The sequence below is a fragment of the Oceanobacter kriegii DSM 6294 genome, from assembly GCF_000422845.1.
Lineage (GTDB): Bacteria > Pseudomonadota > Gammaproteobacteria > Pseudomonadales > Oceanobacteraceae > Oceanobacter > Oceanobacter kriegii.
The window spans coordinates 665,317-718,698 of the sequence record NZ_KE383931.1 but is presented as its reverse complement, the minus strand read 5'-3'; the positions used below and the strand labels follow the sequence as shown (position 1 = coordinate 718,698).

Here is a 53,382-nt window from a genome sequence, read left to right as displayed (position 1 = left end):
CAAAATCATCGTCGCCTTGGCAAACAAGTTAGCTCGCATTGTCTGGGCGGTACTTACTAAGAAGGTTGTTTACCAAGCTTGATTGATCGACGACTAAAGCAAGTTAATAGTTAAACGTCACGAGGTTGCGCAGACCATTAAGACCAAACAGATAAGATCGGTTCACTGAAACCTTACCCGCGCAGTGGCTCAACGAAGCCGTCCGGGAGATCAGGACAGTGGAAGCACATATCATAATGGCCGTGGCAAAAGCCAATTAACAGGTCGGATATAAGCGTGCAATCTCACTCTGAAACGTCGAAATGGCTTGCAACAACGGGACGGGGCCATATAAGCGCGGGCCGCTGGCCCGCCTTGGATGTGGAGTAGTCATTCAGCACTACCACGTCAGATGGCACCCGCTTCGCGTTTTTATCTGACCTACGTGTACGTCACGGTTGTGTGGGGTGTTGACGGGGCTGATGTGTGTTTCCGGGAGTGCGGGCCGCCGGCTCGCTTTGAATACGGACCAGGCATTCCACACTGTGACGTCAATGGCACCTGCTTCGCGTTTTTATCTGACCCACGTTTATGTCATGGGTGTGTATCGTTTATCCCAACGCTGTACCACCGTTGATATTCTGTTATTTGGCCGCGCTGGTTGGGCCGTGGCCCGTTCTGTTTTATTCTTCTCGTAAATGCAGTTTTGGATAATTACGTGATTCTTCAATGTGGTTCCCGTCAGCTGTCGCTGGCTCGCCCGGTGGTTATGGGCATTCTTAACGCTACGCCAGATTCTTTTTCTGACGGCGGCCGGTTTAACTCCCTTGATGTTGCTTTGAAGCACGCGGAAGCCATGTTGATGGCCGGTGCGGGGATCATCGACGTGGGTGGTGAGTCGACCCGTCCGGGTGCTGATCCTGTGACGGTGGCGGAGGAATTGGAGCGTGTGGTGCCGGTTGTGGAGGGTATTGCCAAGCGTCTGGATGTGGCTATTTCGGTGGATACCAGTACACCTGAGGTAATTACAGAATCCGCCGCGGTAGGTGCGCATATCATCAATGATGTACGGGCGTTAGAAAGAGAAGGTGCGGTCGCTGCTACGGCTGCGACTGGCTTGCCGGTGTGCTTGATGCACATGAAAGGCCAGCCAGAAAACATGCAGGACGCGCCGCAGTATGCGTCTGTGGTGGATGAGGTAATGGGCTATCTGCAGCAGCGTATTGAGGTGTGTGAGGCGGGTGGCATTGCACGTGATCGTATTCTGATTGACCCGGGCTTTGGTTTTGGTAAAACCGCACAACACAACTATGAGCTATTGAACCGTTTGGCCGAGTTTGAATCCATGAATCTGCCTTTGCTCACCGGTCTGTCGCGTAAGCGCATGATTGGTGATGCAACGGGCGTGGATGTGCCGGATCAGCGCACCGCTGGCAGTGTGGCTGCCGCTGTTATTTGTGCAATGAAAGGTGCGCGTATTATCCGTGTGCATGATGTGAAAGAAACCGTCGATGCCATGGCGGTGGTATCTGCTACCCTGGCGTTGTGAGCGAAGAGATTATGTCGAGAAAATTTTTTGGTACCGATGGTATTCGCGGCAAGGTAGGTGAAGCACCTATTACGCCTGATTTTGTGATGAAGCTGGGTTGGGCGGCCGGTAAGGTGTTTGCCAAACAAGGTAAAACCCAGATTCTGATTGGCAAGGACACCCGTATTTCCGGGTATATGTTTGAGTCAGCGCTGGAAGCCGGTTTGTCGGCGGCGGGTGCCGATGTCGCACTGCTGGGACCTATTCCAACGCCAGGTATCGCTTATCTGACGCGCACGTTCCGTGCCCAGGCGGGTATCGTGATCAGTGCTTCTCACAATCCGTACTACGACAACGGCATCAAGTTCTTCTCTGGGGCCGGTCAGAAGCTGCCGGATGAGACTGAGCTGGCGATCGAAGAGTACCTGCAAAAAGACATGGTGTGTGTCGATTCCCAGCAGTTGGGCAAGGCCATGCGTATCAATGACGCGGCAGGTCGATACATCGAATTCTGCAAGGGCACGGCCGGTTCGTTGAATTTGCGCGGCATGAAGATTGTGCTCGATTGCGCCCACGGTGCCACGTACGCCATTGCGCCTGCGGTCTTCCGTGAATTGGGCGCCGATATTGTGGTGCTGGGTAATCAGCCTGATGGCTTTAACATCAACAAGGGCGTGGGTTCTACCGAGCCTGCGGGACTGGTGGATGCGGTTCTGGCTGAAAGCGCGGATCTGGGCATTGCCTTTGATGGCGATGGCGACCGCGTCGTGATGGTCGATCATCGCGGTGACGTGGTGGATGGCGATCAGCTGTTGTACATCATGGCCGCTCATGCTCAGCAGCAAGGCAAGCTGCAGGGCGGTGTGGTGGGTACCCTGATGAGCAACATGGGGCTTGAATTGGGCATGAAGGAGCTGGGTATTCCATTCCTGCGCGCCAAGGTCGGTGACCGCTATGTACTGCAAAAGCTGGAAGAAAACGGCTGGCGCATCGGTGGTGAGTCGTCCGGCCATTTGCTGTCGCTGGATGTGCAAACCACTGGAGATGGCATTGTTGCGGCCTTGCAGGTGCTGGTGGCCTTGATGGATACCGGAACGTCGCTGCGCGATTGGCACCAGCGCATGATGAAAATGCCGCAGGTAATGATCAATGTGCGCCGCGGCGCCAATGCCGATATCAACAGTGATGCCATTCAAACCGCGGTGGCGGCGGTCGAAGCTGAGCTGGCAGGCCGTGGTCGAGTGTTGTTGCGACCATCCGGTACTGAACCTGTGGTGCGGGTGATGGTGGAAGCCGAGACCGATGATATTGCCGCTACCAAGGCCAAACAGCTGGCCGAAGTGGTCGAAACCGAGTTAAACCGTTGAGCAGAAAGAGGATTCGGGTTGTTTAAAGCCCGCTTCTTGGATAGTATCTGCGCTCTTTGATTTTGGGAGTATGCCGTGCGTCGCCTGATGATTGCCGGAAACTGGAAAATGAACGCTTCAACAGCCGCAACTAGCGAGTGGCTGGAGCAGCTTTCGGGTACTGCCGTTGCGGGTCGCGACGTGCTGGTATGTCCGCCGTTTCCTTATTTGTCTCAGTTCCGTGAAGCCATTGCCGACAGCCAGCTTATGCTGGGTGCGCAAAATTGCTCAACTGAAGACAGTGGTGCTTTCACTGGTGAAGTTTCTGCGTCCATGCTCCGCGATCTTGCTTGCGAGTACGTGATTCTTGGTCATTCCGAGCGTCGCGCCCTGTTTGGTGAGACCGATGAGATCATTCTGGCCAAGACGCGCCGCGCGTTGTCTTGTGGTCTGAAGGTGATTCTGTGTGTTGGTGAAACACTGGAAGATCGTCAGGCTGGTAATGAAGAAAACGTCGTTCGTCAGCAGTTGTCTCTGGCACTGTCTGAATTGAGCGAAGACGACTGGCGTTCTGTGGTGATTGCGTATGAACCGGTTTGGGCCATTGGCACCGGCGAGACTGCAACACCGGCGCAGGCTCAGGCGATACACGCATTTATTCGTAGCTTGCTGACTGAACGTGCTGCAGAACTGGGTGAAAAGACCCGTATTCTGTATGGCGGTAGCGTCAACTCCACTACGGCTGAAGAGCTGTTTGCTCAAGCTGATATTGATGGTGGCCTGGTGGGTGGAGCCTCACTGGACGCCGAACATTTCCTGAAAATCTGTACGGCCTAGGTAATTATGGAATCTATTGTTCTTGTAGTTCACATCCTGCTGGCATTGGGCATCATCGGTTTTGTGATGCTGCAGCAAGGTAAGGGAGCGGATGCGGGCGCCTCTTTTGGTGGTGGTGCGTCCCAAACAGTATTTGGTAGCAGTGGTTCCGGCAACTTTTTGAGCCGCACGACTGCGTGGCTGGCTGCTGCGTTCTTCGTTACGTCCCTGGGTTTGGCCATGTACGCCAAGCAACACGCGGAATCTGGCACTGATATTGGTATTCCTTCACAGGAAGTTATTGAAAAGCTTGAGAAAGATACCCCATCTGTGGAAGAATACGCGCCTTCAGTTGATGCACCCGATATGGATGCTTCAGCAAGCGATGCCCCAGTAGTTGAATAACCCAACTATCAGGCATTGATCTGGTAACGATGCGGATGTGGTGGAATTGGTAGACACGCCATCTTGAGGGGGTGGTGAGCTAAGCTCGTGCGAGTTCGAGTCTCGCCATCCGCACCAATAACCAGACCAAGATCAAGTGAACCTGGTTCGCTTTTTGAGCTCAAAGCATTTATAATGCGCCAGCTCAAGCTGTCCAAAGCCCCTCATGTCAGGGGCTTTTTAGTAGCTGTCGTCCGGGGTCACCCGATGGGTTTTACTGTTCGTCCGTGTTTTTTGTGACGACAGGGTGGATTTGGCAGAGCGGTTGTCCGATTCCTGGGCAACTTCATCGGGCTGGGCACTAGGTGCCCAGTTTTTGTTTCTGAGAGGTGAAAAATATTGGCACGTGATACTCGCCTGGTTGAGATGCTGAAACCGGTTGTTGAATCAATGGGTTTTGTTTTCTGGGGGCTTGAACTGTTGAGTCAGGGCCGCCAGGTAATGTTGCGCGTTTATATTGACCACGAAAACGGCATCACCGTTGATCACTGCGCGGACGTCAGTCGCCAGATGAGCGCGGTACTGGACGTTGAAGACCCGATTGCACAGGACTACACGCTGGAAGTGTCGTCGCCGGGTATGGATCGTCCGCTGTTTGAACTCTCTCACTATGAGCAGGCTGTAAACGAAATCATCGAATTACGTCTGCGTATGCCTTTTGATGGACGCCGCAAGTTCAAGGGACGTCTTCAGGGGATTGAAGAACAGGATATTGTTTTGCTGGTGGACAACCACGAATACCTGTTGCCGATTGAGCTGATTGAAAAAGCTCATATTGTTCCAAATTTTGATAACTAAGGTTGCACAGCGAGGCTGGAAGATGAGTAAAGAAATTCTCCTGGTCGCGGAAGCGGTTTCTAACGAAAAAGGCGTATCACGAGAAGTGATTTTTGAGGCCATCGAGTCTGCATTGGCAGCGGCGGCCAAAAAGCGTTACGAAGACGAAGAAGCCACCATTCGCGTAGATATCGACCGCAGAACCGGTGATTACGAAACATTCCGCAGCTGGCTGGTTGTTAGCAACGACGTTGTTCCTGGCCTGGGCGACGAACTGACGCTGCAAGAAGCGCAGGAAATCGACGAAAAGCTGCAGCCAGGTGACACCTACGAAACCCAGATTGAAAACCCGGATTTCGGTCGTATTGCGGCACAGGCAGCCAAGCAGATCATCGTACAGAAAGTACGTGAAGCCGAGCGCGCCCAGATCGTTGAACAATACCAGCACCGCGTTGGCGAGCTGGTGAGCGGTACTGTCAAGAAAGTGACCCGTGACAATGTCATCGTGGATCTTGGCAACAACGCCGAAGGCCTGCTGCCAAAAGACCAGTTGATCGGTCGTGAAATCATGCGCATGGGTGATCGCGTACGTGCCATCCTGCACGCCGTTCGCCCTGAAAACCGCGGCCCTCAGCTGATGCTGAGCCGTACCATTTCCGACATGCTGATCGAATTGTTCCGCATCGAAGTGCCGGAAATCGCTGAAGACGTTATCGAAATCAAGGGCGCTTCCCGTGATCCGGGTTCGCGCGCCAAGATTGCCGTTAAAACCAATGACAAGCGTATCGACCCTGTTGGTGCCTGTGTTGGTATGCGCGGTGCCCGCGTTCAGGCTGTTACCAACGAGCTGGGTGGCAGTGAACGCATCGATATTGTGCTGTGGGACGACAACCCGGCACAGCTGGTGATCAACGCTATGGCACCAGCCGAAGTTGCATCCATCATTATGGATGAAGAGACCAATACCATGGATGTCGCTGTTGAAGACGACAACCTGGCTCAAGCTATTGGTCGTGGTGGTCAGAACGTACGCCTGGCGTCCGAACTGACCGGTTGGGAAATCAATGTAATGACCATCGAAGATGCTGCTGCCAAGCAGAATCAGGAAGCGTCCGCTTACGTTGAGTCCTTTATGAATGCCCTCGATATCGACGAGGATTTTGCCATCCTGCTGGTGGAAGAAGGTTTTACCACCCTGGAAGAAATTGCCTACGTACCGATTGACGAGATGCTGGCAATTGATGGCCTGGACGAAGACATTGTGGAAGAACTCCGCAACCGCGCGAAAGACGTGCTGTTGACCCAGGCAATTGCTTCAGAAGAAAAGCTGGAGCCGGCAGATGATCTGCTGGCGATGGAAGGTATGGATAACGCCCTGGCGCACGTGCTGGCCGGTAAGGGTATCTGTACGATGGAAGATCTTGCCGAGCAATCCATCGACGACCTGATGGACATCGAGGATATGACTGAGGAGAAAGCCGCGGAGCTCATCATGACCGCGCGCAAGCCCTGGTTTGAGGGCAACGACTAATACACTCACTCGGCACAGGAGATACGTATGGCAGAAGTAACAGTTAAAGAACTCGCCGGCGTGGTGGGGACCAGCGTTGACCGCTTGTTGTCCCAGATGAAAGAAGCGGGTTTGCCGCAGACAGGCGCAGACCAGAAAGTTTCTGACGAAGAAAAAGCTCGCTTGTTGACCTCTCTGAAGAAAAGCCACGGCGAAGAGGCACCGGCTGCAGAGCCAAAGAAAATTACCCTGAAGCGTAAGGAAACCCAAACGCTGAAAACGGGTGCTGGCAAGAAGCAGGTCAACATTGAAGTTCGCAAGAAGCGCACCTACGTGCAAAGCGACGAAATGGAAAAAGATCTGGAAGCAGCGCGCGCAGCTCAGGCTGAACGCCGCGTTGTTGACGAAGAAGCTGCGGAAGCGGCTCGCCAGGAAGCCATCCGCAAGGCTGCTGAACAGCAAGCCGCAGCGGACAAGGCAGCTGCTGATCGCGCAGCTCGTGAAGCGGCTGAAGCCGATGCACGTGCCAAAGCGGCGGCGGCCAAGAAGCCTATTTCTGCAACTGCCAAGGTAAGCGTGGCCAAGAAAGCCCCTGCCAAGCCAGTTGCAACGGCAACACCGAAAGCAACCGTTAGCGTTAAGGCCACTGCTCGTCCAAAAGCCGATGCCAAGCCGACCGCGACTGCACGTCCGAAAGTGGAAGCCAAGCCTCGTGCTGAAGCCAAGCCGCGTCAGGATGCACGCAACGGTAACGACCGTCCTGCTAACCGCAACGACCGTCCGGGTTCTGCTCGTCCAGGCGCTGGCCGTCCAACGGCAGTAGCCAAGGTACGTGCGAAGCCAGAGGATGATGCAGCCCAGAAACGCGCAGAAGCCGAAGCGGCTCAGGCGCGTGGTGATGACAACAGCCGCAAGCGTGGTAAAGCCGGTGACCGCAAGCGTAACGACCGTGAAGATCGTTTCGTTGATGGTAACGAAGGCAACAAGCTGAGCGCGAACCGTCGTCGTGGTGGTGGCAAGAATGCCAAGGGCGCCAAAGGCGGCCGTGGTCGTCATCAGTCGGATGCCAACAACGAACACGCATTCACCAAGCCAACCGCTCCGGTTATCCGTGAAGTGGAACTGCCAGAAGCGATCACCGTGGGTGATCTGGCAGCCAAGATGGCCGTGAAAGCCGGTGACGTGATCAAAGAGCTGATGAAAATGGGCGTTATGGCGACCATTAACCAGACTCTGGATCAGGACACTGCCACTCTGGTGGTTGAAGAGCTGGGCCACAAGGTGACCAAGCTGATCTCCGACAACCAGTTGGAAGAAGAAGTTACCGATTCCGTAAGCTACGAAGGCGAAGAGCGCTCCCGTGCGCCGGTTGTTACCGTTATGGGTCACGTTGACCACGGTAAAACCTCGCTGCTGGACCACATCCGTCGTACCCGTGTGGTACAGGGTGAAGCCGGTGGTATTACCCAGCACATTGGTGCTTACCACGTAGAAACGGATCACGGCATGATTTCCTTCCTGGATACCCCAGGACACGCCGCGTTTACCGCCATGCGTGCCCGTGGTGCCCAGTCCACCGACGTTGTGATCCTGGTGGTTGCTGCGGACGATGGTGTGATGCCGCAAACCGAAGAAGCCGTTCAGCACGCGAAAGCGGCTGGTGTGCCTCTGGTGGTTGCCATCAACAAGATGGATAAAGAAGCTGCTGACCCCGATCGTGTCAAAAACGAACTGTCCGCGCGCGACGTACTGCCAGAAGACTGGGGTGGTGATGTACCGTTTGTACCGGTATCTGCACACACTGGTCAGGGCATCGACGAGCTGCTGGAAGCGGTATTGCTGCAATCCGAGATGCTGGAGCTGAAAGCCCACTTCGAAGGTCCTGCACAAGGTACTATCGTTGAATCCCGTCTGGACAAGGGCCGTGGCCCGGTAGCCACGCTGCTGGTTCAGAACGGTACCCTGAACAAGGGCGACATCGTGCTGGCTGGTACTTGTTACGGTCGTGCCCGTGCGCTGCTGGACGAGAACGGCAAGCCGGTAGATCAGGCTGGCCCATCTATCCCGGTAGAAATCCTGGGTCTGAACGGTACTCCGGACGCTGGCGACACCTTCATGGTTGTTGAAAGCGAGAAGAAGGCCCGTGAAGTTGCCCAGTTCCGTGAAGACAAGCTGAAAGAACAGGTTCAACAGCGTCAGCAAGCTGCCAAGCTGGATGCCCTGTTCAACGGCATGGGTGAAGGCCAACAGGCTTCCCTGAACGTGGTACTGAAAACCGACGTACGCGGTTCCCTGGAAGCGATTGTGGCTTCCTTGCAGAAGCTGGCTACCGACGAAGTGAAAGTGAACGTTGTATCCTCCGGCGTGGGTGGTATTACTGAAACTGACGCAACGCTGGCAGTTGCTTCCAGCGCGGTGGTATTCGGCTTCAACGTTCGTGCCGACAACGCTGCCAAGAAAGTGGTCGAGAACAACGGTATCGACATGCGTTACTACAGCGTGATCTACGATCTGCTGGACGACGTCAAGCAAGCAATGGCTGGCCTGTTGGCACCAGAGCTGCGTGAAGAAATCGTTGGTATCGCCGAAGTACGTGATGTCTTCAACTCGCCGAAATTCGGCCAGATTGCGGGCTGTATGGTTGTCGATGGCACCATCTACCGTAACAAGAAGATCCGTGTACTGCGCGAAAACGTGGTTATCTACGAAGGCGAGCTGGAATCCCTGCGTCGCTTCAAGGATGACGTTGCCGACGTTCGCCAGGGCATGGAATGTGGTATCGGTGTGAAGAACTACCAGGACGTTCGCCCAGGCGATCAGATCGAGGTGTTCGACGTACGCGAAGTCGCACGTACCCTGTAATACCGGTAGCTCGTCTACCGTATACCCAAAGCCCGGATTATCCGGGCTTTGGTGTCTGTATGGACCGTAAAAATTTGATTTTCGCAGCGCCCAGTATTGGCTCGGCCGGTAACGCTGGCATCGCTGCAAGTGAGTGAATATGCCAAAAGATTACAGCCGTACTTCCCGTCTGGGTGAGCAAATCCAGCGCGAAGTGGCGCAAATGATCCAGTTCGACATGAAAGACCCGCGTTTGGGTATGGTGACCCTGAATCAGGTAAAAGTTGCCAAAGACCTCGGCTACGCCGACATCTACTTCACCGTGATGGGTGCCAAGGGCGAAACCGACGAAGAAATTCGTGCCCAGACCGAATCCATCCTGAATGACGCCGCCGGCTACCTGCGTAGCAACCTGGCGCGCATTCTGACCACTCGCATCACGCCGATGCTGCGTTTCCACTACGATGAAACGCTGGAGCGTGGCCATCACATGAACAGCCTGATTCGTCAGGCCCGTGAAAAAGACGACAGCGCATTGAAAACCAATGTGACCGACGTTGATGGCCCGATTGGCGCTGACGAAGAAGAGTGATCCGGTAGTTCATGGCAAAACGCAAGAAAGGGCGCGACGTACATGGTGTTGTGCTGCTGAACAAGCCGCTGGGCATTACTTCCAACCGTGCCTTGCAGGTCGTCAAGCGTCTGTTTAACGCCAACAAGGCCGGCCATACCGGGGCTCTGGACCCGGAAGCCAGTGGTCTGTTGCCGATCTGTCTGGGCGAGGCCACCAAGTTTTCCCAGTTGCTGCTGGAGTCTGACAAAAGCTATCAAACCCGCGCTTATCTCGGTGAAGTTCGTTCCACCGGTGACAAAGAGGGGGAAGTGATCAGTCAGGCTGACGTGCCCGAGTTGTCCGACGCGCAAGTGTTGGCGGTGCTGGAGCGCTTCAAGGGCGATGTTGAACAGGTACCGCCGATGTTTTCGGCGCTCAAGCTGGACGGCAAGCCATTGTATGAACTGGCGCGTCAGGGCATGAGTGCGGAAGAAGCCGCCGCCATTGCCGAGAAAAAGCGCCGGGTGATTCAGATTCACCAGCTTGAGCTGGACGGCCGTCCTAGCAATCATGAGCTGGACCTCACCGTGACCTGCTCCAAAGGCACCTACATTCGTACCCTGGTGGAAGACATCGGTGCGGACATCGGCTGTGGTGCATACGTTAGCAAGTTGCATCGTATTCACACCGGGCCATACTCCGGTCAGCACATGCTGACGCTGGAGCAGCTGGAAGAACTGGCTGAACGCGGCTTTGAAGCACTGGATGCCATTCTGGAGCCGATCGAGTCGGCGATACCGGACTGGCCAGTGGCAGAAATCGGTTACGACGAGGCACTGAAAGTCAGAAACGGACAGTCGTTGGGTACTAGCCTGGAAGACGCTTCGTCAGTACAATTATGGGCCTTGGATTCCGGGGCTCGGCAGTTGCTGGGTATCGGTCAGGTTCAACAAGGTCGTTTAAAACCGACGCGGTTGTTAAACATGCCATTGAATCTGCCGTCAGCATCGGCATAATCCCGAATCGGCAATTGGATCATTAAGCTGTTGTTCCGGTTTGCCACCCACATCCCACTGTTAATGTGCATGGTGACGATGTGACTTTTAATCCTCAGGCGTTGCCTGACGCACATTAAACTGGAGTTATAAGCATGGCACTGTCTGCTGAAAAGAAAGCTGAGATCGTAAAAGAATACCAAACCGCCGAAGGCGATACCGGTTCCCCTGAAGTTCAGGTTGCTCTGCTGACCCACAACATCGTTGGTCTGCAGTCCCACTTCAAGGCACACGGTAAGGATCACCACTCCCGTCGTGGTCTGATCCGCATGGTTAACCAGCGTCGTAAGCTGCTGGACTACCTGAAAGGTAAAGATGCAAACCGTTACCTGGAGCTGATCAAGCGCCTGGGTCTGCGTCGCTAATCTCGCTTACAGCAAAAGCCCTCCGGGGCTTTTGTTGTATCTGCAGTACATCCTGTAACACTCTCTGAAAACCTGTAGTCACTGTGGTGCCAACCCCGTAAGAACGGTGGTGCTTCTAACCATTTGTCGTTGATTCCGGCAGGCCGGAATCCTCAACTGCTTCGATTGTGCTGTGTGGGCGCATCGTTGCAGTCCTCGTTTTTCGCTTTGTGCGCGTTTTGTGTGCTTGGTGAGGTGAGCCAAACGATCAATGCTTAGAAGTACCGGCGGTGATACAGAGTGGTATTTATCTCAATAGAATGGAAATGATATGAGCAATATCCCTGTTGCAAAGACCAAAACCTTCCAGTTTGGTAACGACACCATCACACTGGAAACCGGTCGTGTAGCCCGTCAGGCTGACGGCGCTGTAATGGCCACCATGGGTAAGACCCAGGTTCTGGCGACTGTTGTCGCTGCCAAAAGCACCAAGCCAGGTCAGGACTTCTTCCCACTGTCCGTACACTACCAGGAGAAAATGTACTCCGTAGGTCGTATCCCGGGCGGTTACCTGAAGCGTGAAGGTCGTCCTTCCGAAAACGAAACCCTGACTTCCCGTCTGATCGACCGTCCAATCCGTCCGCTGTTCGCTGAAGGCTTCATGAACGAAGTTCAGGTGATCATCACTGTAATGTCTGCTGAAAAAGACGTTAACCCGGACGTACTGGGCATGATCGCCACTTCCGCTGCTCTGGCAGTGTCTGGCGTTCCGTTCAACGGTCCTATCGGTGGCGCTCGCGTTGGCTTCATCGAAGACGAAGGCTACATCCTCAACCCAAGCATCAGCCAGATGGAAGATTCCCTGCTGGACATGATGGTTGCCGGTACCAAAGACGCCGTGCTGATGGTTGAATCCGAAGCCGACGAACTGACCGAAGACGAAATGCTGGGTGCGGTACTGTTCGCTCACAAATCCTTCCAGGCTGCTATCACAGCCATCTCCGAGTGGACTGCTGAGCTGGGTGTTGAGAAGTGGGACTGGACTGCTGAAGCCCGCAACGAAGCGCTGTACGAAGCCGTTAAAGCAGAAGCTGCTGCTGGCATCGCTGAGGCTTACACCACTTCCGAGAAAATGGCTCGTTACGCCAAGCTGGACGAAGTGAAAGCTGCTGCCGTTGAAAAACTGGCTGCTGCTGAAGGCGAAGAAGGTTTCTCCGCTGACGAAATCGCCGACATGGTTGGCGAACTGAAGTACGAAGTGGTTCGTAACCGCGTTATCGAAGGCCAGCCACGTATCGACGGTCGTGACAACGACACCGTTCGTCCGCTGACCATCGAAACCGGCGTTCTGGCCAACACCCACGGTTCTGCGATCTTCACCCGTGGTGAAACTCAGGCCATCGTGGTAACCACTCTGGGCTCTGCCCGTGACGCGCAGATGATCGACTTCCTGCACGGCACCCAGGACGACCCATTCCTGTTCCACTACAACTTCCCTCCATACTCTGTCGGTGAAGCTGGCCGTCTGGGTACTCCAGGTCGTCGTGAGATTGGTCACGGTCGTTTGGCCCGTCGTGGTGTTCAGGCAATGATGCCAGAGCACGATGAGTTCCCGTACACCATCCGTGTGGTTTCCGAGATCACTGAATCCAACGGTTCCTCTTCCATGGCTTCCGTATGTGGTGCTTCCCTGGCTCTGATGGACGCTGGTGTACCTCTGAAAGCTCCGGTTGCTGGTATCGCCATGGGTCTGGTTAAAGAAGGCGAGAAGTTCGCTGTTCTGACCGACATCCTGGGTGACGAAGACCACCTGGGCGACATGGACTTCAAGGTAGCGGGTACTGACGAAGGTATCACCGCACTGCAGATGGACATCAAGATCGAAGGCATCACCGAGCAGATCATGGAAATCGCTCTGGAGAAAGCCAAGGCTGCGCGTCTGCACATCCTCAACGACATGAACAAGGTGATTGCAGAACCTCGTAAAGAGCTGTCTGAAAACGCACCTACCATGACCACCATGAAGATTGCTTCCGACAAGATCCGTGAAGTGATTGGTAAAGGCGGTGCCACCATCCGTGACATCACCGAGAAGTCTGGTGCGTCCATCGACATCAACGACGATGGCGAAATCAAGATCTTCGCGGCTGGCAAAGAAGCTTCCGATCTGGCTCGCAGCATGATCGAAGCCATCACTGCTGAAATCGAAGTGGGCACTACCTACAACGGTAAGGTTTCCAAAATCGTAGACTTCGGTGCTTTCATCACCGTACTGCCAGGCAAAGATGGCCTGCTGCACATCTCCCAGATCAGCGAAGAGCGTGTTGAAAACGTTTCCGACTACCTGAAAGAAGGTCAGATGGTTAACGTACACGTAATGGACGTTGATCCTAAAGGTCGTGTGAAGCTGACCATGAAGGGTGTTGAGCAGCCTGCATAATTTGCAGCTGTAGCAACGGCCTTGCAGGCTTGGGCCTGCAAACAAAAAACCGCCCCTCGCAAGAGTGGCGGTTTTTTTGTGGCTGCTGTTTGGTGGGGCTGTGGCTCAAGCTACCTCCCAGAGCTTTCCTGTAGGTTGGATAATCGAGCGAAGCGAGGGCCATCCAACGCCTCTGTGTCAGATGGCAGCCGCTTCGCGTCTTTATCTGACCTACAACGGGTCTGGCGAATATTGTGGGAGAGAGCTTGCTCTCGATTCCCTCAATCTGTAGGAGTTGGCTTGCCTGCGAAACCCAACGGCTGCGCCAGATCAACACTCATCCATATTAATCCGGGCTTTTTGATACACGGCAAGGGGGCAGCACGAACACGCCTCTATGCTGAAATTATCACGGTTGGCGGACATCGATATGGGCCTGTTAAAGCACGAATTTACATCATCAGATCACGGTCTGGGCGAGCTGCTGGTGCCGGTCGCCAGCGTCGATGCTTTGTGCGCCTTGCTGAATCGGGCAGGGCATCCAGCATCGCCCAAGCAGGTAGCTCATACTCTGGTTGATATCATCGCATTGGCGGGCAGTGCGTCGGTACTGTTGCAAGACTTACAACGTCAGGCGGCCTCTTTATCAACGGCCACTTCTAATTCATTGACCGACGACCAGCAACTGCAACGGCTTTCATCCATGGTGGCGGTACGTTTTCTGCTGAACCGACTGGCGCCGGCCAATCGGATCTGGCTGGTTGAAGACGCAGCGCTGGGACCTGTGTTGGAAGTGTGGCAGTTGTTGACGCAGCGACCTCTGCCCGGGCGCCCGGCATTCACGCTGGATGTATTGGGTTGGCAGCAGTTCTTACAGTCGTTCGGTAGCGACACGTTCAGTCATTGCAGTGCCGGGCCATGGATTGCACCAGACCAGCCGAGCATTTGTTTGGTCGAGCAGGGGGCGGAATGGCAGTTTCCGGTTCTGGCAGAAAGCCAGCGGGTATGGTGGTTGGCATCGGACGATACCGAGCATCTAAGGCAGAAGTTAAACGACAGTTATGTACTGCATCAAAACTGTCAGGCGGAAGGCGGGCAAGCGCGGGCCCATACTGGTACAACCTCAAAGAGTAGCCGCAAAGGCGCTGCCGTTGCTATCTGTATAGGCGATTCAAGCCACAGTCATTCTGCTATTCAGGCCCACGACCTCGGCATTCTGGCCGCTCAATTGCTGGAAGCCGAGCTTGCTGGCACAGGCCTGTTGGAATTACCCATGCTCGGTGCTTTTGATAAGAACGAGCTCGAAATAACTGAGCCGGATGCAATTGCCTCTGCACTGAGCGGACTGCCCGATTGGTCGGCATTGCCCCGTCGTCGCTTTCTGAACGACATGGTGACGGTGACCCGGCCTTCCACACAATGGCAGATGAGCGGTCGTGATGAGCCTGCTTCGGACTGGAAAGGCGCTTTGGATCACTACTTTGCCGATACCGCCGAGGTGAACCCCAGGGTACCTGCTCAGGTCTTCAACTTGACGCACGAACTGGCGTTTCCGTTATTCAGCGAACGTTTTCCCGCCAATTATCATGGCGCTCATTTTGGCTTTGATTTAACAGCAGCACATGGATTGGAACTCTCGGGCAGGGTATTGGAAAACGCCGAAGTGGCAGCCTTTAGCCGTTGCCTGGCATCCCGCTCCGGCATCAGTCTGCTGACGCTGGAACCACACAGGCTGCATCGGTTACAGCCGTTGCTTAAATCGCTAACACAGCAACTTCATTGGATTTCCCAGGCGGGAGATGTGCCTTGCTGGGCCGGGATTCCAATTGTGGTGACGGCCGATGGCTCTGACACGAGTATAGCCTTGTCAGACTCTGACATGTCGCAGCCTGCAGTGCGTTCGTTCTGGGTGCCGGACACTCAATCCGTGCTGACGGCAGTCAGGCATTGTCTGGGAGAATTTGGCGCGGTTCACGTGATTCATGCGCCGTCATGCTCGTCCTCGTTTGCCTTATCACACGCTCAAGCCAATGAGCTGATTGAGCAGGGGGCCGTGTGTTTGCGTGGCAACTGTGCCAGTCAGGTGCAGGTGGTTGCATGCGGAGCCAGGGCACTGATTCAGGCTCAGGTTGTGTGTGACCACTTACATGCGCGCAAGATGGCGTTTTCCCTGGTGTATCTGGCAGAGGCTGATGCCTATCCGGGCTGGAATGACAGGCCAGCAAGCGATGATGCCATGGCCGGTTATTTTCCGCCGCAGGTATCGCATCGATTGCTGCTGACGGAAGTGTTGCCATCAAGCCGAGGGTTCACTCAGGCGGCTGAGAATTCACAGACGACTATGATTCCGGTAACTGGTAACGCTAACGCCCGTACAGAAGCGACGGCTTATGGCTCCGATATGGCCGGGGACTCTATCGCGATCGATCGCTGGCTGTCTGAGCTGTTTGTCTGACGCAAGAACAGTGTCTGATCTTTAAGATCAACAGCAGCATTTACCAGCGCTTGGCGCTCTGCGGTGGGTTTTCGGTATGATGATTGTTATGCCAAACAACCCGCCTGCTACCATGCCTGAATCGCCAATCAGCTCCGCTTCAGAAGCCAACGCAACCGTTGAGCTACCGCCGTTTTACTACCTCGATAATTTCGATGCCCTGTTGCGGGATGTGATTGCCCGCTATCGGGATTTACTGACGGACAACGAAGACCGCATTCTGACTGCGCTGCAATCGCTGCCGGATCAGGCTCGTGCTTTATTCGTGCGAATGCACAGTCGCAAGGGCAGAGTGTTCCGGTTGTCGAAACTGCGCTACGCCGAGCTGGATGGCATTGATGAGTTGGCGATTCAATTGGCTGAAGCTGAATTGATTCAACGCACAACGGCAGACTCGTTGGCAGTGACCGACTGGCTGGGCCTGTTCAGTAAGCCGGAGCTGTTGGCCTGGCTGCCTGAGCAGGTCGCGCTGCCGAAAGGCTGCAAACAGTGGAAACGCGCAGCGCTGGATGGCTGGATTGAAGAGGCGCTGCTGTCCGGTGACATTCCGCAGCAACCTGCAGAGCCCTTGGCGGTTTTGTTGCCAGCAGTAGAGCAAGCCATGGCGCTGTGCCAGTTGCTCTACTTCGGTAATTTGCGCCAAAGCCTGACCGAGTTCGTACTGCGTGATCTGGGCGTATACCGTTATCCTGACGTGGATATCGACGGAGCAGCCAGGGCGTTTCAGAGCCGGGCGCAAATCGAACGCCATCTTGGTTATTACCAGTTGATGCCTGAAGACCCGGACGCCTTGAAGTCGATGTCGGCGGATGCGTTACAGGCTTTGGCTAAAGCCTATCCCCGTGATGCTTCGGACGCAGTGCTTACCCGTCGGGTGGACCGGCAGTTATTGAACATCGCCCGCCAGCTGGAGCGACTCGACGAAACCGATGCCGCTTTATCTATCTACCGTCAGGTACGGCGTCATCCGTCGCTGGAGCGTCAGATTCGTATTCTGGCCAAACATCAGCCTGATCATGCCATGGCGCTGGCGGAGTCTGGCTGGCAATCGCCGGTTAACGAGGAAGAGCAGCGCTTTCTGGAAAGCTTTGTACCTCGATTGGCCAAGCAACTGAAGCAGGCTCTGCCGTCCTGGTATTCCCCCCCTTGTTTGTGGCAAGAGCAGAAAACGACCCTGCCAGAAGGCAGTTTGCAGCAGTTGGCGGAGGGCGCTTCGATCGAAGCAGTGGCTTTGCATTTGCTTCAAAGCGAGCAAAAGAGTCTGCCTGGTGAGCGTGAGGGCACAGGCTTTTACGTTGAAAATGCGCTGTTTTCGTCGCTGTTTGGTCTGCTGTTCTGGGACGCTGTTTATGCGCCGATTCCCGGGGCTTTCTATCACCCGTTTCAGGTTCGACCAGATGACCTGTACGACGAATCATTTGTTGACAGCCGACAGGCAGTCATTCAGCGGATACTGGGTTCGATCAAAAGCGGCGAGTGGAAGCATACTCTGGCTGAGGTAACAGCCGCTCATGCCGGAACTGCCAACCCGTTTGTGTATTGGGGCTTTTTGCAGTCCGCAGTCGAAGGGGGCTGTTTGGCGTTGGCACTGGAGAGAATATCGGACGACCACTGGTACGCTATTTTTGAACGCATGTTAGGGGATTTGCGTCGGCGTAAAACCGGCTTGCCAGATTTGATCTGGTTTGATGATGAGGACGGGGTTGAGTTGATCGAAATAAAAGGGCCGGGAGATACCTTGCAAGCCAATCAAAAAAGCTGGTTGGGCTTTTTTGAGCAGCAAGGTATTCCGGCCAAGGTTTGGTATCTCACACGCCCCACAGGCTGAAGCGCTAAGGCACCGTCTTGCCGAACCACGGAGGGGAAATGTGGTTCAGCAAAATTCCTGGGGCAGTTACTGCTTCATCGAGCCGGTTTCTTCATAGCGTTGGTGCCAGCTCAGCGCTTCGTTCAGTAAATGAGGCGTGTGCATACCACGACCGCTGGCTTCGGCCCGTTGCAGGTAATCCAGCAGCATCGGGCGATATTCAGGATCGGCGCAGTGGTTGATGATCTTCTCTGCGCGCTGACGCGGTGACAGGCCACGCAGGTCGGCCAAGCCGTGCTCGGTCACAATCACTTTGACGTCGTGTTCGGTGTGGTCAACGTGCGACACCATTGGCACGATCGACGAGATAGCGCCACCTTTGGCGGTGGATGGCGACACAAAGATCGACAGATAACCATTGCGGGCGAAATCTCCCGAGCCGCCGATGCCGTTCATCATCCGGGTGCCCATCAAATGGGTGGAGTTCACGTTGCCGTAAATATCGGCTTCCAGCAGGCCGTTCATGGCAATCACACCCAGACGGCGAATCAGCTCCGGGTGGTTACTGATGTCTTGCTGGCGCAGGATGATCTTGTCGCGGTAGAAGTCGATGTTGGCTTCAAAGTCTTCCATGCCATCCGGACTCAGGGAAAACGAGGTTGCTGAAGCCACCGCGAGAGTGCCGGACTTGAGCATTTTCAGCATACCGTCCTGAATCACCTCGGTGAACGCGGTCAGGTTCTTGAACGGCCCGGCGTTCAGCCCTTCCAGCACGGCATTGGGAATATTGCCGACCCCGGATTGAATCGGCAGCATGGTGCGCGGCAGTCGACCAATTTCGATCTCTTCGTGAAGGAAGTTGATGATGTGATCGGCGATGCGCTTCGACACATTATCCGGCGCTTTAAACGGACTGTTACGGTCGCCAGCGTTGGTTTCGACCACCGCAATCACCTTGTCGAGCGGGCAGTGCAGGTACTGCTCGCCAATGCGCTCGGACGGGTCGGTAATCATAATCGGCTTGCGATGCGGCGGCAGTGCAGTGCCGTAATACACATCGTGCATACCTTCCAATTTGGCCGGTTGCTTGTGGTTGACCTCGATGATGATTTTATCGGCCTGCTCTATCCAGGTTTTGTTGTTGCCGACCGATGACGAAGGCACCAGACGACCGTCTTCCAGAATGGCCGTGGCCTCGATCACGGCGATGTCCATCTTGCCCAAAAAACCCGACCAGGCGTACTGCGAAACTTCCGACAAATGCAGGTCGGTGTATTCCATCTCGCCCTTGTTGATCTTGTCGCGGCAGATCGGATCGGTCTGGAACGGCAAGCGCATGTTGATGCCATCAACCTTGGCCAGCTCGCCATCCAGCTCTGGCGCGGTGGACGCACCGGTCCAGATATTGATGCGGAATTTGTCACCGCCTTGCTGGTTCAGTCGGCCGATACGGCTGGCCAGCGCAGCCGGGATGGCTTTGGGGTAACCGGCACCGGTAAAGCCACTCATGCCGACGGTGGCACCGGCGGGAATTAACTCGGCGGCCTCGGCGGCGGTCATGATTCGGGATTGCAGCTGTTGGCAAGCCATGCGTTGAGTATCGGCCATGGGAATCTCTCTGTTCGACACACGCCAGCCCACGTTGAAAGAGTGACTGGCTTGTTTTGTTAATTATTTGTGGCAAATCGAGACTGATGGTACGGGTTGTTGTACAAAATGTATGGCATGGAAGGGACGACCTTGGTCTAACGAAACAGCTTGTGGTTTTTTTTGGAACAATAGTGTCGGGAGTCGGGAGTCGGGAGTCGGGAGTCGGGAGTCGGGAGTCGGGAGTCGGGAGTCGGGAGTCGGGAGTGAGCGGGGCGCGTAGCCTCGGGAGTCGGTAGGAAGGTTGTAAGTCAGATAAAGACGCGAAGCGGCTGCCATCTGACGTTGCCCGTTTACTGTGCTCTTGTCGGATGGCGCAAGCTTATCCGACCTACGGCAAGCTGCAGGAGGTAGCTTGCTGCCGATGGTTTGTGTTTATCGAGAGCAAGCTCTCTCCCAAAATATTGGCCAGACCCCAGACCCCAGACCCCAGACCCCCAGACAAACAAAAGCCGCGAGCGGTTTCCCGGTCGCGGCTTTTGTTGGTGCGGTTCACCAACGCTTATACGTTGCTGTTATTTGTCCGCCAGGGCCTGGTTCACGACGGCCAATACGGCGTTCATGCTGGCGCTGAGGGTATCAGCATCTTCGGCAGCACCGGTGTAGCGCTTGCCGTTGATGTTAGCCTGGATGAAGGCCATGGCACCGGCATCGGAGCCTTCGCTGGTGGCTTGTTCGTCGAACTGTACCACTTGCACGTTTACACCCATGGCGCGCAGTACCGCGTCGGTGAAGGCGCTGATGGCGCCGTTACCGTGGCCATCCATGTTGATGATGTTGGCACCATCGTTAATCGCAGCACGTACGGTGTGCTGGTGGCCTTGGCCTTCCAGCGAGTAGCTGTCGAGCTGCAATTCACCGTGGCTGGTCATGAACTGTTTGCGGAACACTTTGACGATGTCGTCGGTGCTCAATTCGCCTTCTTTCTGCTCGGCCAATTTCTGTACCGGCTGGGCAAATTCAATTTGTACCCAACGTGGCAAGGTAACGCCGAGTTCGTTTTCCAACAGGTAGGACGCGCCACCCTTACCGGACTGGCTGTTAACCCGAATCACGGACTGGTAGTTACGACCGATGTCTGCCGGGTTGATTGGCAAGTAAGCCACGTCCCAATGCTCGTCGTCAGACTGCTTGGCCAAACACTTGCGGATGGCGTCCTGGTGGCTGCCAGAGAACGCGGTGTAAACCAGTTCGCCCAACCATGGGTGACGCGGGTGCGTTTTGATGTTGGTGCAGGCTTCCACTGTGCTGATGATGTCGTCAGCGATGGAGATATCCAATTCCGGATCGATGCCCTGGCTGTACAGGTTCATCGCCATGGTACAGATGTCCATGTTGCCAGTACGTTCGCCGTTACCCAACAAGGTGCCTTCGATACGGTCGGCACCGGCCAACAGGGCCATTTCAGCAGCCGCTACACCACAACCACGGTCGTTGTGGGTGTGAATGCTGACGGTGATGCTTTCGCGGTTGTTAACGTTGTCGCAGAACCATTCAATCTGGTCGGCGAAGACGTTCGGCATGGCCGATTCAACCGTGGCTGGCAAGTTGATGATGGCTTTCTTGTCCGGTGTTGGCTTCCAGGTGTCGATAACGGCGTTGCAGACTTCTACTGCAAAGTCGACTTCGGTGCTGGAGAAGCTTTCCGGTGAATACTGGAACGTCCATTCGGTGTTCGGGTAGTCACGGGACACTTGCAACACTTTTTCAGCGCCCTGACGAGCGATGTCGATGATGCCTTGCTTGTCGAGGCCGAATACCTTGTTGCGCTGCACCGGAGAGGTGGAGTTGTACACGTGTACAACTGCGCGACGAACGCCGTCGAGGGATTCGTAAGTACGTTCAATCAATTCGTTGCGAGCCTGAACCAGAACCTGAATGGTGACGTCGTCGGGAATCTGGTTTTCTTCAATCAACCAGCGGACGAAGTCGAAGTCCGGTTGGGAGGCGGCCGGGAAGCCAACTTCGATTTCCTTGAAGCCCATGTTCAGCAGCAGGTTCCACATCGCCTTTTTCTGCTCGACCGTCATTGGGTCGATCAGTGCCTGGTTACCGTCACGCAGATCGACAGAGCACCAGATTGGCGCTTGCTGGATCTGCTGGTCTGGCCAACGGCGATCACGCTTGTTGATCACCGGAAAGCGACGGTACTTGGCTGGCTGAAAGCCGGCGTTGGAGTATTTACTGTTGGACATGGTTCTGTTCTTCCGCAATAGGTTCGGTTTGCTTCGATGGTGATAATACTAGCCACAAACGACGGGTGAATGATTGTGAAGTTGCCCCTGATTACTGGGGTGTTAAGTGTTTTATTGCCATAAATGTAAGATTTATAGAATTAAATTGCTCTTCGGTGTTTTTGCGTGGCAAGCTGTGTGCTGAACCTCGCTTGAGAGAGCAGAAATATGTCTGACCACAGCCGCCAGCAACCCGTTCAATTGGATCGCACCGACCGACGTATTCTGGACTTATTGCAGCGCGATGGATCGCTGTCGAATCTGGAACTGGCAGACCGTGTGGGTCTGTCGCCGTCGCCCTGTTCGCGGCGGGTCAAAGCCTTGCAGGACAGCGGTCTGATCGAAGGCTACCGTGCCCATGTCAACGCCCGCCAACTGGGGCTTAACCTGTTGGCGATGATTCACATCAGCATGGATAAGCACACGCCAGAGCGCTTTGAAGCTTTCGAGCGCACCGTGAATGGTTGCCCGGAAGTGTTGGAGTGCTACCTGATTACCGGCCAGCAGGCCGACTATATGTTGAAAGTGATTGTGCGGGACATGGAAGACTTTCAGCAGTTATTGCTGGGTACCATTACCCGTATTGAAGGGGTGTCGGGTGTGCATTCCAGCTTTGTGATGCGTCGTATTGTCGACCGCAGTGCGTTGCCGCTAGGGACCCTCTGAACAAGACGGCTTGCCTTTACTATCCCGACACCTCCCTAATTTCACTGCAAGCCCGGAATGGCTGACTATACTCAGGTGAAGTTTCCTGTTCGGGTCCCAGCCATTGTGAGTTCGCAGTCTCCGACCATTCAAAGCAAGTTGACGCTTTATGTCCTGCTATTCAGCGTCGTGTTTGGCGTGTTATTCAGCGCCATACAGTTGCGGCTGGATTATCAACAGGGGCAGGAGAAGTTTCACTCGGATCTTAACAATGTGCTCCATCATCAATCCGGTCAGCTGTCGCTGGCCCTGCAGCAGTACCACAGCGAAGCCATTCAGGCGATGTTCGAAGGCATCATGCTGAACGAGAGCATCATTGCGGTGGAAGTAGAAGACGAGCTATCTGGCTATATCCAGCACCGCGGCATGCCCTCCGAAGAACTGCTGCAGCCACCCGATTACATCGGCGCTTATGAAACAGGGCTGATGGGCACCACCTATACCAGCGACGGTCTGGAAAAAATTGGCACCTTGCGAGTGTGGGTAGACAAACGACTGGCTCAGCGCGACTTCCACAGTCGTGCGGCGGTAATTTCAGCCATCGAAGTGGCCAGGGCCGTGGTACTGGCGCTGGTACTGGTATTTGTATTGCGACTGCGTTTGGTATCGCCACTGCGTAATCTGACGGAAAAAATTCGCGGTCTGAATCCTGAAAACTCCCTCACAACCACACTCGAAGATCACAGCAACCTGCGCGAGCTGGAAGACCTGGTTGCCAAAATCAACAGCTTGCTGGCCTCGATCGAAATTGAAATGCAGCGTCGCCGACAGGCGGAAAAACGGGCCCGCTATCTGAACGACAAGCTGGAAGAAAAAGTCCGAGCCCGCACCAAAGAGCTGAAAGACAGCAACAGCCAGTTGCAAACCAGTATTGATGAGCTGCAACGCACGCAACAACTGCTGCTGCAAGCCCAGCGTATGGCGTCACTGGGGCATTTGGCGGCGGGTATTGCGCATGAGATCAATAACCCGGTTGCGGTGGTTTACAGCAATATTGCCACTCTGAGTGAATACACCACCGAACTGATTGAGCTGGCCGACCAGTTCCAGCTGATTGAAAGCACCATCACCGATGAAGCCATTCGGCAGTCGTTGTCGACCATGCGGAAAGCAATCGATCTGGACTTCGTGCGCGAAGATGCCCCTGATTTGGTCAAGGCGTCGCAATCCAGCCTGGAGCGGGTGCGCAATATTGTCGCCGAACTCAAAACCTTTGCCATTCAGGAGGGGCAGGCCAAACGCACTGCGGATCTGTTCGAGCTGATGCAGCAGGCGGTCACGGAACTGAAACTGGAAGAAGACGACCGGATTCGGCTGGATATTAATATGTCCGGCATTCCCAAGGTCGACTGTGTCACCGGCCAGATTCGTCTGGCATTCCGCCATATTCTGGACAACGCCCGTGATGCCATCCCGGCCGAGGGGCGTATCGAAATTGCAGCGGCGCAGCTCGACGACAAGGTGCAGGTGGTGGTGAAAGATTCTGGCGAGGGAATGGATGCTGAAGTTCTGGCGTGTGCCATCAATCCATTCTACACCAACAAGGAAATTGGCAAGGGTACAGGCCTTGGCCTGACCGTGGCCTTTAACGTGATGATGAATCACGGCGGCTCGCTCGACATCAGCAGTGTGCTTGGGTCTGGAACGACCATTACCTTTACCATACCGATCGTTGGCTAGTGTCTCCAATAGAAGCCCGCTAGCAACGTGATTGCCGATAGCGGGCTTTTGTTATAGCGTTGGCGGCCTGAAAACGAGGTCAGCTATGAGCAAGAAAAACAGTGGTGGACTGGTCTATTCCACCGAATTCGGACGCGCCTGTCCGGAATGTAGCAATCCCATCGACGACTGTATGTGCGGTCAGCCCGAGGCTCCTCAGGGTGACGGCATTGTGCGTGTATCCCGCGAGAGCAAAGGCCGCGGTGGCAAGGTTGTGACCCTGGTAACCGGCATCCCTTTGGTCGGTGCCGAGCTGAAAACCCTGGCCAAGGAATTGAAGAAAAAGTGCGGCACGGGCGGTGCTTTGAAAGACGGCGTGGTTGAAATTCAGGGCGAACAGCGAGACTTGCTGGTGGCTGAACTGACCAAGCGCGGTTTTACCGTGAAGAAGTCTGGCGGATAACAGTCAGTGCCAAACGATTTGATCAATCCCATGTTGGGGCAGCCGGTAGAAACCGACCAGCAAGCCATGGAGCTGGCGTTGCAACTGGCCCGGCAGGCGGCGGAAGCCGGCGAAGTGCCAGTAGGTGCCGTGGTGGTGTATGAACAGCGGGTAGTCGGGACCGGCTGCAATGGCCCAATTACCCGACTGGACCCGAGTGCCCACGCGGAAATGCTGGCCATTCGGGAGGCTGCGCAAACCTTGCGTAATTACCGTCTTAGTGGCTGTACTTTGTACGTCACGCTGGAGCCATGCACCATGTGCTTTGGTGCCATCATTCATGGCCGTGTTGAACGACTGGTGTATGGCGCGACAGAGCCCAAAGCCGGTGTGATCGAAAGTGCGATTGAACTGCCCAAACAACCCTATTTCAACCACACGCTGGCCATCGAAAAGGGCGTACTGGCCGAGCAGTGCGGGGCGGTATTGTCTGAGTTTTTTGCCGCCCGACGAGCGGCCAAGAAGCGCCTCAAGCAGGCGGTGCCGCCGACCGGTTCCTGATGACAGGCTCTTCAGCAGGTCTTGAGTAGTTCGGACACAGAGCAGGCCGACTCTGGCCAATTTTAACTGTGTTTACAGCAGTGGTGGGATGACCGTCATGGATTGGGAGAGCTGAACTTCCGCTTCCGTGCTTTGCTCGGCCACGGCTGTTGCCTGTTCTTCATTCCACACCAGCACGTCGTAGTAGCGGCGAATGTTCTGAACATAGTCGACGGCTTCGTGGCCACGGGCATAACCGTGACGGGTGTTCTTGTGATAGCGACGCTGGCTCAGCAATGGCAGGCTGTCTTTCACATCGCGCCACAGGTTTGGATTACCGCCCATTTCATACGTCAGACGGCGAGCATCCTGCAAGTGACCATAGCCAACGTTGTAGGCCGCCAGCGACATCCAGGTGCGATCCGGTTCGGCAACCTGGCTTCCCAGTCGACGACGCAGGCCAGCCAGATACTCACTGCCACCACGGATGCTTTGTTCGGCATCCAGACGGTCACTGACACCCAGATCGCTGGCGGTGCCCAGTGTCAGCATCATCAAACCACGCACACCGGTAAAGCTGGTGGCGGTTGGATTCCAGTGACTTTCCTGATAGCCCATGGCCGCCAGCAGGCGCCAGTCAAAGCTGTGCTTTTCAGCGGCACTCTGGAAATACGGTTTGTAGTCGTCCAGCTTGCGGCTGGTTTGACGCAGGAAGCGCTTGGCACCAACGTAATCGAGCTCACCAAGATGGCCGTAATAGCGTTCATTCAAATTTGCCAGCTGCTGGCGGGTGCGACGCTCGCTGAAGAACTGGTTGGTCTGCTCCAGCAATGACTGGTCGGCCGACATTGGCAGAGCCCATGCCTGGGATTCTTCATGGCTCAGGGTGATGCCAGTGCCAACGTTGGGGAAGTAGGCCTGTAACAGTCGGAATTCGTTGGAGTCGACCAGGGTGAAGTCGATTTCGCCGGTTTCGACCATGTGCAGCAGGTCGGTGACGTCAAGATCGGCGGACTCGCTCCAGCTCAGGGAAGGCAGTTCTGTTGCCTGGGTTTGACGCAAGGTCCATGAATGACTGGAGTTGGCCGTCACAATCATCATCTTGCCCGGCAGTTCGCTCAGTTCCCGGGGCTTGCGGGTACCGCGCTTGTAAACCACCACCTCGCTGACGGTTTGATACGGCGTTGCGTAGCGGAACCAGCGCTGGCGTTCGTCGGTCTGGGTCAGGCCAGCAGCGGCAATGTCCGCTTCGCCAGTTTCTAACTGCTGATAGATTTCACCAATGGAATCTGCCACGTTCAGGCGTAATTCAACACCCAGATAGTCGGCGAACGACTGCGCCAACTCGTATTCGTAGCCAGTCTTACCACCGCGATCTTCAAAATAGGTGGTTGGGCTGTTGCGGGTTACCACCGTGATGTAACCGCGCATTTTTACGGTTTCCAGCTTCGATGGCCGTACACTGGCGGTGACGGTTGCCAGGCAGGCAACGATCGTCGCGAGCAGTGTCAGCAGTTTGACTGACTTACGCAGCATGTTGTCACTCCTCCGTGTACGTGTGACTAACGACCGTATGGTCGTTTTCAGTAATTATAGATGAATCAACGGGTTATTGATTCTTTTGTCTATTTTAAGAAGCCTGCCGACGTTACTCAACGTCAGCGGCATTGCAATTCTGAATGACGTTAAAAGCCGCAGCGTATCGCCCGGCAGCGCGTCCAGGCCACCTGCGAGAGGGCCGGGCAGTGCTTGTCGGTACTTGGTTGAGTTTAGCTGGAACTCATTCAAAGTTCGGTTCTGTTCAGCTCAGTCGGTAGTAAAAAACGACCTTGCCGTACACTATGGGCGTGTAAACCCAGAGGTCATGCGGCTTCCGTTCCTGATTGTCTTTTTGTATCGATGACGTAAAAAAAGATGACACGTGCCAGCGTACAAATCGGCCGAGCGGCTCCCTGCTCAGGCGGCGCGGAATATGACGGAAAAGTTTCGTCTGGTCAATTATTGAACGGGCAGGGGCTGTTCAACAGACTGTTTCCTTGCTCATTCTGAGATCCTGTTCCCATCGCATCACTGCGAAATTTACGTTGATGGCCGATCTTGGCCATTCACCTTTTGTCTGGTTTTTAGCCAGTTGCTGGCTCAGGTTTATGGCAAGAACCTGACCGAATGGTCATCGTGCATGTTGCTTAAACTGTCGTGAAAATGCAGCAAAACACCAGCAACCGACCAAAAAGAACGCCTTTCGCCTGCCGGTCCTCGGTGGCTATTAAAGGCAGTTTTCAGTATCATTCCGCCTCATTTTTTGGCTATCCCCTGTCGGCTGAACTCGACGGCCCAACCCCTTCGGAGTCAAGGCACAATGCTTGAGCTGCGCGGCGCACCAGCGCTTTCTGAATTTCGTCAATCCAGAATCCTGAACAAACTGCAGGCCTCTGTGCCTTCAGTAACCGGCGTTTACGCCGAGTTCGTTCACTTCGCCGATCTGAAGGAAGATCTGGCTGACAACGAATTGCTGGTGCTGGAACGCATCCTGCGTTACGGACCCAAAGCCGAGCGTCAGGAGCCAAATGGCGAAATGTTCCTGGTGATCCCTCGCTTCGGCACCATTTCCCCTTGGTCTTCCAAGGCGACTGACATTGCCCACAACTGTGGTCTGGCCAAGGTGGATCGCCTGGAACGTGGTATCGCTTACTACGTAACAGGCGCGACGGCTGAAGACCGCGCTGCGGTAGCGGCAGTTCTGCATGACCGTATGGTGGAAACCGTACTGGCTGATACTGCTGAAGCCGCCAATCTGTTCTCCCACGCGGAACCTGCACCACTGTCTACCATCGACATTCTGGCCGGTGGCCGTGACGCACTGGTAGAAGCCGACAAGACTCTGGGTCTGGCGCTGGCCGACGACGAAGTGGATTACCTGTTCGAGAACTATCAGGCGCTGGGTCGTAACCCGACCGACGTTGAACTGATGATGTTCGCCCAGGCCAACTCCGAGCATTGCCGTCACAAGATCTTCAACGCCAGCTGGACCATTGATGGCGAAGACAAGGACCTGTCCTTGTTCAAGATGATCAAGAACACCTACGAGTGTTACAGCGACAACATTCTGTCTGCTTATAAAGACAACGCCTCTGTGATCACGGGTCACAAGACTGGCCGTTTCTTCCCGAACCCTGACAGCCGTCAGTACACCTACCACGAAGAGGATATGCACATCCTCATGAAGGTAGAAACGCACAACCACCCGACTGCGATTGCCCCTCACTCAGGTGCGGCGACCGGTTCCGGCGGTGAGATTCGTGACGAAGGCGCAACCGGTCGTGGTTCCAAGCCAAAAGCAGGCCTGACCGGCTTCACCGTGTCCGACCTGAAAATCCCGGGCTTCGAACAGCCATGGGAAAGCCAGTACGGCAAGCCGGATCGCATTGTGTCTGCCTTCGACATCATGATCGACGGCCCATTGGGCGGTGCGGCGTTCAACAACGAATTCGGTCGTCCGAACCTGTGCGGTTACTTCCGTACTTTCGAACTGGCCCACGACGGCGAAGTGCGTGGTTACCACAAGCCAATCATGATCGCTGGTGGTTACGGCAACATCCGTGACGAGCACGTACAGAAGGGTGACATCCCGGTTGGCGCAGCACTGATCGTACTGGGTGGCCCGGCGATGCAGATTGGTCTGGGTGGCGGTGCTGCCTCTTCCATGGCTTCCGGTCAGTCCAACGCCGATCTGGACTTTGCTTCCGTTCAGCGTGAAAACCCGGAAATGGAGCGTCGTTGTCAGGAAGTGATCGACCGCTGCTGGCAGCTGGGCGATGAAAACCCGATTGCCTTTATTCACGATGTGGGCGCAGGCGGTATTTCCAACGCTTTCCCTGAGCTGGTTTCCGACGGTGGTCGTGGCGGTAAATTCGAGCTGCGTAACGTACCAAACGACGAGCCTGGCATGAGCCCGCTGGCGATCTGGTCGAACGAATCCCAGGAGCGTTACGTCATGGCGGTGGCCATGGAAGACCTGGAAACCTTCGATGCGATTTGTGCCCGTGAACGCGCGCCATACGCCGTTGTGGGTTACGCCACCGAAGAAGAACACCTGACTGTGACCGACGAACACTTCGGCAACAGCCCGGTGGATCTGCCTTTACAAGTACTGCTGGGCAAGCCACCGCGCATGCACCGTACTGCTGAAACCCGTAAGACCAACGCTGTAGCGTTTGAGTCTGCCGGTATTGATCTTGCCGAAGCCGCTGATCGCGTACTGAAGCTGCCTACTGTGGCCAGCAAGTCGTTCCTGATCACCATTGGTGACCGCTCCATTACCGGTACCGTGGCCCGTGACCAGTTTGTGGGTCCTTGGCAGGTGCCAGTGGCCGACGTGGCAGTCACCACGTCTTCCTACGACACCTTCGCTGGTGAAGCCATGGCGATGGGTGAGCGTACTCCAGTGGCCCTGCTGGATTCTCCAGCTTCCGGTCGTCTGGCGGTGGCCGAAGCCATCACTAACCTGGCGGCTGCTCCTATCGAGAAGCTGGCTGACATCAAAATGTCTGCCAACTGGATGTGTGCGGCTGGCCACGAAGGCGAAGACGAAAAACTGTACGCCACTGTGAAAGCTGTGGGTATGGAACTGTGTCCTGAGCTGCAAGTGACCATTCCGGTGGGCAAAGACTCTATGTCCATGAAGACTCGCTGGAACGACGGTGGTGAAGACAAGGCCGTTACTGCGCCAATGTCACTGGTCATCACTGGCTTTGCCCCAGTGACTGACGCTCGTAAGGTACTGACGCCAGAACTGAAGAAAGATGAAGCTTCTGAGCTGATCCTGGTTGACCTGGGGCGTGGCCAGAACCGTCTGGGTGCCTCCTGTCTGGCACAGGTGTACCAGCAAGTGGGCGACGTGCCTGCGGATCTGGACGATGCCGAAGACCTGAAAGCTTTCTTTGCTGTGGTTCAGGGCCTGAACGCTGACGGCAAACTGCTGGCTTACCACGACCGTGCCGACGGTGGTCTGTTCGCCACGCTGGTGGAAATGGCCTTTGCTGGTCATGCAGGTCTGGATATTTCCATGGACCTGTTGGCCGACTCTCAGGAAGAGCTGGCGGCTGCACTGTTCTCTGAAGAACTGGGTGCGGTGATGCAGATTCGTCGTGACGATCTGGAAGAAGTATTGGCTCAGTTTGAAGCCGCTGGTCTGGGCGATTGCACCGCCGTGATTGGTGCGCCAAACGAAGACGACCAGATTACTTTCAGCTTCCAGGACGAAGAGTTCCTGAGCGAATCCCGCGTTAACTGGCAGCGTGCCTGGACTGAAACCAGCTTCCGCATGCAAGCCCTGCGTGACAACGCCGAGTGCGCCCAGCAGGAGTTTGATGCGCTGCTGGATGCCGAAGATCCGGGTATCCACGCTGAGCTGACCTTCGATATCAACGAAGACATCTGCGCTGATCTGCCTGCTTCTTCTTCCGAAGACGCGCCTAAAGTGGCTATCCTGCGTGAGCAGGGCGTAAACGGTCAGATCGAAATGGCAGCGGCCTTCGACCGTGCCGGTTTCCACACCGTTGACGTTCACATGAGCGACATTCTGTCTGGCGCTGTGACTCTGGAAGGCTTCCGCGGTCTGATCGCTTGTGGCGGTTTCTCTTACGGTGACGTACTGGGCGCCGGTGAAGGTTGGGCCAAGTCGATCCTGTTCAACGAACAGGCGCGCGGTCAGTTCAAGGCTTTCTTCGAGCGTGAAGACACCTTCGCTCTGGGTATCTGTAACGGCTGTCAGATGCTGTCCAACCTGCACGAGCTGATTCCGGGTGCCGAGCACTGGCCACACTTTGTTCGCAACATGAGCGAACAGTTTGAAGCCCGTGTTGCCATGGTCGAAGTTCAGGAGTCCGATTCCGTGTTCTTCGCTGGCATGGCCGGTTCTCGTATGCCAATCGCCGTGGCTCACGGTGAAGGTCGTGCGGAATTCGGTTCTGAAGATGACATCGCTGAGCTGTCTGCTGGCCAGATTGCACTGCGCTACGTCGACAACTACGGCAAGGAGACTGAGCAGTACCCATTGAACCCTAACGGTTCGCCGCAGGGTATCACTGGTCTGACTGCCAATGACGGTCGTGTGACCATCATGATGCCGCACCCTGAGCGTGTATTCCGTGCCATCCAGAACTCTTATGTTCCGGGCGAGTGGGACGAAGACGGCGCCTGGATGCGTATGTTCCGCAACGCCCGCGTATGGTGTGAAGAGAACTAAGCAGCTCTTTTTACTGGCCATTAAAAACGGCGGCTCGGGTTTCCCGAGCCGCCGTTTTTTTTAATTTTCTTAGTACACATCCCGCTGATAACGGTGTTCGCTGATCATCTTGTCCATGTAAGCGTCAGCACCGGCGGCATCTGTCGCACCGTGCTCCATAATCACTTCCCGAATGCTTTTATCTACATCGGCGGCCATACGTGAGGCATCGCCGCAAATGTAGATGTAGGCACCGCTTTCCAGCCATTGGAAAAATTCCTCACCTTGCTCTTTGATCAGGGTTTGGACGTAGACTTTCTGGTCGCCGTCTCGTGACCACGCCAGGCTGGTGTTGGTGAGTACACCGCTGTCTTGCCAGGCTTTGATTTCCTCTTCGTAGAGAAAATCTTCCGCCTGATGCTGGTCGCCGAAGAACAACCAGTTGTTGCCTTTGGCATCGCGCATTTCGCGCTCTTCCAGAAATGCCCGGAACGGCGCAATGCCGGTGCCGGGGCCAATCATGATGACGGGCGCTTCGTCGTTGGCGGTAATGTGGAAGTGTTCGGATGACTGGATGTAAACGCCGATGTTGCTACCGGCCTGCAAGCGGTCGCCCAGCCAGGTGGATGCCACGCCTTTGCGGGCTTTGCCGTTGAGGTCGTAGTGCACTTCGCCAACCGTCAGGTGTACTTCTCCCGGGTGCTTTTTCGGGCTGGAGGCAATGGAGTAAAGGCGGGGTTGCAGAGCGCGCAAGCCGTCAACAAAGGTTTGCGCGTCGATGTTTGGTTTCAGTTCATTGATCACATCGCATACCTGAAAGCCCTCGGGAGCGCTGTCGAGGCCCCAGGTTTCCAGGCATTTGGCGTTGACGGTGTGAATATCCAGCTTGCTTTGCAGTAGCACGCGCAAGCTGGCCTGGCCGCTTTTCAGGCTGACCACTTCCTTGCCACTGAAACCCGCTACCGACAGCAATTCGCTGACTTCTTCCGCGCAGTTCAGTGGCCACACGCCGAGTGCATCACCAACGTGGTACTCAACGTCTTCGCTGCCACCGGCAAGAGAGATTTCGATGTGGTTTACCCGCTTGGCAGAGCCTGAACCGCTGAGATTTTCAGTGTGGATCAGGTTGGCAATAAACGGGTTGTTCTTGGTGTATTTGGGCTCGTTATCGCTGTCGTTCGCAGCGGGTGCCGCTGCAGCGCCAGCCGCATTGCTGAAGGCTTCCGATTGAAAGACCCCTTCCTTCCAGCTGGCATAGTCGTCTTCAAAGGCAACGTCGCACAGCACCAGGTCGTGGCACGGGGTCGCTCCCAGTTCGACCAGCCGCCGGTAGATATCTGAACCGACCTTGTTGAAGTGGGTGTAGCTGGAGTCGCCCAGGCCACATACGCTGAAGTTCAGGGTTGCCGGCATAGGGGCGGCATCATCCGCCATCAGGGCGGTGTAGAAATTACGAGCGTTGTCGGGTGGCTCGCCTTCACCAAAGGTAGAGCAAATAACAACGGCGTGTTGTTGGGCGGCGAGGTCGGCCGGTGTGATGCTGTCGAGCTCAATCAGCTCGGCCGCAAAGCCTTGAGTCGCTGCGAATTTTTTCAGGTCTTTCGACAGCACTTCGCAGTTGCCGGACTGGGAGCCGTAATACACCTTCAGCGGCGTTGCAGCGACCTCTTTTTCGCCTCCTGCGGCGGCAGCGGCGATGGTGCTCAAACCGGTCAGTAAGCCGTTTAGCCACTGGCGTTGCTGCGGGTCGAAGGGGGCGTTTTCAGGCAGCTCGACTACGGTATTTTGAGCATTCTGGGCGGTGGTATTAATGATCGAAGACAGCTCGGAAATCAGGGTGTCAGTCATGTGCTTGTCCGTCGTGATAATGGCTATTCGGGTTTGTCAGTCTTTGAATAAATCGGTGCTTCGCTGGGCTGTCGGGGATATTCAAAGGGGCTCAAGCAGAACGTCTTTCAGTTCGGCGTCGCCGAGTCGGTTGACGAAGGTGATAAAGCTTTCGTTGCCTTGCCTGGATTTCAGGTAGTTACCGACGATGGTTTCTGAGGTTTTGCAAATATCGCGGGAGGCGATGGGGCCACAAAGTGGGCGGGCGAGGTGTTGATCGTCATCGACGCCACCGCCAACCACAATGTTGTAGCCTTCGCTGCCATCGTCGGCGGCGGTACCAATCATGCCCAGATCGCCAATGTAGTGCTGGGCACAGGAGTTAGGGCAGCCGGTCAGGTGGATGTTGATGGGTTGGTCGAGCTCAAATTTGCCATTCAGATGATCGACAATGGCGTTACCGTCTTCCTTTGTATAGGCGTTGGCAAGCTTGCAGGCCCAGCGGCCAGTACAGGCAACAGCACCGGCTTCAAATGCGGTGGCGCTGGTGGTCATTCCAAGCGACTCGATTTCGCGGATGACAGTATCAACATCCTCGTCCCTGATGTGTGGGACCAGCAGGTTTTGCCACACCGTCAGGCGCACGTCGTTGTTGCCGTATTTCATGGCGATGCGACCGATGCCACGCATTTGCTCTGGCGACATTTTGCCGAGTCGGAGAGCAACGCCAATGTACTTGTAGCCCGGTTGAGCTTGAGGATGTACACCAATATGGCCATGGCGATTAATGCTGGGGCGTGGTGCGTCAAATTCGGTCGACAGCGGAATCAAGCGGGTGCCTTTGCCATAGCCGTCCAATACTTCCTGAATACGTTCGCATACCCAATCAAATCCATGAGCATCCAGAACGTATTTAAAGCGGGCCTTTTTACGATTGGTACGATCTCCATGCTGAACGAATACCCGTAATATGGCGTCTGCTATTTCGGTGGTATCTTCCGGTTTGCAAATAAATCCGGTATCACGGGCAAAATCATGGTGTCCGGTAATACCTCCGAGAATTAGGCGGCAATAAATACCGGGTTCTACATTCCGATTATTCTCTTTGACGTTGACTGCAAGAAAGCCGACATCGTTGGTATCTGAAACGCAGGAGGTGGTGCCAGCGTTATCAAATGAGAAATTGAATTTTCGAGGAATCCCCTGATAGTCGCGGGTATTCAATATCAGATGACTGAGCTTGTGTGCGTAGGGGCGCAGGTCGATTAATTCTTCCGGATCGAAACCGGCGGTAGGGATGCAGGTGATGTTACGTGCGCTGTCGGCCCCGGTGCCTTTACAGGACAAGCCGGAGTCGTAGAACAGACCGAGCATTTCGAGGATGCGGTTGGGTTCAATCTCTCGAAACTGAAAGCTGCCGCGAGTGGTAACGTGGGCATAGCCTCCGGCGATGTTTTCTGCAACATCGCCCAGTACCATCATTTGGTCGCCACGCAGTACGCAAGCAGGAATACGCATACGCACCATATAACCAATACTGGCTGGTGCGACATTAAATAAACCAAAATGGCGGGAAGCGAATTGATCCAGTCCTTCCAGTATTTGGTTGGTATCGTTACTTTTTACAATATCGTCCCAGATATCCAATACATGCTTTTCGTATTTTCTTTTTTCTTCCTTGCACAAATCCTCCACCGGCGTTCCCCAGAAGGTTTCCGGAATATTGGATTCCTTGGCCTGTGATGAAGAGCCCAGGGCCATGTGCAGGTTGGTTTTTATCAACATATCGGCCAACCAGGCTTTTTGTTCGGCGGTAAAACCCTGCTGCTCGGTGGCTGATGTGTTAATAATTGGAATCATATTTATATCGCTACTTTTGTTGGCTATGAGAATTTCAGGCATAAAAAACCCTCAGCCCCATTGCTGGAGCCGAATATCGCCGTTGATAAAGATTCTTGGTTCTATCCACCAAAACCAGCAAGAGATGTGCCAGCGGTGGCAGGAAGTGTTGCAGTTCAGAGCAAGAGTGGTCTGCTGCTTTCTACTGAGCCCAGCTCCAGTCTGGTTTGGTTTAGGTTTAGTACTGTTTAGTAAGGTGTCGGCGCAGGGATAGAAAAGGCGTGTTGATGAGACAAATGGCTCTGACTGGTGCGGTGTAAATGGTGCTTTGGAAGGATTTTTGCCCTGTTTGAGGGCGGTTTTAGTAGAAGTATGTCTTGTCAGATGGCTCAACGTTACTCTGTGAGAACCTGACGGGTTGTCAGAACAAGGCCTGTCTGGCAGGCCTTGCTGAAAAGAGGCTTATTGTTTCAGCTTTTCCTGACGCATTTCCTGCTGGTTCTCTTTATACATTTCCCGCTGGCTCTCTTTATACATTTCCCGCTGGCGCATCGGCATTTCATCAATGTCGTCGTAGATGGCGTCGATATCCAGCTCGTCGTAGGTTTCCTTGATATCGCCATCTTTACCAATCAAAACCACTCGGGTTTTCGGCGGTGCCAGATACGGGCTGAACGAAAGCTTCATCACCAGCTCATCGGAGAGGGTGTGATGGGAGTTGGAGTCAATCAACTGTTGGCGGTCGCTGTCGATCACCAGCCAGACCACGTTGCGCAAGGTCAGTTGCAGGTCTTCCTGCTTGAAGGTTTTTACCCAGCGTTTGCTGTCATCCTGATCGGCAATGATGATGCGGTGTTTGCCCTGAAACGGTTTCAGGCTGGTGATTTCTTCAGCGCCGGAGTGGGCGGTGAACATCAGGCTGGCAAACAGGGTGGTGAGAACGGCCGGAATCGTGATGGCGCGCATGTTGGGTTCCTTCATACAGAGTCAGAGGCTTGAGCATAGCCTCTGATAGCAGCTGTATAAATGGGGCTTACTATGTACTTATAAAAGGGGCGACAGCTGCGGCTGTTGTCTGTTTTGGATTTGCCGTTTACATATCGTTCAAGACAGTCCATAATTCGCGACCCTTTGAATAGGCCTTTTCTGTCCATTCGGTGGTTTTCAGGCTCGTTTTCGAGCTTTTGCAGCCACTGCTTGTACCGAAAAGATGTTGAACGGTGGGCGATTTTAAAACCCGCCACCGGGACTCCCGGATTGCAGGAACTTCCTCCTGCGGTATCTGGTTTTCCCGCTTGATAAATCGATCGGAGTAGATCTTTTTTATGGTAGTTATTCGTTTGGCCCGTGGTGGCTCCAAAAAGCGTCCTTTTTACAGCATCAACATTGCAGATTCTCGTTGCCCACGCGACGGTCGTTTTATTGAGCGTGTTGGTTTCTTCAACCCTATCGCCCGTGGTGCGGAAGAAGAGCTGCGTCTGGATCTGGAACGCGTTGAATACTGGATGGGTAAAGGCGCCCAGCCAACTGATCGCGTTAAGAAGCTGATCAAGCAAGCTCAAAAAGCTTCTGCTGAAGCCTAAGGCGTGTTAGTCGAGGGAGCGATGGAGACCACCCAGGAAGTCACCATTCTTGGCAAAGCCACCACCGCGTTTGGCATCAAGGGGTGGGTCAAGGTGTATTCCTTTACCGATCCAATGACCAACATTCTGGACTACCCAACCTGGCTGTTGAACGTTAACGGCGAGTGGCGCAAGTTCGAGTTGGAAACTGGCCATACCCAAAGCAAGGGGTTGGTGGCAAAAATCAAAGGCGTAAACGACCGCGATGCGGCGCTGGCTTTGTCCCAGACCGAAATTGCTGTTTACACCAGCGAATTGCCCGAGCCCGAAGAAGATGAACATTATTGGTTCCAGCTGGAAGGCCTGAAGGTAGTTAATACCCATGGTCAGCTGCTGGGCGAGGTGAAAGAACTGTTCGACTCTGGCGGTGGTAACCAGGTAGTTGCTGTGAAGAGCTGCGAAGGCAGCATCGACAAGCAAAAACGCCTGATTCCTTTTGTGGATGCCATCGTTCTGGATGTGGACCTGGATGCAGGTCAGATCCAGGTGGAATGGGAAGCAGATTACTAACCGACGTACACGGTCGGATAGAGGCACAAGACGATGTGGTTTGGAGTGGTCTCCCTGTTTCCGGAGATGTTCCAGTCACTCACCGATTACGGTGTCAGTGGCAGGGCGGTGAAGCAGGGCCTGGTTTCGGTCAATCGCTGGAACCCGCGTGATTACGCATACGACAACTACCAGACCGTAGATGATCGTCCTTACGGTGGTGGTCCTGGCATGCTGATGAAAATTCAGCCGCTGCAAGACGCCATCCGGGCTGCTCGTGAAGCAGCCGACCAGCATCCCGGCAAACCGGCCAAGGTGATTTATTTGTCACCTCAAGGTCGCAAGCTGGATCAGCAAGGCGCGCTTGAACTGGCGCAAGAAGACAAGCTGATTCTGGTTTCAGGACGGTACGAAGGCATTGATGAGCGTTTGATTGAGCGCGAAATCGACGAAGAGTGGTCTTTGGGCGATTTTGTACTCAGCGGTGGCGAACTGGCTGCCATGACGCTGATGGATTCCGTGATTCGTCTGGTACCAGGTGTATTGGGGCACGATTTATCGGCCCAGCAGGATTCCTTTATGGAAGGCTTGCTGGACTGCCCACATTACACCCGCCCGGAAGTGTACGAAGGCGAAGCTGTTCCCGAGGTGTTGCTGAGCGGCAACCACGAAAAGATCCGCCAGTGGCGGTTGAAACAGTCCTTGGGCCGAACCTGGGAGCGACGTCCGGATTTGCTGGAAACGCTGGAACTGAGTAACGAACAACATAGATTATTGACAGAGTATCTGCGCGAGCACGGCCACACATCAGACACCGGCCCGGCAGACTGTTAAGGAGCAATGCAATGAGCAACAAGAATCCAATCATTCAGCAGATCGAAACTGCTCAGCTGAAAGCTGAAGTACCTGCTTTCGGCCCTGGCGACACTGTTGTTGTACAGGTTAAGGTTAAAGAAGGTAACCGTGAGCGTCTGCAGGCGTTCGAAGGCGTTGTAATCGGCAAGCGTAACCGCGGCCTGAACTCTGCTTTCACCGTTCGCAAGATCTCCCACGGTGTTGGCGTTGAGCGTACCTTCCAGACTCACAGCCCACTGGTTGACAGCATTGCTGTTAAGCGTCGTGGTGACGTTCGTCAGGCCAAACTGTACTACCTGCGTGAGCGTAGCGGTAAGTCTGCACGTATTAAAGAAAAGGTATAATTGGTTCTCACGAACCTTATATCGAGAAAACGGGCCTTTTGGCCCGTTTTTTTATGCCTGTAAGAAATTGGTGTTACTCTGTTACTTTGAATTCAAGGCCGGGAACCCGATCAAGGATTGGCGTTCAAAGGCCGACGAGCGACGACAAGGTAAGTGTCACAATGAAAAAATTGATGTTAGCCAGCCTGGTATCCGGCTTGGCTATGCTGCCCCTGGGGGCTTCTGCAGAAGATATCAGCGACGTGGCGGAAGCCCGTTTGCAAACCATCTACGGTGAACACATCAAGGTGGCTGAAGCCAATCTGATCGCCAATGGCCAGATTCTGGAAGTCACCATGGAAAGCGGCCCCTTCCTCTACATGACGCCAGACGCCAGCCACCTGATCTATCGTGACGAAGTGATTCGTATCGACGGTGGCAGCGCTGTGAACGTGACTGAGGCTCGATTGAATCCTAAGCGCGCCAAAGCCCTGGCTGCCGTGGCAAATGATCAGACCGTGGTGTTTGAAGCCAAGGGTGATCAGAAGGCATTGATCAACGTATTCACCGATATTGACTGTGGTTACTGTCAGAAGCTGCATCAGGAAGTCGATGAGCTGAATGATCTGGGTATTACGGTGCGCTACCTGGCGTATCCTCGTTCCGGCATTGTTGATCGTCAGACCGGCCAACCGACCCAGTCTTACCAGAAGATCAACTACGTTTGGTGTCAGGACGACCGTGCAGCGGCTATGACCGAAATGAAAACCGACCAACAGCAGTTGAACAGCCTGGGTCGCCAGTTGCGCGCTGGTAACAGCGCGCTGCAGGGCAAGGTTGAAAAGCTGCAACAGACGCTGGTCAGCAACATGCAGGCGGGTAACGGTTGTGCCACGCCGGTAGCGCAACAGTATCAACTGGGCCAGCAGCTGGGCGTCAATGGCACACCCGCCATCTTCACCGAAGACGGTCAGTTGTACCCGGGTTATATGCCGGCCAAAGAGATGGCCAAGGCGCTCGGTGTTTTGTAACAGAACCCGCGATGTGCCCTTGTTGTCGCTGTGATAACACGGGTGTATTGAACCCTGTCAGAGAAACCCGCCACGGCGGGTTTTTTGTTGTCTGTAAGAAACCCTCCAAAGCCATTTTGGAAACCGCCGAAAATGACGAATTGGTTAAAAAATAGACAAACAAAGGGAGGGATAGAGATCGCTTGGGTCTGAAGCGTTTTTAAAGGCTATATGCACACAATTATCCACAGAATCTGTGGATTAACTGAAGGCTGTGGGCAAAATTCAGCGCTGTTTCAGATCGGTGCAGCCCGAAAATTCGTCCTTACATACCATGGTATGAGTCAGGGCGAGTCAATTATTCACAGTCCAACTTTTGATCGATTTCTCATTTGTAACAAAGTGGCATTTGCACCTTTGGTTAATAATTCGTCAAGTGGCTGTTTTTTAAACTGTTTTTGATAAGAATCTGACGCGTTCAGGATTGTTTAACAAGTGTGCAATAAACTTCTGGCTGGCGCAGATTCTTGTCCCCCGAATTATCCACAGAGCATTTGCACCGCTTTGTTGATCCCGATGGCGGAAATTGGAAAAATTTTTTCCTGCAAGTCTTGACTGCAATCTTTTGCGTGAAAGATGAAAAAATAATATCAGCCAGGCGTTATTCACATCGCTGTAAAGTGAAAATTTGCTCGCTAGAGATTTGTCAATAGACTGCTCTAAAATACTTGAATATTTTATAAGTTATTGAAAAATAAGGAAAAATCAATCTGGTGCAAAACCGACCAATCCGTCAGAAAGCCAGTAATAATGCGGCTTTGCGGCACTTTTGAATAATTTATGCCCAAATTTATCCACAGAATCTGTGGGTAACCCTGAGTCAAGGGTAAAAATCGGAATTTGCGGGCAAAAATGCGGTTAAATCGAAAAAAATTGCCTTCGGCAGGGAAGTTGACGTGAATTGGTGAAAAGTTATCCACCAGCCGCTTGACTGGTGGATTTGCCTCGAAATCGGGCTTATTGCCCCGTCACAGAGCAGTCTTCTGAGGGATGTTGGTTGTCTTCCTGATGCAACGCCTCAGGCAGCTGTTGTTGCCAGCCAAAACGAACGATCAGGCGGTTCCAGATAGGGTCGAGAGGGGCCACAAAGGTGAGCGTTTCGTTAGTAACAGGATGTTGCATCTGTAACTGCCAGGCGTGTAGCAACAAACGGCCAGCATCGAAGTGATCACGGAAGTAGCGACTGTGGCGACCCTTGCCGTAGCGTGCATCACCAATGATGGGATGAGACAGGTGCTTCAGGTGACGACGGATTTGATGCTTGCGGCCGGTTTTGGGCACAGCCTCAACCAGCGAATAGCGGGACTGAGGGTACTTGTCGATTTCGACCGGAATTTCCACCGTGGCTTTCAGGTAAAAGTCGGTGATGGCTTCCTGGGCTGGCTTGTCGACTTCGTGCTTGGCGTATTTGTCGACAGGAGGCTTCATGGCGTAGTCCAGATGGATGTGCTCCGGCATGTAGCCACGGGTAATCGCCAGATAGCGTTTCTCGACTTCCCGTTCGCGCCACTGGTCGACAATCAGGCTGGCCATTTCACTCGACAGTGCAAACACCAGTACGCCAGAGGTGGGCTTGTCGAGACGGTGCACCGGGTAAACCCGTTGTCCCAGCTGGTTTCTTAGCAGTTGCAATACAAAGCGTGTTTCATGGCGATCGATTTCGCTGCGATGCACCAGCAGGCCACTGGGCTTGTTGATGGCGACGAGGTACTCGTCTTTATAAAGAATTTCTAGCAAGGGAATCCAACCTGTAATATGAGCGCGCAAACTTTACCCAAAATGACGCTCACCAGCACCTCTTTTGCGGCCAGTCAATGATGGTCAGGCGAGTGTGTTTGATGCTGGAAGGGTTGTGGTTCTGCTCGTTGTGGCTGTCTAAATAAGGAAAACCGAATGGATTTTGTCTGGATTCTGGTGGCATTTGTGTGCGGCTTTGTGGTCAAGCAGCTGGGGATGCCACCTCTGGTGGGCTATTTGCTGGCGGGGTTTGGTCTTCATGCGGCGGGTATGCAGCCAGACTCCAGTTTGCAAAAGCTGGCCGATCTGGGCATTACCCTGATGCTGTTTACCATCGGTTTGAAGCTGAATGTCAAAGCGCTGCTGAAAACCGAAGTATGGGCCACCAGCGTGGTACATACCGGGATCTGGACGTTGTTAATCGCCGGTTTTGTGGTGCTGCTGGGCTGGCTGGGTATCAGCAGTTATCTGCAGCTGCCACTGACCACTGCGATTCTGGTCGGCTTTGCCCTGAGCTTTTCGTCCACGGTGTGCGTCATCAAAATGCTGGAGGAGGCCTCCGAGCTGAAAGCCCGTCACGGTAAGCTGGCGGTCGGTATTCTGGTAATTCAGGACATCGTGGCAGTCATTTTCCTGGTGGCTTCCACCGGCAAGGTGCCTTCGGTTCTGGCGTTTGGGCTGCTGGCGTTGTGGCTGTTGAAACCGCTGCTGCACCGTATGGTCAGCCGGGTAGGGCACGATGAGTTGCTGCCGCTGCTGGGCTTCTTCCTGGCGCTGGGCGGCAGTGAGCTGTTCTATCTGGTGAACATGAAAGGGGACCTGGGTGCCTTGATTATCGGCATGCTGTTGGCCTCTCACCCCAAGTCGTCTGAAATCTACAAGTCGCTGATGGGCTTCAAGGATCTGTTCCTGATTGGCTTCTTCCTGTCGATTGGTTTTACCGCGCTACCAAGCTGGGACATGGTACTGCCGGTTGTTGCCCTGACTTTGACCTTACTGCTGAAGTTTGGCTTGTTCTTCGGGCTGTTGGTGATGTTTCGGGTTTCCGGGCGGGCGTCGTATCTGAGTGCCCTGGCGTTAACCAACTTCAGTGAGTTCGGCTTGATTGTTGCCAGTCTGAGCACCGAAAAAGGCTGGATGAGTCAGGATTGGCTGGTGATCATTGCTGTCGCCATGTCGCTGTCGTTCGTCCTCAGTTCGTTTATATATCGTCGTGCTCACCATGTGTATGCCTTGCGCAAAACGTCGATCAACCGTTTCGAGCGGGCTGGTGCGCACGCCATTTACGAGCGTCCTGACAATGCCAGTGTGCTGATTCTGGGCATGGGGCGTGTGGGCAAGGGCGCTTATCAGGCTTTGGAAGATGAATACGGCTCACGCATTTGTGGTGTGGAGTCGGATGCCGAGCGGGTGATCCGGTTGCGCAAGCAAGGTATTAATGTGGTGGCCGGTGACGCCGACGATATGGAGTTCTGGGAGAGCATGGGCTGCTCTGACGGCCATATTGACCTGATTATGATGGCGCTGCCATCCCATCTGGAAATGAAGAGCACCCTCGAAATGCTGCGGCTATCGGGCTATACCGGTCGCATTGCTGCGGTGGCGCGCTACGACGACGAACGGGATGAGCTGCTGGCGATGGGGGTGGATGTGGTGTTTAACTACTACGCCGAAGTCGGCGCGGGCTTTGCGGCCCAGAGTCGCCATCTGTTGGGGACTTTCTAAGCCCGTCTGCTCTGTCCCCGCTGCATATTGCTCAAGTGCTGCCGTCGCCTGAATCTTCAGGCGGCTGCGTGCTCGTTCAACAGGGTCAATAACTCGGCCGGTTGCGTGGCTTTTAACAGCGGCACCTGATGATGGGCAAAGTCCTGTTGCTGGATGTGTTCCATCAGAGTGAAGAACGGCTGCCAGAAATTGTTCACGTCAAAACAGACGCAAGGCTTGTTGTGGTCGCCGATGTTGGACCAGCACAGCACTTCAACCATTTCATCCAGTGTGCCAATACCGCCTGGTAAAGCGATAAAAGCATCCGCCAGTTCAACCATTCGGGCCTTGCGCTGGTGCATGCCGCTGACGAATTCAAGTTGGGTCAGTCCCTTGTGGGCGCGTTCCTGAATCCACAGGTTATCTGGCATCACGCCAATGACGTCGCCACCTTCCGCGAGTGCCGCATCTGCCACAATCCCCATCAGTCCGGCGGAGCTGCCGCCGTAGACGATACCGACGCCTTGCTTTGCCAGGTAGCCGCTGAGTGCGGCGGCGGCCTCGGCAAATTGCGGGTCGTTGCCCATGCGAGAACCACAGTAAATCGCGACGCGTTTAATCATTGGGAAGTCCGGTGCTGGCTGTTGAGCGCGCAGCATAACGGATCAGAACAGATTCAGCACCAGCGCAGCGGTTTCGCAGTGGTCCTGTTCTTTCATGTCGTTTTTCTGGGTGCTTTGGTCGGAGCTTATTTTGGCGTAGCTGCTGCGAGAACCTTTGCACAGGGTGAGCCCCAGGACGTTATTCTTCGAGCGTACAAACAGGTTCATATTCACCAGACCACGGCTGCGCGAACGCAAATGCAGCTTTTGCGGCGACAGCGTAAACGAGCGCAAACCGTCTTTGGAGGTGAGGTTCATGCTGGCGCCAACCGGCGCGTTGACGAACACCGCATCGTCGCGGATTTCAACGCTGGTCCAGTTGGAATCGGTTTCAAACTCCAGCTCGTAAATCTTGTATTCGGAGTCCTCACCCTTGGCGTCAGCAGCCAGTAGCTGAAATGAGGCCAGGCTTAACAGTACGGTTACCAACCAGCGACAGACCGGGTTACGGGAAATGATTGCCATAATATCGTCCATAAACATCCGTTAAGAGAGATAGGGACTGGCACTCGTCAAGGGCGTACAGAGGCCCATTGGGCGAGAAAAAGTCCACTTGTCTGGATCAGTATAGACAGCAGTCAGGAAAGTCACGGTCGTGCGGATGAATTTGTTGGTAGCAGCGGGGTGGTGCTGTATTGCTTGGGGCCCAATTCGCAGGCAAGCCTGCTCCTACAGGTGTGAGGTATGCGAGGTAAAGGTAGCCTGTGTGTAGCGGGTAGGGTGGGGACATGTCCCCACCGCTGTTTTTCAGGGTAATTCAGGGCAATTTACAAATGCGTTTCCGCGTATTCCGCCAGCGGCGAGCGTGGCGAGCCTTCCAAATGAATGGTGCCGCCCAGATTAAACTCCTTGAAGCGTTCAATCAGGTAGGTCAATCCGGAGCTGATCGGGTTGAGGTACGGGGTGTCGATCTGCGCCAGGTTGCCCAGGCACACCACTTTGGAGCCCGCGCCAGCCCGGGTGATGATGGTCTTCATCTGGTGGGGGGTCAGGTTCTGGCATTCATCAATCAGAATCAGACTGTGCTGAAAGCTGCGGCCGCGAATGTAGTTCAGGGATTTGAACTGCAACGGCACCTTCTGAAGGATGTAGTCGACACTGGAGTTCTGGTGTTCATCATCGCTGTGCAGCGCTTCCAGGTTGTCGGTAATCGCGCCCAGCCAGGGCTCCATTTTTTCTGCTTCGGTGCCCGGCAGGTAGCCGATGTCTTCGTCCAGTCCGCGGGTACTGCGGGTGGCGATAATGCGGCGGAATTGTTGGGTGGCGACGGTCATTTCAATGGCCGCGGCCAGCGCCAGAATGGTTTTACCTGAGCCCGCCTGGCCACTCAGTGTCACCAGTGACACATTGGGGTCCAGCAACAGGTGCAGCGCCATCGCTTGTGGCAGGTCGCGGGGTTTCAGGCCCCATGCGCACTGCGACATCATTTGTTCGGCAGGCAGATCCTGTAATACGGCAATTTCCTGCCCAAGGTCGACGATTTTGCCAATAAAGCCTGCTTCATCGACGATAAACCGGTTGATGTACAGCTCTTCCGGTAGGTCGGCACGGGGAATACGGTGGAAGGTGCCGGAGGTGTCGTGGAAGGTTTCTACCTTGCTTTGGCTGTCCCAAAACGAGCCGGGGTAGGTGTGATAGCCGGTTTCCAGCAGCGACACATCGGTCAGCAACTGGTCGTTCTGGTAGTCCTGCGCGCCGACGCCGCAGCCTCGGGCTTTCAGGCGCATGTTGATGTCTTTGGTAATCAGCACGATGTCCCGGCGCGGGTTTTTCTCTTGCAGCGCGACCAGACTGTTGATGATCTTGTTGTCATTCAGGTCCAGCGGCAGGGTGCGATTACGGCTGTCAAAGCCGTCCAGCAGGATGGAAAAGGTCCCTTGGGTGCTGCCGTCAGGGCGTTGAATCGGCACCCCTTTGGACACTTCGGTCGGGCTGGCATCGCCAATAATCTGGTCGATCTGGCGAATGGCCTCGCGGCAGTCAGTGGCAATGCCTGCCTTGCCGATCTTCAGTTTGTCGAGCTCTTCCAGAACGGTCATTGGGATAACGACCTGATGTTCCTCGAATTTGTGAATCGAGGCTGGGTCGTGAATCAGCACGTTGGTGTCCAGCACATACATTTTTGCGGCGGTTTTGCGTGCGGCCATAAAGACGCTCTCCTGATGTCAGGTGATCGGAACAAAAACGGAATGAATGATGTACCGGCGCAAGGCCGGTTGCAGGGCATAACGGTTGGTTTGGTACTTGTGTGGGCGGTTGCTTGGGTGATTGTTTGGGCAGAAGCCCGGCGAATTGAGTTAGTAGTTGGGTTAGCAATTGAATCGACGGGTGATTCAAGGGTGGCGTTGAAGGAGCGGGTAAAGCGGAGACGTGAAGGGTGTCTGAAGATCTTGTCTGGCGGCCATGAAATGAGTCGGCAAGTCCCCGGAAGCGTTGCACGTTCAGCGCCTCTGAGAGTGGCCTGCAAGCAGGCAATGGGCAGCAGCGAACCACTGCATGAACTTCAAACGGGTAGACTGGCAACGTCTCCCTCCCTCCGTGGGTGTTGAATTCAATATGGCTCTAATTGCTGCTGATGTGAAGTGTCAGAAGTAATTTTTTGTGGAGTGTTTGGTTAATCCAGAGGAGGTGCCAGGCGCGGGTTACAGCTCCAGAGCCTTGTGCCATGGTGCCCGTCGCTCACCCTTAAGGGCGTGAACGCGGGTAAACGAGAGGGCGTAATCGCGTTAACGGTGAGGGCTTAAAACAGCTCGACTTCGCTTTTGCTTTCCGAGCTTTCAAAGCGCAGCTTTTCATCGGTTAGCTGATCAATCATGCCAATCAAACGGTTGCTGACGTCTTCAATGCGCTCGAATCCCATCCGCACGTTGTCGTGGCTTTCAAGGCTGTTTTGCCAGTCGGGCTGTCTGACGGCGAGGAGGATCTTTGCCATTTCTTCGTGCAAGGATTTATGCAGTGGCTCAATGCCTTTGTAGGAGGGTAAGTGGCTGAAATACTGGTGGCCAATGCCGGTTTCATACCATTGGCCGAAGCGACAACTGTGGTGGTCGCAGTCGACCGCGCGCCAGGCATCGCTGCCGGGGCCAGCTTCAATGGCCCGGTAGCCGTTTTGCACATAGATCATGTGGTCTACCTTGATCAGTGAGGCAAAGCTCACAATCTCGGAGTAGCTGATCTTCTGGTAGGTGCGCTGGGCGATGCTGGCCAGTTCGCCAAACGAGGTTTCAAACTGCAAGGTTGAGCCGGTCACCGAGCGGGTCGACTCCACCATATCGCTGGCGGCGTCTGCCATGGCGTTGGAGGATGTCTGAAAATGAGTCATCAGGCCGCTGATGTTGGCAGTTGCAGATTGGGTGTTGGCGGCCAGTGCGCGCACCTCATCGGCCACCACTGCAAAGCCGCGGCCGGCTTCTCCAGCGCGAGCGGCTTCGATGGCGGCGTTCAACGCCAGCAGGTTGGTTTGTTCGGCAATGGTGTCGATCTGACGCAGCACCTTGGCGATTTCTTCGGTGTGGTCACGCAGTTCGGCGGCATTGCCGTGAATGGAGTTGGCTTTTTCCGACTGTTGTTGCAGGTCGCCCACCACCCCACGAATGCGGTTCAGCGCATCGGTCGATAGCTGTACCCCGGTGGCGGATTGTTTTTCAACAGCGGTCATTTCATTGGCTACTTTCCCCAGGTCTTCCTGATTGCGGGCCAGGTTGGTCAGTAACCCTTCGGTTTTGGTGTGGCCAATGTCGCGGTCGAGTTCTTTGTTGTTGCTGAGGAAGTTGGCTTCTTCGATGGCTTTGAAGGCCACGGCGATGTTGTTCAGGGAATCGTTCAGTTGCCCCTTCAGGCCGGTGCAGTCTGGTGCCCGGAAGAACTTTTCTTCACTGGCGGCCCGAAAGGAAGATTCGGCTTCGCGGATGTAGCTTTCAACCTGATCCAGAAACGAGTTCAGGTTGCCGGACATCTCACGCATGTTTGCATCGGCGTTTTTCAGCGCCAGCCTTGGGCTCAGATCGCCCTGATTCACCTGATTCAGTACACCGTGCAGTTGTCCCCGTTGCTGCTGCAAAAACTGTTTTTGGCCAAACCGCAGCAGCGTCATGATGGCAAACAACGTCAGGCTGGTGGCCATGGCGACCATAGAGCCGCCGGAAAACATCAGGATGGCAATGCTGGTTAGCCAGCCTGCCTGGTTGATGAAGTTCAATGTGCGGGGTGAACAACGAGAACAAAACTCCCACATGGTTCAAAGGCTCCTTTTCGAACGTCCGTTATGGAACGGCGTAGTGCTGGCAAGGTGGCGGTACTATCATCAAGCTGTAAGGCATCGAACGGCTGCAAGGCATCAAACAGCTATAAGGCATCAAACAGCTATAAGGCATCAAACGGCTGTAAGGCATCGAACGGCCGTGAGTCAGCGATGGTGCTGGATGACTGTTGACCTTCTTCGCTTTAAGCGCGTTTTGAGTATAGGCAACAAATCCAAAGGTGCAGGGGTGAACCGATTAAAATTGGTAACGGCGTGATGCCAGAGCCAATCGGAGGAGCCCGGTGTCAGCCAGAACGACGAGGTCGGGTAACAGCCAGAGCTGAGCGTGGTGCGGAGCGGTGCTGTGGGGCCTTAGGTTATTTGCTTTCTGTATAAGGCAGCTATTGAAACTGCAGTAGTTGCCTATATATAGTCTGCAACCTTTCAAAGAAGTCTAAAAATCAAAGCTGCTATTACAGGCTTTGGTTACCGGGCCGTCACATCTGGAGATCGAAATGAGCGAACCACGCCACGTTAAATTGTTGATTCTGGGCTCTGGCCCTGCGGGTTACACCGCTGCTGTTTATGCTGCCCGCGCCAACCTGAATCCTGTGATGATCACCGGTATGCAAATGGGTGGTCAGCTGACCACTACCACCGAAGTGGATAACTGGCCTGGTGATGCCATGGGTGTTCAGGGCCCTGAACTGATGGAGCGCATGAAGGCGCACGCCGAGCGTTTTGAAACCGAAATCGTGTTCGATCAGATCAGCGAAGTGAACGTGCAGCAGCGTCCTTTCTACCTGAAGGGCGACAGCGGTGAATACACTTGTGACGCACTGATTATCTGTACTGGTGCTTCCGCCAAGTACCTGGGTCTGGAAAGTGAAGAAGCGTTCAAGGGCAAGGGTGTTTCTGCCTGTGCTACCTGTGACGGTTTCTTCTACCGCAAGAAGCCAGTGGCTGTGATCGGTGGTGGTAACACCGCAGTTGAAGAAGCCCTGTACTTGTCCAACATTGCTTCTGAAGTCGTGGTTGTACACCGTCGTGACAGCTTCCGTTCTGAGAAGATTTTGGCCGACAAGCTGCTGGAAAAAGCCAAGAACGGCAACGTAACCATCAAGTGGAACAGCGAGCTGGACGAAGTGGTGGGTGACGACATGGGCGTTACCGGCATGCGCATTAAAAACCGCGAAACCGGCGAAACTGAAGACGTTGCCGTAGACGGCATCTTCGTTGCTATTGGTCACCAGCCAAACACCGGTATTTTCGAAGGTCAGCTGGATATGAACGACGGCTATCTGAAAGTACACAGTGGCACCAACGGCAACGCGACTCAAACCAGTGTTGAGGGTGTGTTTGCTGCCGGTGACGTGTCTGACCACATCTACCGTCAGGCCATTACCTCTGCGGGCACTGGCTGTATGGCTGCGCTGGATGCTGAGAAGTACCTGGACAACCTGGAAGCCAGCAAAGGCTGATTAGTCGGTTGCTGAATGGAAAAGGCCTCTGATGAGGCCTTTTTTGTGGGCGTTATTTCTCTTAGTCGATGCAGAATGTGAATTCCTTTATCACCGAATTCGAAACTGCAAAGCCAGCTACTGGCTTTTCATCATCGCCTTGGCCCTCTGTCACCATGACAGCGCATCCGTCTTGCATCACGTGGTCATGTAATTGATAGGTATGGCCAGCCTTAGGCTCAAATCCCATGGCGGCGAAACAAAAGGTGCTTCCCCATGTATGTCTTATCCCGACGGTTACGGCATTATCCGCAGTAATCATCACGGGAACCTGAGCTTCTTCAGACTGAATACCTTTAACAATTGCAGTCTCTGAGCATTTATCTTCGCCAATAACACCGATAAAGACCTGATTAACTCTCATCTTCAGAATGGAGTTGGTCTTTTCGTAGTTGTTCACAACCAGTGTTGCCTGTGGCGTATTCTCATCAGGAGTGACGTACTTGCTGGCACAGCCTCCCAATATCAGTGTGGAAATAGCGGTGGTAATCAGGGCGATCTTGCAGAAGTTCATTCCGTTTCCTTGTTAGCTTTCCCGGTATTCAGAAAATGGCTTTTGATTTGTAATTCTGAGGGTAATGCAGTCAGTTGAGCCTTACTGCTGGTTACCTGTTTTTGTTTGGCGATGACCGCCAGTCGCTCGGACGTCATCGGGTGAGTCTGAAACACCGTTTGCCAACGGGATTCACCGTGTTGGTCGAGCATTTTTTCAAAAAACTCTTCGGCGCCCTGGGTGTGGCCATAATGCTGTTGCAGCATGAGCAGAGCATCGCGGTCGGCGTCACGTTCCATATCGCGGCTGAAGGACAACAGTGTCACGCTGCTGGTGAGCTGGGCCAGCCCGGCTGTGTCGCCCGTTACCAGACTGATCATCATGCTGACGGTCAGCTGTTCCAGCGCCAGCTTGAGCGGATGGCGTTGCTGAACATGGCTGTATTCGTGGGCCATCACCATCGCCAGGCCATTTTCGCTGTCGACGGTTCTTAATAATCCCGCACTGACGAATACATGGCCGCCCAGGGTGGCAAAGGCGTTGGGAATGTCCATGTCGCTGAGGTAATGAACGGTCACCGGCAGCCGGTCTGGCTGGTGGGCGGTCAGACGCTCCATCAGCTGTTGCAGGGCTTGTTGCTTGGCGTCTGCCTGTGCGTCATTTTCTGTATTGGCGGTATCTTCTGCGCTGCTTTGCTCAAATGGCACATGGGCATCGTTAAACAGATCCCGCTCCCATTGGTAGGGAATGAAAGGGGCAATCCAGCGCGCGCTGTAGGCAAGCACCAGTGTCGCAAGCAACAGGGCAAGCAAGACCCCGGTGGCCAGTAACAGCAGGTCTTTTACTGGTGCATTGTGGGCGTTGTTGATGTGTTCCGGCGGCTTGGGATTACCGCCGGGCAGGGATGGCTGCGACATTCAGCGGTTGTCCGGCGCAGAAGCCCGGGTCGGAATCATGGCGGTGCCATAAGCCAACACCTCGATTGACCCCAATCCTTTGCCGGCGTTATCGCCAATGCGGCTGGTTTCCAGCTTCAGGTTTAGGACTGCATCGGCTCCCAGCGTTTTGGCTTCCTGCTGCATGCGCAGAATGGCTTCACGGCGACCACGGTCCAGCAGGCTTTCATAAGCGCCGACGCGGCCGCCAACCAAACTGCGCAAACCGGCCACAACGGTTTTGAAATAATCCACCGATATCACCACCGAACCACTGACCATCTCACTGGAGTGGGACAGCATTGAGCGTGGCGGAATTTTGGTGCTTAGCACCAGCAAGGAGCGCAGCTCGTCTTCCCGAGCCTGAATACTGCGGTAGTGTTTGCGTTCATTACGGCGGCCAAACAGGTAGCCGAGCGACAGCATCCCCAGAAACAGGCCGATCTGAAACAGTAGCTCGCCCATGTTAGCGGTCCTCGATGATCACCGCGCTGCCATACACAAACAGCTCGGAAGCACCGGCGGCAATGGAGGAGGTAGAAAAGCGGACGTTAACAACCGCGTTGGCACCCAATGAACGGGCTTGCTCCTGCATGCGCTCCAACGCTTCATCGCGGGACTCGGTGAGTAGCTCGGTGTAGCTGCTGAGTTCGCCGCCAAAGATGTTTTTCAAACCGGCCATGATGTCTTTACCGGCGTGTTTGGCGCGCACTGTACTGCCTTGTACCAGACCCAGATGCTGGGTAATGCGTTTGCCTGGGACGACTTCCATATTGCTGATGAGCATGATGTTTCCTTTTTTGCATGCCTGATTTTATTGATAAGAATACTAGCGCTATTGCCCGGCGCAAAAAAGTCAGCATGGACTAGACTCATACAAAATCACCGAATGCATGAGTTGTCCCATGATGGAATCCCTGTCTGGCTGGACCCTGCTGTTGATGGCCGCCATTGGCCTGTTGACCGTAGGTTTTCACTTCTGGCGGTTCAGTGGCAAAACCCTGGATGTTGCCCCCAATATTCTTACCTCGCTGGGTATCTTTGGTACCTTTCTGGGGGTTGCGTTAGGTTTGTCCGAATTTGATACCACGGACATTCAGGCCAGCGTACCCACGCTGATGGAAGGCCTGAAAACCGCGTTCTGGTCGTCCATTGTCGGCTTGCTGGGAGCGCTCAGTATCAAGGTGCGCGGCGCGTTCGGTCAGTTGACCGCACCGACCGGAAAACAGCAGGGGGCGACCATCAGTGACCTGCTGGAATCCCTCGACAAGATGAAGCTGTCGCTGACAGAAATGAATCAACTGGCCCGCGATAACAACGCCGCTGCGGCCATCAGTGCCTTCCAGACGGCCGCCAGCAGTCAGGGGGACCGCCAGCACAAGGCTTTGATGCAGGAGCTGGAGCAGATCAATCACTCACTGGAGCACTATCAGGAGCGCATGGCAGAAGCCAATGCCAAGGCGCTGGTTGAGGCCATTGAGCGGGTGATGACCGAGTTCAACACCAAAATCAACGAACAGTACGGTGATAACTTCAAGCGCTTGAACGAGTCTGTGATTTCCATGCTGGATTGGCAAAAACAGTACAAGGCGCAGATTACCGAGCTGATCGACGAGCAGCAGCGCAGCACCGAGTCGATGAAGTCGGCGGTTGAGTCGTTTGAATTCATGGTACGCCATGCGGATGCCTTTAACGGTATTTCGGCCTCGTTGGAAGAACTGCTGACGGCGATGGAAACCCAGCGCGACAGTTTGCAAAAGCAACTGGGCAGCCTGGCCGGTTTGATTGCCAGTGCCGCTGATGGCTTGCCGCAATTGGAGCAGCGAGTGTTGGGGTTGACCCAGGGCATGGCCGATGCGGTTGAAAAACAGCAAAGCTGGCTCAGCAACGAGCTGAGCGAATCCCAGACCAAGCTGCAAAACCAGTGGCAGCAGCAACTGGCCAGCACTCAGGAAAATCTGCAAAACCAGCAACAACAGAGCCTCTACCAGCTGCAAAAACTGGGCGAGCGCGTCGAGCGCCAGTTTGTGGTGCTGGACGAATCCCTCGAAGCGGAGCTGAACAAGTCGCTGAAATCGTTGGGTGTTCAGCTCAGCGCCTTGTCCGAGAAATTTGTTTCTGACTACAGCCCGCTGACCGACAAACTGCAACGTCTGGTGCAAACCGCGGAGCGCGTGCATGAGTGATCAAAGCAGCCTGCTGGATGGCCAGCCAGTGCCGGAAGGTGAAGCCCACTGGTTGTCGGTAGCCGACCTGATGGCCGGGCTGATGATGGTCTTCATGTTGGTGTCGATGGTGTTTATGGTCAACGTCGAAACCGAGCGTAACAAGGTGCGCGACGTCGCCATTCTGTACGATCAACTGCGCACCCAGCTGTACAAGGACCTGAAAGCCGAGTTTGCCGACGACATGACCCGCTGGGGCGCGGAGCTGGACGAAGATCTGGCCTTTCGTTTCAACAACACCGATGTGCTGTTCGACAAGGGCGATGCCGACCTGAAGCCGGAATTCCAGCAGATACTGGCGGACTTTTTCCCGCGCTATATTCGCATCATTACCGGTGAATCCTACCGCGAAGACATTCTGGAAGTGCGTATTGAAGGCCATACCTCATCGGGCTGGTTCGGTGCCAAAAACGAAGACGAAGCCTACATTCGCAACATGGAACTGTCGCAGGAGCGCACCCGTTCGACACTGGCT

General features: G+C 54.6%; 42 protein-coding genes and 1 tRNA gene (1 of these 43 only partly in view). 28 read left to right on the top strand and 15 right to left on the bottom strand.

From position 1 onward, the window contains the following. Positions 1 to 697 precede the first annotated feature (697 nt). The 14 genes from folP (at position 698) to G516_RS0116450 (ending at position 17,934) form a co-directional block, all read left to right on the top strand. Positions 698 to 1,528, top strand: a complete 831-nt coding sequence (gene folP, locus G516_RS0116515) for a dihydropteroate synthase (RefSeq protein WP_028294577.1) — start codon at positions 698 to 700, stop codon at positions 1,526 to 1,528. Between the two features lie 11 nt (positions 1,529 to 1,539). Then, positions 1,540 to 2,874 (top strand): phosphoglucosamine mutase, encoded by a 1,335-nt coding sequence (glmM, locus tag G516_RS0116510; RefSeq protein ID WP_028294576.1) that lies wholly within the window; start codon positions 1,540 to 1,542, stop codon positions 2,872 to 2,874. 87 nt (positions 2,875 to 2,961) lie between these two features. After that, positions 2,962 to 3,690 carry a triose-phosphate isomerase gene (tpiA, locus tag G516_RS0116505; protein ID WP_036537158.1) on the top strand — a complete coding sequence of 243 codons (729 nt, stop codon included), beginning with the start codon at positions 2,962 to 2,964 and terminating at the stop codon, positions 3,688 to 3,690. A gap of 6 nt (positions 3,691 to 3,696) precedes the next feature. Then, a complete protein-coding gene (secG, locus tag G516_RS22985) occupies positions 3,697 to 4,074 on the top strand; it encodes a preprotein translocase subunit SecG (RefSeq protein ID WP_084645127.1) in 378 nt (125 codons plus the stop codon). A 31-nt stretch (positions 4,075 to 4,105) separates the two neighbouring features. Continuing rightward, positions 4,106 to 4,191 (top strand) — tRNA-Leu (locus G516_RS0116495). 258 nt (positions 4,192 to 4,449) lie between these two features. Beyond that, a complete protein-coding gene (gene rimP / locus G516_RS0116490; RefSeq protein WP_028294574.1) occupies positions 4,450 to 4,911 on the top strand; it encodes a ribosome maturation factor RimP in 462 nt (153 codons plus the stop codon). Positions 4,912 to 4,933: 22 nt separating this feature from the next. Further along, on the top strand, positions 4,934 to 6,421 hold the full coding sequence (nusA, locus tag G516_RS0116485; RefSeq protein WP_028294573.1) for a transcription termination factor NusA: 1,488 nt from the start codon (positions 4,934 to 4,936) through the stop codon (positions 6,419 to 6,421). A gap of 27 nt (positions 6,422 to 6,448) precedes the next feature. Continuing rightward, on the top strand, positions 6,449 to 9,262 hold the full coding sequence (infB, locus tag G516_RS0116480; RefSeq protein WP_028294572.1) for a translation initiation factor IF-2: 2,814 nt from the start codon (positions 6,449 to 6,451) through the stop codon (positions 9,260 to 9,262). 139 nt (positions 9,263 to 9,401) lie between these two features. Then, positions 9,402 to 9,833, top strand: a complete 432-nt coding sequence (gene rbfA / locus G516_RS0116475) for a 30S ribosome-binding factor RbfA (RefSeq protein WP_028294571.1) — start codon at positions 9,402 to 9,404, stop codon at positions 9,831 to 9,833. 11 nt (positions 9,834 to 9,844) lie between these two features. Continuing rightward, a complete protein-coding gene (truB, locus tag G516_RS0116470; protein ID WP_028294570.1) occupies positions 9,845 to 10,810 on the top strand; it encodes a tRNA pseudouridine(55) synthase TruB in 966 nt (321 codons plus the stop codon). A 134-nt stretch (positions 10,811 to 10,944) separates the two neighbouring features. Continuing rightward, entirely contained in the window at positions 10,945 to 11,214 is a 270-nt protein-coding gene (rpsO, locus tag G516_RS0116465) for a 30S ribosomal protein S15 (protein ID WP_028294569.1), read from the top strand. Between the two features lie 310 nt (positions 11,215 to 11,524). Continuing rightward, positions 11,525 to 13,633, top strand: a complete 2,109-nt coding sequence (gene pnp, locus G516_RS0116460; protein WP_028294568.1) for a polyribonucleotide nucleotidyltransferase — start codon at positions 11,525 to 11,527, stop codon at positions 13,631 to 13,633. 376 nt (positions 13,634 to 14,009) lie between these two features. Next, entirely contained in the window at positions 14,010 to 16,067 is a 2,058-nt protein-coding gene (locus G516_RS0116455; protein WP_028294567.1) for a hypothetical protein, read from the top strand. A 76-nt stretch (positions 16,068 to 16,143) separates the two neighbouring features. Then, complete coding sequence (locus G516_RS0116450) at positions 16,144 to 17,934, top strand: VRR-NUC domain-containing protein (RefSeq protein ID WP_028294566.1); 1,791 nt, start codon at positions 16,144 to 16,146, stop codon at positions 17,932 to 17,934. Positions 17,935 to 18,000: 66 nt separating this feature from the next. Here the strand turns inward: G516_RS0116450 and G516_RS0116445 are convergent, their stop codons facing one another. Together G516_RS0116445 and G516_RS0116440 are read right to left on the bottom strand one after the other, a co-directional pair. Further along, positions 18,001 to 19,521 carry an acetyl-CoA hydrolase/transferase family protein gene (locus tag G516_RS0116445; RefSeq protein ID WP_028294565.1) on the bottom strand — a complete coding sequence of 507 codons (1,521 nt, stop codon included), beginning with the start codon at positions 19,519 to 19,521 and terminating at the stop codon, positions 18,001 to 18,003. A gap of 554 nt (positions 19,522 to 20,075) precedes the next feature. Next, positions 20,076 to 21,755: a 2-isopropylmalate synthase gene (locus G516_RS0116440; RefSeq protein WP_028294564.1), complete on the bottom strand. Its 1,680-nt coding sequence runs from the start codon at positions 21,753 to 21,755 to the stop codon at positions 20,076 to 20,078. 207 nt (positions 21,756 to 21,962) lie between these two features. On the opposite strand from G516_RS0116440, the gene G516_RS0116435 reads away from it, so the two are divergent. The 4 genes from G516_RS0116435 to tadA all read left to right on the top strand — a co-directional run bounded on the left by G516_RS0116435 (position 21,963) and on the right by tadA (position 25,161). Further along, on the top strand, positions 21,963 to 22,460 hold the full coding sequence (locus G516_RS0116435) for an Lrp/AsnC family transcriptional regulator (protein ID WP_028294563.1): 498 nt from the start codon (positions 21,963 to 21,965) through the stop codon (positions 22,458 to 22,460). Positions 22,461 to 22,517: 57 nt separating this feature from the next. Then, positions 22,518 to 24,179, top strand: coding sequence for a sensor histidine kinase (locus G516_RS0116430; protein ID WP_028294562.1), 1,662 nt, complete (start codon positions 22,518 to 22,520; stop codon positions 24,177 to 24,179). An 85-nt stretch (positions 24,180 to 24,264) separates the two neighbouring features. Further along, positions 24,265 to 24,621, top strand: coding sequence for a translation initiation factor Sui1 (locus G516_RS0116425; RefSeq protein WP_028294561.1), 357 nt, complete (start codon positions 24,265 to 24,267; stop codon positions 24,619 to 24,621). A gap of 6 nt (positions 24,622 to 24,627) precedes the next feature. Further along, the gene (gene tadA / locus G516_RS0116420) at positions 24,628 to 25,161 is read left to right on the top strand and encodes a tRNA adenosine(34) deaminase TadA (RefSeq protein WP_456090132.1); all 534 of its coding nucleotides are present in this window, start codon (positions 24,628 to 24,630) and stop codon (positions 25,159 to 25,161) included. Positions 25,162 to 25,233: 72 nt separating this feature from the next. Here the strand turns inward: tadA and mltF are convergent, their stop codons facing one another. Beyond that, complete coding sequence (mltF, locus tag G516_RS0116415) at positions 25,234 to 26,676, bottom strand: membrane-bound lytic murein transglycosylase MltF (protein WP_028294559.1); 1,443 nt, start codon at positions 26,674 to 26,676, stop codon at positions 25,234 to 25,236. Positions 26,677 to 27,499: 823 nt separating this feature from the next. Between mltF and purL the strand changes: the two genes are divergently transcribed. After that, positions 27,500 to 31,387 (top strand): phosphoribosylformylglycinamidine synthase, encoded by a 3,888-nt coding sequence (purL, locus tag G516_RS0116410; protein WP_028294558.1) that lies wholly within the window; start codon positions 27,500 to 27,502, stop codon positions 31,385 to 31,387. 69 nt (positions 31,388 to 31,456) lie between these two features. Here purL and G516_RS0116405 read toward each other — a convergent pair whose 3' ends face one another. The 3 genes from G516_RS0116405 to G516_RS0116395 form a co-directional block, all read right to left on the bottom strand. Beyond that, a complete protein-coding gene (locus G516_RS0116405) occupies positions 31,457 to 33,214 on the bottom strand; it encodes a diflavin oxidoreductase (protein ID WP_051219524.1) in 1,758 nt (585 codons plus the stop codon). A gap of 81 nt (positions 33,215 to 33,295) precedes the next feature. Next, a complete protein-coding gene (locus G516_RS0116400; RefSeq protein ID WP_051219523.1) occupies positions 33,296 to 35,053 on the bottom strand; it encodes a NirA family protein in 1,758 nt (585 codons plus the stop codon). A gap of 441 nt (positions 35,054 to 35,494) precedes the next feature. Further along, a complete protein-coding gene (locus G516_RS0116395; RefSeq protein WP_028294555.1) occupies positions 35,495 to 35,998 on the bottom strand; it encodes a DUF4174 domain-containing protein in 504 nt (167 codons plus the stop codon). Positions 35,999 to 36,357: 359 nt separating this feature from the next. Between G516_RS0116395 and rpsP the strand changes: the two genes are divergently transcribed. The 5 genes from rpsP to G516_RS0116370 all read left to right on the top strand — a co-directional run bounded on the left by rpsP (position 36,358) and on the right by G516_RS0116370 (position 39,352). Then, positions 36,358 to 36,615, top strand: coding sequence for a 30S ribosomal protein S16 (rpsP, locus tag G516_RS0116390; RefSeq protein WP_028294554.1), 258 nt, complete (start codon positions 36,358 to 36,360; stop codon positions 36,613 to 36,615). Positions 36,616 to 36,636: 21 nt separating this feature from the next. Further along, positions 36,637 to 37,164, top strand: coding sequence for a ribosome maturation factor RimM (gene rimM / locus G516_RS0116385; protein WP_028294553.1), 528 nt, complete (start codon positions 36,637 to 36,639; stop codon positions 37,162 to 37,164). 33 nt (positions 37,165 to 37,197) lie between these two features. Further along, complete coding sequence (gene trmD / locus G516_RS0116380) at positions 37,198 to 37,977, top strand: tRNA (guanosine(37)-N1)-methyltransferase TrmD (RefSeq protein WP_028294552.1); 780 nt, start codon at positions 37,198 to 37,200, stop codon at positions 37,975 to 37,977. An 11-nt stretch (positions 37,978 to 37,988) separates the two neighbouring features. After that, entirely contained in the window at positions 37,989 to 38,342 is a 354-nt protein-coding gene (gene rplS / locus G516_RS0116375; protein ID WP_028294551.1) for a 50S ribosomal protein L19, read from the top strand. A gap of 161 nt (positions 38,343 to 38,503) precedes the next feature. Continuing rightward, positions 38,504 to 39,352 (top strand): DsbC family protein, encoded by an 849-nt coding sequence (locus G516_RS0116370; protein WP_036536776.1) that lies wholly within the window; start codon positions 38,504 to 38,506, stop codon positions 39,350 to 39,352. 996 nt (positions 39,353 to 40,348) lie between these two features. On the opposite strand, the gene truC is transcribed toward G516_RS0116370, so the two are convergent. Further along, a complete protein-coding gene (gene truC, locus G516_RS22980; RefSeq protein WP_051219522.1) occupies positions 40,349 to 41,128 on the bottom strand; it encodes a tRNA pseudouridine(65) synthase TruC in 780 nt (259 codons plus the stop codon). A gap of 156 nt (positions 41,129 to 41,284) precedes the next feature. Here truC and G516_RS0116360 point away from each other — a divergent pair, with 156 nt between their 5' ends. Beyond that, complete coding sequence (locus G516_RS0116360; protein ID WP_028294549.1) at positions 41,285 to 42,853, top strand: cation:proton antiporter family protein; 1,569 nt, start codon at positions 41,285 to 41,287, stop codon at positions 42,851 to 42,853. 56 nt (positions 42,854 to 42,909) lie between these two features. On the opposite strand, the gene G516_RS0116355 is transcribed toward G516_RS0116360, so the two are convergent. The 4 genes from G516_RS0116355 to G516_RS25210 all read right to left on the bottom strand — a co-directional run bounded on the left by G516_RS0116355 (position 42,910) and on the right by G516_RS25210 (position 47,728). Next, positions 42,910 to 43,455 (bottom strand): LOG family protein, encoded by a 546-nt coding sequence (locus tag G516_RS0116355; protein WP_036537144.1) that lies wholly within the window; start codon positions 43,453 to 43,455, stop codon positions 42,910 to 42,912. Between the two features lie 42 nt (positions 43,456 to 43,497). Next, positions 43,498 to 43,959 (bottom strand): hypothetical protein, encoded by a 462-nt coding sequence (locus tag G516_RS22975; protein WP_211225133.1) that lies wholly within the window; start codon positions 43,957 to 43,959, stop codon positions 43,498 to 43,500. A 302-nt stretch (positions 43,960 to 44,261) separates the two neighbouring features. Beyond that, positions 44,262 to 45,641, bottom strand: coding sequence for a PhoH family protein (locus G516_RS0116345; RefSeq protein WP_028294547.1), 1,380 nt, complete (start codon positions 45,639 to 45,641; stop codon positions 44,262 to 44,264). 593 nt (positions 45,642 to 46,234) lie between these two features. Then, positions 46,235 to 47,728, bottom strand: coding sequence for a methyl-accepting chemotaxis protein (locus G516_RS25210; RefSeq protein ID WP_028294546.1), 1,494 nt, complete (start codon positions 47,726 to 47,728; stop codon positions 46,235 to 46,237). 521 nt (positions 47,729 to 48,249) lie between these two features. Here G516_RS25210 and trxB point away from each other — a divergent pair. Then, entirely contained in the window at positions 48,250 to 49,215 is a 966-nt protein-coding gene (gene trxB / locus G516_RS0116335; RefSeq protein WP_028294545.1) for a thioredoxin-disulfide reductase, read from the top strand. 61 nt (positions 49,216 to 49,276) lie between these two features. Here the strand turns inward: trxB and G516_RS0116330 are convergent, their stop codons facing one another. From G516_RS0116330 to G516_RS0116315, 4 genes are read right to left on the bottom strand one after another with little or no spacing between them, the layout of a single operon-like run. Then, positions 49,277 to 49,768, bottom strand: coding sequence for a hypothetical protein (locus G516_RS0116330; RefSeq protein WP_028294544.1), 492 nt, complete (start codon positions 49,766 to 49,768; stop codon positions 49,277 to 49,279). Next, on the bottom strand, positions 49,765 to 50,664 hold the full coding sequence (locus G516_RS0116325; RefSeq protein WP_028294543.1) for a M48 family metallopeptidase: 900 nt from the start codon (positions 50,662 to 50,664) through the stop codon (positions 49,765 to 49,767). Before G516_RS0116325 ends, G516_RS0116330 begins: the two co-directional genes overlap by 4 nt. Continuing rightward, positions 50,665 to 51,147 carry a YbjQ family protein gene (locus tag G516_RS22970; RefSeq protein WP_036536775.1) on the bottom strand — a complete coding sequence of 161 codons (483 nt, stop codon included), beginning with the start codon at positions 51,145 to 51,147 and terminating at the stop codon, positions 50,665 to 50,667. It abuts the gene before it with no gap. A gap of 1 nt (position 51,148) precedes the next feature. Then, positions 51,149 to 51,469 carry a YbjQ family protein gene (locus G516_RS0116315; RefSeq protein WP_028294542.1) on the bottom strand — a complete coding sequence of 107 codons (321 nt, stop codon included), beginning with the start codon at positions 51,467 to 51,469 and terminating at the stop codon, positions 51,149 to 51,151. Between the two features lie 118 nt (positions 51,470 to 51,587). On the opposite strand from G516_RS0116315, the gene G516_RS0116310 reads away from it, so the two are divergent. Continuing rightward, positions 51,588 to 52,868 (top strand): hypothetical protein, encoded by a 1,281-nt coding sequence (locus G516_RS0116310; RefSeq protein ID WP_028294541.1) that lies wholly within the window; start codon positions 51,588 to 51,590, stop codon positions 52,866 to 52,868. Beyond that, a protein-coding gene (locus G516_RS0116305) for an OmpA/MotB family protein (RefSeq protein ID WP_036536772.1) crosses the window boundary here: on the top strand, positions 52,861 to 53,382 show its 5' portion. It continues 198 nt past the right edge of the window; the window shows 522 of its 720 coding nt (coding positions 1-522); it begins with the start codon at positions 52,861 to 52,863; its stop codon lies beyond the right edge, outside the window. The genes G516_RS0116310 and G516_RS0116305 overlap by 8 nt, the downstream gene beginning before the upstream one ends.

Bases quoted from the DNA above. Each gene is read 5' to 3' on its own strand.
- glmM (WP_028294576.1), top strand. From the start codon at position 1,540: ATGTCGAGAAAATTTTTTGGTACCGATGGTATTCGCGGCAAGGTAGGT.
- tpiA (WP_036537158.1), top strand. From the start codon at position 2,962: ATGATTGCCGGAAACTGGAAAATGAACGCTTCAACAGCCGCAACTAGC.
- secG (WP_084645127.1), top strand. From the start codon at position 3,697: ATGGAATCTATTGTTCTTGTAGTTCACATCCTGCTGGCATTGGGCATC.
- nusA (WP_028294573.1), top strand. From the start codon at position 4,934: ATGAGTAAAGAAATTCTCCTGGTCGCGGAAGCGGTTTCTAACGAAAAA.
- infB (WP_028294572.1), top strand. From the start codon at position 6,449: ATGGCAGAAGTAACAGTTAAAGAACTCGCCGGCGTGGTGGGGACCAGC.
- rbfA (WP_028294571.1), top strand. From the start codon at position 9,402: ATGCCAAAAGATTACAGCCGTACTTCCCGTCTGGGTGAGCAAATCCAG.
- truB (WP_028294570.1), top strand. From the start codon at position 9,845: ATGGCAAAACGCAAGAAAGGGCGCGACGTACATGGTGTTGTGCTGCTG.
- rpsO (WP_028294569.1), top strand. From the start codon at position 10,945: ATGGCACTGTCTGCTGAAAAGAAAGCTGAGATCGTAAAAGAATACCAA.
- pnp (WP_028294568.1), top strand. From the start codon at position 11,525: ATGAGCAATATCCCTGTTGCAAAGACCAAAACCTTCCAGTTTGGTAAC.
- G516_RS0116455 (WP_028294567.1), top strand. From the start codon at position 14,010: ATGCTGAAATTATCACGGTTGGCGGACATCGATATGGGCCTGTTAAAG.
- G516_RS0116450 (WP_028294566.1), top strand. From the start codon at position 16,144: ATGATGATTGTTATGCCAAACAACCCGCCTGCTACCATGCCTGAATCG.
- G516_RS0116445 (WP_028294565.1), bottom strand. From the start codon at position 19,521: ATGGCCGATACTCAACGCATGGCTTGCCAACAGCTGCAATCCCGAATC.
- G516_RS0116440 (WP_028294564.1), bottom strand. From the start codon at position 21,755: ATGTCCAACAGTAAATACTCCAACGCCGGCTTTCAGCCAGCCAAGTAC.
- G516_RS0116435 (WP_028294563.1), top strand. From the start codon at position 21,963: ATGTCTGACCACAGCCGCCAGCAACCCGTTCAATTGGATCGCACCGAC.
- G516_RS0116430 (WP_028294562.1), top strand. From the start codon at position 22,518: ATGGCTGACTATACTCAGGTGAAGTTTCCTGTTCGGGTCCCAGCCATT.
- G516_RS0116425 (WP_028294561.1), top strand. From the start codon at position 24,265: ATGAGCAAGAAAAACAGTGGTGGACTGGTCTATTCCACCGAATTCGGA.
- mltF (WP_028294559.1), bottom strand. From the start codon at position 26,676: ATGCTGCGTAAGTCAGTCAAACTGCTGACACTGCTCGCGACGATCGTT.
- purL (WP_028294558.1), top strand. From the start codon at position 27,500: ATGCTTGAGCTGCGCGGCGCACCAGCGCTTTCTGAATTTCGTCAATCC.
- G516_RS0116405 (WP_051219524.1), bottom strand. From the start codon at position 33,214: ATGACTGACACCCTGATTTCCGAGCTGTCTTCGATCATTAATACCACC.
- G516_RS0116400 (WP_051219523.1), bottom strand. From the start codon at position 35,053: ATGATTCCAATTATTAACACATCAGCCACCGAGCAGCAGGGTTTTACC.
- G516_RS0116395 (WP_028294555.1), bottom strand. From the start codon at position 35,998: ATGCGCGCCATCACGATTCCGGCCGTTCTCACCACCCTGTTTGCCAGC.
- rpsP (WP_028294554.1), top strand. From the start codon at position 36,358: ATGGTAGTTATTCGTTTGGCCCGTGGTGGCTCCAAAAAGCGTCCTTTT.
- rimM (WP_028294553.1), top strand. From the start codon at position 36,637: ATGGAGACCACCCAGGAAGTCACCATTCTTGGCAAAGCCACCACCGCG.
- trmD (WP_028294552.1), top strand. From the start codon at position 37,198: ATGTGGTTTGGAGTGGTCTCCCTGTTTCCGGAGATGTTCCAGTCACTC.
- rplS (WP_028294551.1), top strand. From the start codon at position 37,989: ATGAGCAACAAGAATCCAATCATTCAGCAGATCGAAACTGCTCAGCTG.
- G516_RS0116370 (WP_036536776.1), top strand. From the start codon at position 38,504: ATGAAAAAATTGATGTTAGCCAGCCTGGTATCCGGCTTGGCTATGCTG.
- G516_RS0116360 (WP_028294549.1), top strand. From the start codon at position 41,285: ATGGATTTTGTCTGGATTCTGGTGGCATTTGTGTGCGGCTTTGTGGTC.
- G516_RS0116355 (WP_036537144.1), bottom strand. From the start codon at position 43,455: ATGATTAAACGCGTCGCGATTTACTGTGGTTCTCGCATGGGCAACGAC.
- G516_RS22975 (WP_211225133.1), bottom strand. From the start codon at position 43,959: ATGGCAATCATTTCCCGTAACCCGGTCTGTCGCTGGTTGGTAACCGTA.
- G516_RS0116345 (WP_028294547.1), bottom strand. From the start codon at position 45,641: ATGGCCGCACGCAAAACCGCCGCAAAAATGTATGTGCTGGACACCAAC.
- G516_RS25210 (WP_028294546.1), bottom strand. From the start codon at position 47,728: ATGTGGGAGTTTTGTTCTCGTTGTTCACCCCGCACATTGAACTTCATC.
- trxB (WP_028294545.1), top strand. From the start codon at position 48,250: ATGAGCGAACCACGCCACGTTAAATTGTTGATTCTGGGCTCTGGCCCT.
- G516_RS0116330 (WP_028294544.1), bottom strand. From the start codon at position 49,768: ATGAACTTCTGCAAGATCGCCCTGATTACCACCGCTATTTCCACACTG.
- G516_RS0116325 (WP_028294543.1), bottom strand. From the start codon at position 50,664: ATGTCGCAGCCATCCCTGCCCGGCGGTAATCCCAAGCCGCCGGAACAC.
- G516_RS22970 (WP_036536775.1), bottom strand. From the start codon at position 51,147: ATGGGCGAGCTACTGTTTCAGATCGGCCTGTTTCTGGGGATGCTGTCG.
- G516_RS0116315 (WP_028294542.1), bottom strand. From the start codon at position 51,469: ATGCTCATCAGCAATATGGAAGTCGTCCCAGGCAAACGCATTACCCAG.
- G516_RS0116310 (WP_028294541.1), top strand. From the start codon at position 51,588: ATGATGGAATCCCTGTCTGGCTGGACCCTGCTGTTGATGGCCGCCATT.